General features: G+C 61.7%; 52 protein-coding genes and 1 pseudogene (2 of these 53 cut by a window edge). 30 read left to right on the top strand and 23 right to left on the bottom strand.

Going from position 1 to position 56,520, the window contains the following annotated elements; genetic code table 11:
• Positions 1 to 842 carry the 5' portion of a sarcosine oxidase subunit beta family protein gene (locus NXC14_RS27805; RefSeq protein ID WP_085781213.1) on the bottom strand. 409 nt of this gene lie to the left of the window's left edge, so only the first 842 of its 1,251 coding nucleotides appear in the window; its start codon is at positions 840 to 842; its stop codon lies off the left edge, out of view.
• An 86-nt stretch (positions 843 to 928) separates the two neighbouring features.
• On the opposite strand from NXC14_RS27805, the gene NXC14_RS27800 reads away from it, so the two are divergent.
• From NXC14_RS27800 to minE, 17 genes are all read left to right on the top strand, one after another.
• A complete protein-coding gene (locus NXC14_RS27800; RefSeq protein WP_085781212.1) occupies positions 929 to 1,888 on the top strand; it encodes a GlxA family transcriptional regulator in 960 nt (319 codons plus the stop codon).
• 78 nt (positions 1,889 to 1,966) lie between these two features.
• Complete coding sequence (locus NXC14_RS27795; RefSeq protein ID WP_085781211.1) at positions 1,967 to 2,650, top strand: helix-turn-helix domain-containing protein; 684 nt, start codon at positions 1,967 to 1,969, stop codon at positions 2,648 to 2,650.
• Positions 2,651 to 2,739: 89 nt separating this feature from the next.
• Positions 2,740 to 3,645 (top strand): glutamine amidotransferase family protein, encoded by a 906-nt coding sequence (locus NXC14_RS27790; protein ID WP_085781210.1) that lies wholly within the window; start codon positions 2,740 to 2,742, stop codon positions 3,643 to 3,645.
• Between the two features lie 55 nt (positions 3,646 to 3,700).
• On the top strand, positions 3,701 to 4,387 hold the full coding sequence (locus NXC14_RS27785) for a GXGXG domain-containing protein (RefSeq protein WP_085781209.1): 687 nt from the start codon (positions 3,701 to 3,703) through the stop codon (positions 4,385 to 4,387).
• A 14-nt stretch (positions 4,388 to 4,401) separates the two neighbouring features.
• Positions 4,402 to 5,730, top strand: a complete 1,329-nt coding sequence (locus tag NXC14_RS27780; RefSeq protein WP_085781208.1) for an FMN-binding glutamate synthase family protein — start codon at positions 4,402 to 4,404, stop codon at positions 5,728 to 5,730.
• Between the two features lie 80 nt (positions 5,731 to 5,810).
• A complete protein-coding gene (gene glnT, locus NXC14_RS27775; protein ID WP_085781207.1) occupies positions 5,811 to 7,118 on the top strand; it encodes a type III glutamate--ammonia ligase in 1,308 nt (435 codons plus the stop codon).
• Positions 7,119 to 7,207: 89 nt separating this feature from the next.
• Positions 7,208 to 8,092 carry a formyltetrahydrofolate deformylase gene (purU, locus tag NXC14_RS27770; RefSeq protein WP_085781206.1) on the top strand — a complete coding sequence of 295 codons (885 nt, stop codon included), beginning with the start codon at positions 7,208 to 7,210 and terminating at the stop codon, positions 8,090 to 8,092.
• A gap of 3 nt (positions 8,093 to 8,095) precedes the next feature.
• Entirely contained in the window at positions 8,096 to 8,995 is a 900-nt protein-coding gene (folD, locus tag NXC14_RS27765) for a bifunctional methylenetetrahydrofolate dehydrogenase/methenyltetrahydrofolate cyclohydrolase FolD (protein ID WP_085781205.1), read from the top strand.
• Positions 8,996 to 9,086: 91 nt separating this feature from the next.
• On the top strand, positions 9,087 to 10,220 hold the full coding sequence (locus tag NXC14_RS27760) for an aminomethyltransferase family protein (protein ID WP_085781204.1): 1,134 nt from the start codon (positions 9,087 to 9,089) through the stop codon (positions 10,218 to 10,220).
• Between the two features lie 11 nt (positions 10,221 to 10,231).
• Positions 10,232 to 10,837, top strand: a complete 606-nt coding sequence (locus NXC14_RS27755) for a dimethylamine monooxygenase subunit DmmA family protein (RefSeq protein ID WP_085781203.1) — start codon at positions 10,232 to 10,234, stop codon at positions 10,835 to 10,837.
• The gene (locus NXC14_RS27750; RefSeq protein ID WP_085781202.1) at positions 10,834 to 11,799 is read left to right on the top strand and encodes a PDR/VanB family oxidoreductase; all 966 of its coding nucleotides are present in this window, start codon (positions 10,834 to 10,836) and stop codon (positions 11,797 to 11,799) included. The genes NXC14_RS27755 and NXC14_RS27750 overlap by 4 nt, the downstream gene beginning before the upstream one ends.
• A gap of 24 nt (positions 11,800 to 11,823) precedes the next feature.
• On the top strand, positions 11,824 to 12,864 hold the full coding sequence (locus NXC14_RS27745; RefSeq protein ID WP_085781201.1) for a DUF3445 domain-containing protein: 1,041 nt from the start codon (positions 11,824 to 11,826) through the stop codon (positions 12,862 to 12,864).
• 108 nt (positions 12,865 to 12,972) lie between these two features.
• A complete protein-coding gene (locus NXC14_RS27740) occupies positions 12,973 to 14,310 on the top strand; it encodes an NAD(P)/FAD-dependent oxidoreductase (RefSeq protein WP_085781200.1) in 1,338 nt (445 codons plus the stop codon).
• 176 nt (positions 14,311 to 14,486) lie between these two features.
• Entirely contained in the window at positions 14,487 to 15,089 is a 603-nt protein-coding gene (locus NXC14_RS27735) for a PAS domain-containing protein (protein ID WP_085781199.1), read from the top strand.
• Between the two features lie 210 nt (positions 15,090 to 15,299).
• Positions 15,300 to 16,025, top strand: coding sequence for a septum site-determining protein MinC (minC, locus tag NXC14_RS27730; RefSeq protein ID WP_085781198.1), 726 nt, complete (start codon positions 15,300 to 15,302; stop codon positions 16,023 to 16,025).
• Between the two features lie 31 nt (positions 16,026 to 16,056).
• Complete coding sequence (gene minD, locus NXC14_RS27725) at positions 16,057 to 16,872, top strand: septum site-determining protein MinD (RefSeq protein ID WP_064684611.1); 816 nt, start codon at positions 16,057 to 16,059, stop codon at positions 16,870 to 16,872.
• The gene (minE, locus tag NXC14_RS27720; RefSeq protein WP_011428260.1) at positions 16,869 to 17,129 is read left to right on the top strand and encodes a cell division topological specificity factor MinE; all 261 of its coding nucleotides are present in this window, start codon (positions 16,869 to 16,871) and stop codon (positions 17,127 to 17,129) included. Before minD ends, minE begins: the two co-directional genes overlap by 4 nt.
• Positions 17,130 to 17,188: 59 nt before the next feature.
• On the opposite strand, the gene NXC14_RS27715 is transcribed toward minE, so the two are convergent.
• Positions 17,189 to 19,558 carry a DUF1989 domain-containing protein gene (locus NXC14_RS27715; protein ID WP_085781197.1) on the bottom strand — a complete coding sequence of 790 codons (2,370 nt, stop codon included), beginning with the start codon at positions 19,556 to 19,558 and terminating at the stop codon, positions 17,189 to 17,191.
• Between the two features lie 249 nt (positions 19,559 to 19,807).
• Here NXC14_RS27715 and NXC14_RS27710 point away from each other — a divergent pair, with 249 nt between their 5' ends.
• Positions 19,808 to 21,592, top strand: a complete 1,785-nt coding sequence (locus NXC14_RS27710; protein ID WP_085781196.1) for an APC family permease — start codon at positions 19,808 to 19,810, stop codon at positions 21,590 to 21,592.
• 130 nt (positions 21,593 to 21,722) lie between these two features.
• Here NXC14_RS27710 and NXC14_RS27705 read toward each other — a convergent pair whose 3' ends face one another.
• The 5 genes from NXC14_RS27705 to NXC14_RS27685 all read right to left on the bottom strand — a co-directional run bounded on the left by NXC14_RS27705 (position 21,723) and on the right by NXC14_RS27685 (position 26,563).
• On the bottom strand, positions 21,723 to 22,484 hold the full coding sequence (locus NXC14_RS27705; RefSeq protein ID WP_085781195.1) for an SDR family oxidoreductase: 762 nt from the start codon (positions 22,482 to 22,484) through the stop codon (positions 21,723 to 21,725).
• A gap of 13 nt (positions 22,485 to 22,497) precedes the next feature.
• Complete coding sequence (locus tag NXC14_RS27700; RefSeq protein ID WP_085781194.1) at positions 22,498 to 23,307, bottom strand: ABC transporter permease; 810 nt, start codon at positions 23,305 to 23,307, stop codon at positions 22,498 to 22,500.
• A complete protein-coding gene (locus NXC14_RS27695; protein ID WP_085781193.1) occupies positions 23,307 to 24,173 on the bottom strand; it encodes an ABC transporter permease in 867 nt (288 codons plus the stop codon). Before NXC14_RS27695 ends, NXC14_RS27700 begins: the two co-directional genes overlap by 1 nt.
• Before the next feature lie 82 nt (positions 24,174 to 24,255).
• On the bottom strand, positions 24,256 to 25,416 hold the full coding sequence (locus tag NXC14_RS27690) for a spermidine/putrescine ABC transporter substrate-binding protein (protein ID WP_085781192.1): 1,161 nt from the start codon (positions 25,414 to 25,416) through the stop codon (positions 24,256 to 24,258).
• Positions 25,417 to 25,453: 37 nt separating this feature from the next.
• Positions 25,454 to 26,563 (bottom strand): ABC transporter ATP-binding protein, encoded by a 1,110-nt coding sequence (locus NXC14_RS27685; RefSeq protein WP_085781191.1) that lies wholly within the window; start codon positions 26,561 to 26,563, stop codon positions 25,454 to 25,456.
• Positions 26,564 to 26,756: 193 nt separating this feature from the next.
• On the opposite strand from NXC14_RS27685, the gene NXC14_RS27680 reads away from it, so the two are divergent.
• Positions 26,757 to 27,611 carry a helix-turn-helix transcriptional regulator gene (locus NXC14_RS27680; protein ID WP_085781190.1) on the top strand — a complete coding sequence of 285 codons (855 nt, stop codon included), beginning with the start codon at positions 26,757 to 26,759 and terminating at the stop codon, positions 27,609 to 27,611.
• A 70-nt stretch (positions 27,612 to 27,681) separates the two neighbouring features.
• Here NXC14_RS27680 and NXC14_RS27675 read toward each other — a convergent pair whose 3' ends face one another.
• Both NXC14_RS27675 and NXC14_RS27670 read right to left on the bottom strand, forming a co-directional pair.
• Positions 27,682 to 28,713, bottom strand: a complete 1,032-nt coding sequence (locus NXC14_RS27675; RefSeq protein WP_085781189.1) for an aldo/keto reductase — start codon at positions 28,711 to 28,713, stop codon at positions 27,682 to 27,684.
• A gap of 209 nt (positions 28,714 to 28,922) precedes the next feature.
• On the bottom strand, positions 28,923 to 30,191 hold the full coding sequence (locus tag NXC14_RS27670) for an NAD(P)/FAD-dependent oxidoreductase (RefSeq protein WP_085781188.1): 1,269 nt from the start codon (positions 30,189 to 30,191) through the stop codon (positions 28,923 to 28,925).
• Positions 30,192 to 30,308: 117 nt separating this feature from the next.
• Between NXC14_RS27670 and NXC14_RS27665 the strand changes: the two genes are divergently transcribed.
• From NXC14_RS27665 to NXC14_RS27645, 5 genes are all read left to right on the top strand, one after another.
• Positions 30,309 to 31,283 carry a 3'-5' exonuclease gene (locus tag NXC14_RS27665; protein ID WP_085781187.1) on the top strand — a complete coding sequence of 325 codons (975 nt, stop codon included), beginning with the start codon at positions 30,309 to 30,311 and terminating at the stop codon, positions 31,281 to 31,283.
• Between the two features lie 163 nt (positions 31,284 to 31,446).
• Complete coding sequence (locus NXC14_RS27660; protein WP_085781186.1) at positions 31,447 to 31,593, top strand: DUF1127 domain-containing protein; 147 nt, start codon at positions 31,447 to 31,449, stop codon at positions 31,591 to 31,593.
• A gap of 541 nt (positions 31,594 to 32,134) precedes the next feature.
• Positions 32,135 to 32,971: a 5-dehydro-4-deoxy-D-glucuronate isomerase gene (gene kduI / locus NXC14_RS27655; RefSeq protein ID WP_085781185.1), complete on the top strand. Its 837-nt coding sequence runs from the start codon at positions 32,135 to 32,137 to the stop codon at positions 32,969 to 32,971.
• Positions 32,968 to 33,732: a 2-dehydro-3-deoxy-D-gluconate 5-dehydrogenase KduD gene (gene kduD, locus NXC14_RS27650; protein WP_281064616.1), complete on the top strand. Its 765-nt coding sequence runs from the start codon at positions 32,968 to 32,970 to the stop codon at positions 33,730 to 33,732. Before kduI ends, kduD begins: the two co-directional genes overlap by 4 nt.
• A 126-nt stretch (positions 33,733 to 33,858) precedes the next feature.
• Positions 33,859 to 34,605: a FadR/GntR family transcriptional regulator gene (locus NXC14_RS27645; RefSeq protein WP_085781184.1), complete on the top strand. Its 747-nt coding sequence runs from the start codon at positions 33,859 to 33,861 to the stop codon at positions 34,603 to 34,605.
• Positions 34,606 to 34,609: 4 nt separating this feature from the next.
• Here NXC14_RS27645 and NXC14_RS27640 read toward each other — a convergent pair whose 3' ends face one another.
• Both NXC14_RS27640 and NXC14_RS27635 read right to left on the bottom strand, forming a co-directional pair.
• Positions 34,610 to 37,891, bottom strand: a complete 3,282-nt coding sequence (locus NXC14_RS27640) for a cellobiose phosphorylase (RefSeq protein ID WP_085781183.1) — start codon at positions 37,889 to 37,891, stop codon at positions 34,610 to 34,612.
• A 200-nt stretch (positions 37,892 to 38,091) separates the two neighbouring features.
• Positions 38,092 to 38,580, bottom strand: a complete 489-nt coding sequence (locus NXC14_RS27635; protein WP_085781182.1) for a cupin — start codon at positions 38,578 to 38,580, stop codon at positions 38,092 to 38,094.
• A gap of 357 nt (positions 38,581 to 38,937) precedes the next feature.
• Here NXC14_RS27635 and NXC14_RS27630 point away from each other — a divergent pair, with 357 nt between their 5' ends.
• Positions 38,938 to 39,348 (top strand): hypothetical protein, encoded by a 411-nt coding sequence (locus NXC14_RS27630; protein ID WP_085781181.1) that lies wholly within the window; start codon positions 38,938 to 38,940, stop codon positions 39,346 to 39,348.
• 14 nt (positions 39,349 to 39,362) lie between these two features.
• Here the strand turns inward: NXC14_RS27630 and NXC14_RS27625 are convergent, their stop codons facing one another.
• Both NXC14_RS27625 and NXC14_RS27620 read right to left on the bottom strand, forming a co-directional pair.
• Entirely contained in the window at positions 39,363 to 40,904 is a 1,542-nt protein-coding gene (locus NXC14_RS27625) for a DHA2 family efflux MFS transporter permease subunit (RefSeq protein WP_085781296.1), read from the bottom strand.
• Positions 40,905 to 41,140: 236 nt separating this feature from the next.
• Positions 41,141 to 42,048: pseudogene (locus tag NXC14_RS27620) on the bottom strand (flagellin).
• A gap of 380 nt (positions 42,049 to 42,428) precedes the next feature.
• On the opposite strand from NXC14_RS27620, the gene NXC14_RS27615 reads away from it, so the two are divergent.
• Positions 42,429 to 44,450, top strand: a complete 2,022-nt coding sequence (locus NXC14_RS27615) for a beta-N-acetylhexosaminidase (protein ID WP_085781180.1) — start codon at positions 42,429 to 42,431, stop codon at positions 44,448 to 44,450.
• A 9-nt stretch (positions 44,451 to 44,459) separates the two neighbouring features.
• On the opposite strand, the gene NXC14_RS27610 is transcribed toward NXC14_RS27615, so the two are convergent.
• Positions 44,460 to 45,200, bottom strand: coding sequence for an AraC family transcriptional regulator (locus tag NXC14_RS27610; protein ID WP_085781295.1), 741 nt, complete (start codon positions 45,198 to 45,200; stop codon positions 44,460 to 44,462).
• 275 nt (positions 45,201 to 45,475) lie between these two features.
• On the opposite strand from NXC14_RS27610, the gene NXC14_RS27605 reads away from it, so the two are divergent.
• A complete protein-coding gene (locus NXC14_RS27605) occupies positions 45,476 to 46,390 on the top strand; it encodes a DMT family transporter (protein WP_085781179.1) in 915 nt (304 codons plus the stop codon).
• Positions 46,391 to 46,395: 5 nt separating this feature from the next.
• On the opposite strand, the gene NXC14_RS27600 is transcribed toward NXC14_RS27605, so the two are convergent.
• The 5 genes from NXC14_RS27600 to NXC14_RS27580 form a co-directional block, all read right to left on the bottom strand.
• The gene (locus NXC14_RS27600; protein ID WP_085781178.1) at positions 46,396 to 47,598 is read right to left on the bottom strand and encodes an ROK family transcriptional regulator; all 1,203 of its coding nucleotides are present in this window, start codon (positions 47,596 to 47,598) and stop codon (positions 46,396 to 46,398) included.
• Positions 47,599 to 47,672: 74 nt separating this feature from the next.
• Entirely contained in the window at positions 47,673 to 48,896 is a 1,224-nt protein-coding gene (locus NXC14_RS27595; RefSeq protein WP_085781177.1) for an MFS transporter, read from the bottom strand.
• Between the two features lie 100 nt (positions 48,897 to 48,996).
• Complete coding sequence (locus NXC14_RS27590) at positions 48,997 to 49,773, bottom strand: SDR family oxidoreductase (RefSeq protein WP_085781176.1); 777 nt, start codon at positions 49,771 to 49,773, stop codon at positions 48,997 to 48,999.
• Positions 49,774 to 49,798: 25 nt separating this feature from the next.
• Positions 49,799 to 50,662, bottom strand: coding sequence for a MurR/RpiR family transcriptional regulator (locus NXC14_RS27585; RefSeq protein ID WP_085781175.1), 864 nt, complete (start codon positions 50,660 to 50,662; stop codon positions 49,799 to 49,801).
• Positions 50,663 to 50,685: 23 nt separating this feature from the next.
• Positions 50,686 to 51,075: a RidA family protein gene (locus NXC14_RS27580; RefSeq protein ID WP_085781174.1), complete on the bottom strand. Its 390-nt coding sequence runs from the start codon at positions 51,073 to 51,075 to the stop codon at positions 50,686 to 50,688.
• A gap of 111 nt (positions 51,076 to 51,186) precedes the next feature.
• Here NXC14_RS27580 and NXC14_RS27575 point away from each other — a divergent pair, with 111 nt between their 5' ends.
• From NXC14_RS27575 to NXC14_RS27565, 3 genes are read left to right on the top strand one after another with little or no spacing between them, the layout of a single operon-like run.
• Positions 51,187 to 51,669, top strand: coding sequence for a hypothetical protein (locus NXC14_RS27575; RefSeq protein WP_085781173.1), 483 nt, complete (start codon positions 51,187 to 51,189; stop codon positions 51,667 to 51,669).
• A gap of 29 nt (positions 51,670 to 51,698) precedes the next feature.
• A complete protein-coding gene (locus tag NXC14_RS27570; protein ID WP_085781172.1) occupies positions 51,699 to 53,174 on the top strand; it encodes a M81 family metallopeptidase in 1,476 nt (491 codons plus the stop codon).
• Positions 53,175 to 54,275, top strand: coding sequence for a D-TA family PLP-dependent enzyme (locus tag NXC14_RS27565; protein WP_085781171.1), 1,101 nt, complete (start codon positions 53,175 to 53,177; stop codon positions 54,273 to 54,275). It begins immediately after the preceding gene.
• 691 nt (positions 54,276 to 54,966) lie between these two features.
• Here the strand turns inward: NXC14_RS27565 and NXC14_RS27560 are convergent.
• The 4 genes in view from NXC14_RS27560 to NXC14_RS27545 are tightly spaced (at most 60 nt apart) and all read right to left on the bottom strand, a layout consistent with a single transcriptional unit that may run on beyond the window.
• A complete protein-coding gene (locus tag NXC14_RS27560; protein ID WP_085781170.1) occupies positions 54,967 to 55,476 on the bottom strand; it encodes a hypothetical protein in 510 nt (169 codons plus the stop codon).
• Positions 55,473 to 55,961: a TspO/MBR family protein gene (locus tag NXC14_RS27555; protein WP_085781294.1), complete on the bottom strand. Its 489-nt coding sequence runs from the start codon at positions 55,959 to 55,961 to the stop codon at positions 55,473 to 55,475. The genes NXC14_RS27560 and NXC14_RS27555 overlap by 4 nt, the downstream gene beginning before the upstream one ends.
• 60 nt (positions 55,962 to 56,021) lie before the next feature.
• Positions 56,022 to 56,246, bottom strand: coding sequence for a DUF378 domain-containing protein (locus tag NXC14_RS27550; protein ID WP_085781169.1), 225 nt, complete (start codon positions 56,244 to 56,246; stop codon positions 56,022 to 56,024).
• A 27-nt stretch (positions 56,247 to 56,273) separates the two neighbouring features.
• Positions 56,274 to 56,520 carry the 3' portion of a fasciclin domain-containing protein gene (locus tag NXC14_RS27545; RefSeq protein ID WP_085781168.1) on the bottom strand. 239 nt of this gene lie beyond the right edge of the window, so only the last 247 of its 486 coding nucleotides appear in the window; its start codon lies beyond the right edge, outside the window; the stop codon is at positions 56,274 to 56,276.

Here is a 56,520-nt window from a genome sequence, read left to right as displayed (position 1 = left end):
TAGAAATGACCGGCGCCGAAAGTGACGACATTGTCGATGAAGGGTTTCAGCCCTTCGGAGACGAAGGCCTGCAGCACATGGCTCTCGATCGGCAGGCGAAGGCCGGCCATATCGGCGACCACGGTGGAATTGCCGGCCGCCGCCAGCGCCAGCTTGCCGCAGCCGATGAAGCCTCTGCTAGTCTCGACGCCTGTGACTTCACCATTTTCCGTGCGAATGCCGGTGACTTCGCATTGGGTGATGATATCGACGCCGCGGCTGTCGGCGCCGCGGGCATAACCCCAGGCGACCGCGTCGTGGCGCACCGTGCCGCCGCGCGGCTGGTACAGACCGCCCATGACGGGAAAGCGGGCATTGTCGAAATCGAGGAAGGGAAGCTTCTTGCGCACAGCCTGCCGGTCGAGCAGCTCGGCATCGACGCCGTGCAACCGCATGGCGTTGCCGCGACGTGTATAGGCGTCACGCTGCGCGTCGGAATGGAAGAGGTTCAACACACCGCGCTGCGAAACCATGGCGTTGAAGTTGAAGTCCTGCTCCAGCCCTTCCCAAAGCTTCATCGACAGTTCGTAGAAGGGATTGTTGCCAGGCAGCAGGTAGTTCGAACGGATGATCGTCGTGTTCCTGCCGATATTGCCGGAGCCGAGATAGCCCTTTTCCAGGACGGCGACATTGGTGATGCCGAACTCCTTGGCAAGATAATAGGCAGTGGCCAGACCATGACCGCCGCCACCAACGATGACGACGTCGTAATGCGGCTTCGGCGCCGGATCGCGCCAGGCGGGCGCCCAGCCCTTGTTGCCGCGAAGGCCGTTCAGAAAAATCGAAAGAGCGGAATAGCGCATGGGTCACCCGGAAAGAACAGCCGCATGATGCCAGAAAGAATCGACGAGACTTGCACAGAACAGACATATGTCGCTAAGAAAGGGACATGTCCTCACTTGATGGCAGAAATGTTCAGACGATCGGCTTCATCCTGATTCCGGGATTTGCGCTGATGTCCTATGCCTCGGCGACGGAGCCGCTGCGGGCGGCAAATCTGCTGGCTGGCCGCGAGATCTATCGTGTCTCCACCTATTCTCCGGATGGCGCGCCCGCCCTTTCCTCCTCCGGCGTCAGCGTGCCCGCCGATCCCCTTCCCATGAGGGGATCGGGCCTTAGTACCGCCTTCGTCTGCGCCGGCGGCTTGCCTCGGGATTGGCGATATCCTGGCGTGCTTGCCTGCCTGAGGCAGTTGTCGCGCGAAGGCATGCGGATCGGCGGCATTTCCGGCGGCCCCTATCTGATGGCCGCCGCCGGACTGCTTGGGGGCCGCGACTTCACTATCCATTGGGAGCATGCGGCCGCCCTTCTCGAAGCCTTCCCGGATCTCACGCCGCGCCAGGCGCGCTTCGTGATCGACGGCAACAGGATCACCTGCGGCGGCGGTATCGCTCCACTTGACATGATGCATGTGCTGATCGCCGAGCGGATGGGGCCGGATTTCGCCCGCCGGGTCAGCGACTGGTATCTTCACACCGAGGTCAACGAACCCGCTGCTCCGCAGCGTGCGTCTCTCGCCGAGCGATACGGTGTCCACCACCCTGGCCTGCTCAGCGTTCTCGAACGGATGGAGGAGACGATCGAGATGCCGCTCGAGCGCGCCGCCATGGCGCGGATCGCCGGTGTCACCACCCGCCATCTCGACCGGCTCTTTGCGGCCTATCTCGGCACCAGCTTCCTCGATCAATACCGCAGGATCAGGCTTCAGCATGCCCATCGCCTGCTGAAGCAGAGCCCGCTTTCCGTCTCGGAGATCGCTGTTGCCACTGGTTTTTCCAGCCTCAGCCATTTTTCCCGGATGTTCCGTGTCGTCTACGGCATCGCCCCGCGAGAGGCGCGGCGGGAATAAGTTTTCTTCACGGTTGAGAAATTTTCACTATGGCGATAGCGTTGCCTTGACCCAAAAGAGAAGGCAGCAGTAAATCCGATGAAAGCCAAAGGTGAAGCGGCAGACCAACCGGAACAGGCGCAGGGCGGACGCACCCCCTTTTCCCAGGACCCGCACGCCGTTCGCGAACCGAAGGAAAACAACCTCGAAATGGCGATCGGCCATGAGGTGCGGGCCTACCGCAAGAAACTCGGCATCACCGTCACCGATCTCGCGGCTGCGACCGGCATTTCACTCGGAATGCTGTCGAAGATCGAGAACGGCAACATCTCGCCGTCGCTGACGACGCTGCAGTCATTGTCGAGGGCGCTCGGCGTGCCGCTGACGGCCTTTTTTCGCCGCTATGAGGAACCGCGCAACGCCGTCTTCGTCAAGGCGGGGCAGGGCGTCGAGCTGGAACGGCGCGGCACCCGCGCCGGCCATCAATATAATCTGCTCGGCCATATCGACAACAACACCAGCGGCGTCATCGTCGAGCCTTATCTCATCACGCTGACGGCCGATTCCGATGTTTTCCCGACCTTCCAGCATGAGGGCATGGAGTTTCTCTACATGCTCGAAGGCGAGGTCATCTACCGCCACGGAGACCAGCTTTTCCAGATGCAGCCGGGCGACAGCCTGTTCTTCGACGCCGATGCGCCGCATGGGCCGGAGCAACTGGTAAAACTGCCGAGCAGGTACCTCTCGATTATCAGCTATCCCCAGCAGAACTCGCGAAGCTGACTTGCCTTAGAAGAAAAGTTTATTCCTACCAGTTGAAGTCCATCCATAGACCTGCTAGTCCTTTCTCAACATGAAAGGAGGCACAGGCGATGTGCGGCATTGTTGGATTGTTCCTCAAGGACAAGAGCCTTGAGCCTCAGCTCGGAAACCTGCTTTCGGATATGCTGATCACCATGACGGATCGCGGGCCGGACTCGGCCGGTATCGCGATCTATGGCGGCTCTGCAGAGGGCAAGGCGAAAATCACTATCCAGTCCAGCAATCCAGGCGCGGACTTCGAGGGCCTCGCCACTGACCTCGAGGCGGCCGGCATCAAGGCCCATGTGTGGATCAAGAGCACGCACGCGGTCATTGAGCTTGATGCCTCCAAGCTTGTAGCAGTGCGCGAGGCGCTCGAACGGATTCGCCCGGCAGTTCGTCTTATGGGCTCGGGTGAGAGCGTCGAGATCTACAAGGAAATCGGCCTTCCGAAAGAGGTCGTGGCGCGCTTCGGAGTCCGCGCGATGAGCGGAACCCACGGCATCGGCCATACCCGCATGGCGACGGAATCCGCCGTCACCACGCTCGGCGCCCATCCATTCTCGACCGGCGCCGACCAGTGCCTCGTGCACAATGGCTCGCTGTCAAACCACAACAATCTGCGACGCGAACTGACGCGCGAAGGCATGACCTTCGAGACGCAGAATGATTCGGAAGTCGCCGCCGCCTATCTGACGGCCGAAATGGCCAAGGGCAAGGATCTCGGCCAGGCGCTGACCGGTGCGCTCGACGATCTCGACGGCTTCTTCACCTTCGTCGTCGGCACCAAGTCCGGCTTCGGCGTGGTGCGCGACCCGATCGCCTGCAAGCCCGCCGTCATGGCCGAGACCGACCAGTATGTCGCCTTCGGCTCGGAATACCGCGCGCTGGTCAATCTTCCCGGCATCGAGAATGCCCGCGTCTGGGAGCCGGAGCCGGCAACGGTCTACTTCTGGGATCACGACAAGGCGGCCTGAGGCGCGCTAAAGCCAAGAGGCGGCGCGGACCGTCTCCCGGACCAACGAGGATTCAATGCCGACATTCGATCTTTCCAACACGCCTCTTCGCGAATTGAACAGCGCGCTGCACGCTCTTTCCAAAGGCGCCAACGACACTGAATTCGAGGTCATCAACCCGCGCGGCAGCCATGCCGTCGCCGTCGGGATCGACAGCCCGGTGACGGTCGCTGTCAGGGGATCTGTCGGCTATTACTGCGCCGGCATGAATGACGGCGGCAAGGTGACGGTTCATGGCTCGGCCGGTCCGGGTGTTGCCGAAAACATGATGTCGGGCACCGTCGTCATCGAGGGCGACGCCAGCCAATATGCCGGGGCCACCGGCCGCGGCGGCCTGCTCGTCATCAAGGGCAATGCCGCTTCGCGCTGCGGCATTTCGATGAAGGGCATCGACATCGTCGTCCACGGCAGCATCGGCCACATGTCGGCCTTCATGGGCCAGTCCGGGCATCTCGTCGTCCTTGGCGACGCCGGCGATGCGCTTGGGGATTCGCTCTACGAAGCCAAGCTGTTCGTCCGCGGCGAGGTGAAGAGCCTCGGCTCCGACTGCATCGAGAAAGAGATGCGGCCGGAGCATCTGGAGAAGCTGGCCGAACTGCTCGGCAAGGCAGGCGTGACGGACGTCAGACCCGAAGAGTTCAAGCGCTACGGCTCCGCCCGCAAGCTCTACAATTTCAACATCGACAACGCAGATGCGTACTGAGGCGAGGGACACTCATGAGCTATCACAACCCCTATACCCCGCCACGCAAGTCCGCGACTTTCGACGATTATACGCTCGCCGAAATCCGCCGCGCGGCCGCCACCGGCATCTATGACATCCGCGGCGCCGGCACCAAGCGCAAGGTTCCGCATTTCGACGATCTGCTGTTCCTCGGCGCCTCGATCTCACGCTATCCGCTCGAAGGCTACCGAGAGAAGTGCGATACGACGGTGGTGCTCGGCTCCCGCTTCGCCAAGAAGCCGATCACGCTCATGACGCCGATTACCATCGCCGGCATGAGTTTCGGTGCGCTTTCCGGCAACGCCAAGGAAGCGCTCGGCCGGGGTGCGACGATCGCGGGCACGTCGACCACGACAGGCGATGGCGGCATGACGGATGAGGAACGCGGGCATTCGCAGACTCTGGTCTATCAATATCTGCCGTCGCGCTATGGCATGAACCCGAAGGACCTGCGCCGCGCCGACGCGATCGAAGTCGTCGTCGGTCAGGGCGCCAAGCCCGGCGGCGGCGGCATGCTGCTCGGCCAGAAGATCTCCGACCGCGTCGCCAATATGCGCAACCTGCCGAAGGGCATCGACCAGCGCTCGGCCTGCCGCCATCCCGACTGGACAGGCCCCGACGATCTGGAAATCAAGATCATGGAGTTGCGCGAGATCACTGACTGGGAAAAGCCGATCTACGTCAAAGTCGGCGGAGCGCGTCCATACTACGACACCGCTCTTGCCGTGAAGGCTGGCGCCGACGTCGTGGTGCTCGACGGCATGCAGGGCGGCACGGCGGCGACCCAGGACGTCTTCATCGAGAATGTCGGCATGCCGACGCTCGCCTGCATTCGTCCGGCCGTCCAGGCGCTGCAGGATCTCGGCATGCACCGAAAGGTGCAGCTGATCATCTCGGGCGGTATCCGCTCGGGCGCCGACGTGGCGAAGGCGCTGGCGCTCGGCGCCGACGCGGTCGCGATCGGAACGGCGGCGCTCGTCGCCATCGGCGACAACGATCCGCGCTGGGAAGAGGAATATCAGAAGCTAGGAACGACGGCCGGCGCCTATGACGATTGGCATGAAGGCAAGGATCCGGCGGGCATCACCACACAGGACCCGGAGCTGGCAAAACGCCTCGACCCGGTTGCGGCCGGGCGCCGCCTCGCCAACTACCTCAAGGTCATGACGCTCGAAGCTCAGACGATCGCACGCGCCTGCGGTAAGAACCACCTGCACAATCTCGAACCGGAAGACCTCGTCGCACTGACAATCGAGGCATCGGCCATGGCGCAGGTGCCGCTCGCCGGCACCAACTGGATCCCCGGCAAGGGAGGCTTCTGATTTCTACCGGCCGGGCAATATCCCGGCCGTCTCATATCCATAAACCAAAGTGTCTCGAAGAAATCCAAAGGGGAACGAGAATGACACTGGACCTTGCTGCTTTTGCGAGAGACAAAGGCATCAAATATTTCATGATCAGCTATACCGACCTGTTCGGCGGCCAACGCGCCAAGCTGGTCCCGGCAGAAGCCATCGCCGACATGCAGAAGGATGGTGCCGGTTTTGCAGGCTTTGCAACCTGGCTCGATCTGACGCCGGCCCATCCGGACCTGTTTGCGATTCCCGATGCTTCCTCCGTCATCCAATTGCCCTGGAAGAAGGACGTTGCATGGGTCGCCGCCGACTGCGTCATGGACGAACGGCCTGTTGAACAGGCGCCGCGTGTCGTGCTGAAAAGACTGGTGGCTGAAGCTGCGAAGGAAGGGCTGCGGGTGAAGACCGGCGTGGAGCCCGAGTTCTTTCTCATCTCTGCTGATGGTTCGGTGATTTCAGACCAGTTCGATACCGCCGAGAAGCCTTGCTACGACCAGCAGGCCGTGATGCGTCGGTACGATGTCATCGCCGAGATCTGCGACTATATGCTGGAACTCGGCTGGAAGCCCTATCAGAACGACCACGAGGATGCGAACGGCCAGTTCGAGATGAACTGGGAATATGACGATGTCCTGAAGACCGCCGACAAGCACTCTTTCTTCAAGTTCATGGTCAAGTCGGTCGCCGAAAAGCACGGCCTTCGCGCTACCTTCATGCCGAAGCCCTTCAAGGGCCTGACCGGAAACGGATGCCATGCGCACATCTCGGTCTGGGACGTCGATGGCAGGGTAAACGCCTTCGCGGACAGGGAAATGGCCTTTGGGCTCTCGGCTCAGGGTAAAACCTTCCTCGGCGGCATCATGAAGCATGCCTCGGCGCTGGCCGCGATCACCAATCCGACGGTCAATTCCTACAAGCGCATCAACGCGCCGCGCACCACCTCGGGCGCCACATGGTCGCCGAACACCGTGACATGGACGGGCAACAACCGCACTCACATGGTGCGCGTGCCGGGACCGGGGCGCTTCGAGCTGCGCCTGCCGGACGGCGCGGTCAATCCATACCTCTTACAGGCGATTATCATCGCGGCCGGCCTCGACGGCATCCGCAGCAAGGCGGACCCCGGCCAGCACTACGATATCGATATGTATGCCGAGGGCCACCTGGTGAAGGACGCGCCGCGCCTGCCGCTCAACCTGCTCGATGCGCTGCGCGCCTTTGATGCCGACGAGGGCTTGAAGGCGGCAATCGGGGCTGAGTTTTCCTCCGCCTATCTCAAGCTCAAGCACCTGGAATGGAATGCCTACTGCTCGCATTTCACCCAGTGGGAACGCGACAGCACGCTCGATATCTGAGCAGCCGGACCGACGTCTTCGCCATGCCGGGTTGAACAGCTCGGCATGACCGGACTCTCTGTACCTGAAAGGGCGAAGGAAGAGACAGCATGAAGAGCTTCATACTTACCGTATCCTGCAAGTCGACGCGCGGCATCGTTGCGGCGATTTCGAGCTATCTGGCCGACAAGGGCTGCAACATCATCGACAGCTCGCAGTTCGACGATCTCGATACCGGCAGGTTCTTCATGCGCGTCAGCTTCATTTCCGAGGAAGGACTTTCCGGTTCCGCGATCAGCGCCGATTTTGCCGCCGTCGCCGCGCCCTTCGAGATGGAATACGACTTCCACGACAGCGAGAGCCGCATGAAGGTGCTGTTGATGGTGTCACGCTTCGGCCATTGCCTCAACGACCTGCTCTACCGCTGGAAGATCGGCGCCCTGCCGATCGACATCGTCGGCGTCGTCTCCAACCATTTCGATTATCAGAAGGTTGTGGTCAATCATGACATCCCCTTCCACCACATCAAGGTGACGAAGGAGAACAAGCCGCAGGCCGAAGCACAGCTCGTCGACCTCGTCGAGCAGACCGGCACCGAACTGATCGTGCTTGCCCGCTACATGCAGGTCCTCTCCGACCAGCTCTGCAAGCAGATGTCGGGCAAGATCATCAACATCCACCACTCCTTCCTGCCGAGCTTCAAGGGCGCCAACCCTTACAAGCAGGCCTACCAGCGCGGCGTCAAGCTGATCGGCGCAACCGCCCATTACGTCACCGCCGACCTCGACGAAGGCCCGATCATCGAGCAGGACACCGCCCGCATCACCCATGCGCAGTCGCCCGACGACTATGTCTCGATCGGCCGCGACGTCGAAAGCCAGGTGCTGGCGCGCGCCATCCACGCCCATATCCATCACCGCACCTTCATCAACGGCAATCGCACCGTCGTCTTCCCGGCCAGCCCCGGAAGCTACGCCTCAGAACGCATGGGCTGAGAGATGGTCGAGGTCATCGACGGCAAACTTGTTGCTGCAACCGTAATCGAGACGGTCAAGAGTGCGACGGCAGCGCTGGAAAAGATGAGCGGCGTCACGACAGGCCTTGCGGTCATCATCGTCGGCGACGATCCGGCAAGCCATGCCTATGTCGGCTCCAAGAGCCGCATGGCCAAGGAATGCGGCTTCAAGTCCGTCCAGCACACGCTGCCGGCGGACACGAAGCAGGAAGAGCTCGCAGCGCTTGTCGCCACGCTTAACGCCGATCCGTCGATCCACGGCATCCTGGTGCAGTTGCCCTTGCCGAAACCGCTCGACAGTGAACCGATCATCCAGTCGATCCTGCCAGAAAAAGATGTCGATGGCCTCAGCGTCGTCAATGCCGGCAAGCTCGCCACCGGCGACCTGAAGACCGGGCTGGTCTCCTGCACGCCGGCCGGCGCCATGGTCTTCGTCCGCCGCACCCATGGCGAGGATCTCTCCGGGCTCAATGCCGTCGTCATCGGCCGTTCCAACCTGTTCGGCAAGCCGATGGCGCAATTGCTGCTCAACGCCAATGCGACGGTGACGATGGCGCACTCCAGAACCAGGAATCTCGCCGAGGCCTGCCGCAACGCCGATATCCTGGTCGCCGCCGTCGGCCGGCCGGAGATGGTCAAGGCCAACTGGGTCAAGCCCGGCGCAACCGTTATCGACGTCGGCATCAATCGCGTCCCGGCTCCTGAGAAAGGCGAGGGCAAGACCCGGCTCGTCGGCGACGTTGCCTTCCGCGAAGTCTCCGAGATCGCCAGCACCATCACGCCGGTTCCAGGCGGTGTCGGGCCGATGACCATCGCCATGCTGATGGCCAACACCGTCATCGCCGCCCACCGGGCCGCAGGGCAGGTGCCGCCAAAGTTTTGAGTGGAATGCCGTCTGGTGGGCTTGCCATGACGCGAAAGATTTATATAGTCAGGAAATAAATATTCCGTAGAGGAAATAAGAGGGAACGGAAATGGCTCTATCATGGCGTTTCTCCGCCTTGGCGGATCGGCATCGCGCTCTGGGATCGAAGCTCGAAGACTGGAGCGGTATGGGAACCGCCTGGACCTACGAGAAGGACATGTCGGAAGAGCATGTCGCGGTCCGCACCAAGGCCGGCATCATGGATGTCTCGGGGCTGAAGAAGGTGCATCTGGTCGGCCCGCACGCCATCGCCGTCCTCGACTACATCACGACCCGCGACCTGACGAAGATCTATCCCGGCCGCTCGGTTTACGCGACCATGCTGAACGACCGCGGCCACTTTACCGACGATTGCATCGTCTATCGCACCGGCCCGAATTCCTGGATGCTCGTGCATGGATCCGGCTCCGGTCACGAGGAAGTCGTCAAGCAGGCGGCGGGCCGCAATTGCGCGGTACTCTTCGACGACGACCTGCATGACCTGTCGCTTCAGGGTCCGCTTGCGGTCGACTACCTCGCCAAATATGTGCCCGGCATCCGCGAGCTCAAATATTTCCACCACATGCAGACGACGCTGTTCGGCGCGCCCGTGATGATTTCGCGCACCGGCTATACCGGCGAGCGCGGTTACGAGATCTTCGTGCGCGGCCAGGACGCCGTCATGGTCTGGGACAGGATCATCTCGGAAGGCAAGGAGATGGGCATCATCCCCTGCTGCTTCTCGGTCCTCGACATGCTGCGCGTCGAAAGCTACCTGCTGTTCTATCCCTACGACAATTCGCAGATGTATCCCTTCGCCGACCAGCCGCCCGGCGACAGTCTCTGGGAACTCGGCCTCGACTTCACCGTCAGCCCCGGCAAGACGGGATTCCGCGGCGCCGAGGAACATGCGCGTCTCAAGGGCAAGGAGCGTTTCAAGATCTTCGGCATGCTGATCGACGCCGACGGACCGGCCGATCTCGGCGACGAGGTCTTTGCCGACGGCAAGAAGGTCGGCGTCATCACCTGCCCGAGCTATTCGTCGCTGACGAAACAATCCATGGCGATCGCCCGTCTCGACGTTGACAAGGCGGTGCATGGGACGAAACTCGAAGTCCGCGGCAAGACCGTGAAGGCAAGCGCCACCGCCCACACGCTTCCCTTCGACGATCCGGACAAGAAGAAGAGGACTGCCGTGGGTTAAGGAGCACGCCAATGCTCATTGCAGGCATCAAGAGCCGACCAGTCTACAAGGGCCTGACCATCCAGCCGCGCGCCCGGCGGCACATTTTCGCACTCGAAGGGGAGGGCGCCAAGGCTCTCCTCGACCAGCAGCCGGCGCTTGACGAAACGGCGCTTTCCCGCAGCGAGATCCTCTATGTCGCCCGCGGCTCTCAAGGGTCCGGCCTGGGCGAGACGCTGCGCGGCCTCGGCGCCGACATGTTCTTCACCGCGCCGACGATCGCAACGCTGCTCTTCCGGCTGAAGGGCTCGCTTGGGACGGCCCATATGGGCACCCGGCTTTATATCTCCGGGACGGAAGGCTTCATCGGCCAGGCGATGCTCGTGGCGCTTGATTACGGCATGGACCACGCCTCCATCGTCACCGAGCATCGCGGCTCGCTGGCCAGGCGGGTACAATGCGTCCATTGCAAGGGCATCACGGACGACGTCACCACCAGCCCCTTCGCCTGCAGCCATTGCGGGCTGACGCTTCTCGTCCGCGATCACTATTCGCGGCGGCTCGCCGCATTCCAGGGCGTCAACATCGACGCTGAAGAGCCAGGCAGCGCGCCTCAGCCAGAGGAGTTGTTCCTTTGAGCGGCGGCACTGAAATTCCCGTGCGCGTAGCGCGGATCACTCCGATCGCCGAGCGTGTCAAGCGTTTCCGGTTCGAGCGCCTCGATGGCAAGCCGATGCCGTATTTTTCAGGCGGCGCCCATATCATCGTGTCGATGAACGATGGCGGCCATATGCGCCGCAACGCCTATTCGCTGATGTCTCCGCCGCACGACTGCGCGGCCTACGAAATCAGCGTTCTGCATGTCGAGGATTCACGCGGCGGCTCCACCTTCATGCATGAGAAGGTCAGCGAAGGCGACGAGCTGAAGGTCAGCTATCCGGTCAACCTCTTCCAGCCCGACTGGCGCGGGCGCAAGCATCTTCTGATCGCCGGCGGCATCGGCATTACGCCTTTCATTGCGATGATGGAGCAGTTTTCCCGCGAAGGCGCCGCCTTCGAGCTGCATTACGCCATCCGAACGCGCGACCGCGGCGCCTACTGGCGGGAACTCCTGGAGCGCTATCGTCCGCATCGCATCAAGATCTATTGCGACGCGGAAGGCGCCGCCATCCCGCTGACGCGTCTGCTCGAGTGCCAGCCGCTCGGCACGCATCTCTATGTCTGCGGCCCCTCCGGCATGATCGACGGCGTGATGAAAGCGGGTCTCGACGCCGGCTGGCCGGAGCAGAACCTGCATTCGGAACGGTTTCTTTCCTCTCTGCCCGGGAAGCCCTTCACGATCGAGCTTCTACGCTCCGGCAAGACCGTGAAGGTCGGCCATCACGAAAGCATGCTGGAGGCGATCGAGGCGGCCGGCGTCGATGCCCCCTTCCTCTGTCGCGGCGGCGCCTGCGGTCAATGCGAAACGGCGGTCGCCGCCTGCGAGGGCAAACTGCTGCACAACGACGTCTATCTGACGAGCGAAGAAAAGGCATCCGGCAGCAAGGTGATGATCTGTGTTTCCCGCTTCGAGGGAAACACGCTGCATCTTGATCTCTAACGGCATCGGAAAAGGAAACCGGACATGGCAATCGCCTTCAAGCAAGAAACATTCCGGGATGATTTCAGCTACCGGAACAGCCCCGGGAACATCCGTCGTTTCCCGTTCCCCTTCGACCGCGACGAATACATGTATTCGGTCAACATGGAGCCGCATGTGCGCGGCCGGGCGGGAACCGTCTACGAAAACCTGATCGATGTCGACGAGCATTACGTCGCCGAGATGCAGGATCGGGCGCTGGTGCTGAAGGAAGATCCGTTGCGCTACCAGGCGCTGCCGCACATGATGAGTGCGCAATGGGATACGCTCGAACTTCTGATGGAAGAGCAGGCGGCGGGTTATCCCGACCACTTCACGCTGATCCGCAACGGCGACCAGTGGCGCTGGATCAACCGGCCGCTCGGCATCGACGACAGCTTCACCTTCGGCGATGCCTCGACGCTGCCCTATGAGCCCTTCGAATATATCACCCGCCAGGCCCAGGGCGATTTCTGCATCGTCGATCAGCGCGACGGCAATCTGTGGATGGATGCCGGCATGGTGACGACGCAGGCCGACTGGTCGCTCGATTTCGACATCGGCATGAACTTCATGGAATGGCACGGGCCGGTGCCGCTCGCCCATCAGATCGGCGTCTTCGACCGGGCGCTGAAATTCCTTCTGAACCTTCAGCAGGGCAAGCCAACGCGGCGTTTCAACTGGACGATGACGATCAATCCGCGGCTCGACACCAGCCCGGAGAATTATCACAAATGGGGTCCCGACCGCACGACGGTGACGCCTGACAATGTCGGCGAGAAGGTGCATCTGCGGGTCGAGCTGCAAAGCCTCTGGCGCCTGCCACGCTCCAACGCCATCCTTTTCGTCATCCGCTGCTACCTGATGAACATGGAAGAGCTCATCACTGTGCCTAAATGGGCGCGGCGCTTCCCGCGGGTGCTGAAGACGCTGCCGCCGGAACTCATCGACTATAAGGGCCTCACCCGCTACCGCGAGACCACGATCGACTGGCTTTCCAAATATGACGACGGGGCTCCGACCAGCCCCGGTATTTATCCGGATTGAGAGAAATGCCGTAACATTTTGAATTTCTGGATAATTAGATCTTCCTTCGATTTCAATTCGAGGAATTATCCAGGAGACGATGCCATATAATCAAAAGGGGAATGCTTCATGACAAGAGTAGCCGTGATCGGTGCCGGTCCTTCCGGGCTTGCGCAGCTGCGCGCCTTTCAATCGGCTGCCCAGAAGGGCGCCGAAATCCCGGAGATTGTCTGCTTCGAAAAGCAGTCGGACTGGGGCGGGCTCTGGAACTATACCTGGCGCACCGGCCTCGACGAATATGGCGAACCGGTCCATGGCAGCATGTATCGCTATCTCTGGTCGAACGGCCCGAAGGAATGCCTCGAATTCGCCGACTATTCCTTCGAGGAGCATTTCGGCAAACCGATCGCCTCCTATCCGCCTCGCGCCGTGCTCTGGGACTATATCAAGGGCCGCGTCGAGAAGGCGAATGTCCGTCACTGGGTGCGCTTCAGCACGCCGGTGCGCATGGTCCGCTTCGATGAGGCCACGAAGAAATTCACGGTGACGGCGCATAACCGCATCGAAGACCGGATGTATGACGAGGAATTCGACTATGTCGTCGTTGCATCAGGCCATTTCTCGACCCCGAACGTGCCTTATTTCGAGGGCGTCAAGACCTTCAACGGCCGCGTCCTGCACGCTCATGATTTCCGCGACGCACTCGAGTTCAAGGGCAAGGACATCCTGATCGTCGGCCGCAGTTATTCGGCGGAAGACATCGGTTCGCAGTGCTGGAAATACGGCGCGAAATCGGTGACGACGAGCTACCGCTCGAAGCCGATGGGCTTCAAATGGCCGGAGAATTTCGAAGAACGGCCGCTGCTGACCAAGCTCGAAAACCGCACCGCGCATTTCCTCGACGGGTCGAGTAAGGAAGTCGACGCCCTGATCCTCTGCACCGGATACCAGCACCATTTCCCCTTCCTGCCCGACGACCTCCGGCTGAAGACGGCCAACCGCCTGTGGGCCGACAGCCTCTACAAGGGCGTGATCTTCGACAAGAACCCGCAGCTCTTCTATATCGGCATGCAGGACCAGTTCTATACTTTCAACATGTTCGACGTTCAGGCCTGGTGGGCGCGCGACGTGATGATGGGCCGCATCACCCTGCCGCCGGAAGAGGAACTGAAGGCGAATTTCGACATGTGGCGCGCCCGCGAGGAGACGCTCGAAGATGCCGAGCAGATGATCTGGTATCAGGGCGACTACGTGAAGGAACTGCTCGCCGAGACCGATTATCCCTCCTTCGACATCGAGGGTACCAACCGGACCTTCATGGAATGGGAACATCACAAGGCCCACAACATCATGGGCTTCCGCGACCATGCCTACCGGTCGCTCATGACCGGCAACATGTCGCCGAAGCATCATACGCCGTGGGTCGAGGCGCTGGACGATTCCATGGAGGAATATCTGCGCAACTGAAGACGGCATGCCGCATATTTATTAGGTCCGAATCGATTTTCGGATAAAATCATTCGGCAAATTCAATGTGCTACGGCCCCGCATGGCAGGAAGAGAGCCGTTCGTTGCGGCTCCTCCAACGTTTAAAGTGAAGTGAGTAATCCAATTCGCAACTCCTCCTTTCGAGCGAGGCCTTCATGGATTTCCAAACGAGCATTCTCGGGCGCATGAGCGGTTTTCTTTACCGCTGCCGCGCCGACGAAAACTACACGATGCTAGAGATGACCAACGGCATCGAGCGCATTTTCGGTTACCCCGCCGACGAAATCATCGGCAACAGGACACGGACTTTCACCTCGATCATGTACGAGGAAGACGTGCCTTTGATGGACGAGGTGGTCGGGCGGGCGCTCGAGCAGCGGACGGACTGGACGATGGAATACCGCATCCGCCACGCCAAGGGCCATCTCATCTGGGTGACCGAGACCGGTGGCGGCATCTGGGACGAGAAGGGTGAACTTCTCTATCTCGAGGGCAGCATCATCAATATCGAATCGCTCTATCAGCGAATCGACGAACAGACCGCCGACATGCGCGTCACCGCCTCGAAAACCAACGAGATCCTGCAGTCGCTGCGCTATCTCAAGCTGCTCGCCGTCAATGCTGGCATCGAGGCCGCGCGCGCCGGGACCGCCGGATCGGGCTTTGCGGTGCTTGCCGCCGAGATGCGAACGCTCGCCAACTCCTCGGAAGAGGCCGCACGCGCCATTTCCGACGCCCAACGCAAGGCGCAAGGCTGATCGTTACCCAAGCGATGGTTGAATTTGCGGCTCACGATGAAGGCCGTCCGGTTAACTATGTCGAGCATCTTCTAGTCGCGCTGTAATTCCAATGAGTTGGTACAATCCCGCCCGCGAAAAAGCTCGTGCCGTTGCAGGGAATGTTAAGGCCGCGTTAACCTTTTGTTAACCATACCGGCGGTAGACATGGTCAACGATTTCTTCACATAGATGACCAAAGTGCTAACAGACGCTCGCTCTATCCGCATCAAGGGCCGCTCTTTCCTGGCGGTCATGCTAACCCCAGATCTGCCGATCGATGATTGGCTGACCAGACTAGACGATCTGGCTGCCCGTTCGGCCGGCTTCTTCCTCGGACGGCCCGTCGTGCTCGATTTGTCGGACCTGCAAATCGACCGGCCGCAGCTGAAGGATCTGATCGCCGAACTTGCCAAGCGCAATGTCAGCATCATGGGGATCGAGGGCGCCCGGCCGTCGATTCTGGGCGCGGGCATGCCTCCGGCGCTGAAAGGCGGCCGCTCCGCCTCCGACATTGAGGTTCAGCCGAACGAGCCTGCCGATTCGGCGGCCAAGCCGGCAGCGACCGAGACCCGCCGCGTAACGACAACGCAATCCATCGTCATCAGGGAACCGGTGCGCTCGGGGCAGTCGGTGATCTTCCCGGAAGGCGACGTCACCATCGTTGGCTCGGTCGCCTCGGGCGCCGAGGTGATCGCCGGCGGCTCCGTCCATATCTACGGCGCGTTGCGCGGCCGAGCCATGGCCGGCTCCATCGGAAACGCATCGGCGCGAATCTTTTGCCGCAAGCTCGAGGCTGAGCTCGTCGCAATCGACGGCATCTACAAAATGGCGGAAGACATGGCCCCCAATCTTCGTGGACAGGCTGTTCAGCTCTGGCTCGAAGAGGACGCGATCATGGCGGAAAAACTGATCTGACTCGGCTGCGGCCACGGCAAAGGAGAGAGAAATGGGGAAAGTGATCGTCGTCACGTCAGGCAAGGGCGGGGTCGGAAAGACGACCTCGACCGCCGCATTGGGAGCGGCGCTGGCGCAACGCAATGAAAAGGTCGTCGTCGTCGATTTCGACGTCGGCTTGCGCAATCTCGACCTCGTGATGGGCGCCGAACGCAGGGTCGTCTACGACCTGATCAACGTCATCCAGGGCGACGCCAAGCTCACCCAGGCGCTGATCCGCGACAAGCGGTTGGAGACGCTGTTCCTGCTGCCGGCCTCCCAAACCCGGGACAAAGACAATCTGACAGCCGAGGGCGTCGAGCGCGTCATCAACGATCTGAAGCGCTACTTCGACTGGATCATCTGCGACAGCCCCGCCGGGATCGAGCGTGGCGCGACACTTGCCATGCGCCATGCCGACGTAGCCGTCGTCGTCACCAATCCGGAAGTCTCGTCGGTGCGCGATTCCGATCGGATCATCGGCCTGCTCGATGCCAAGACCGCCAAGGCCGAACGCGGCGAGCGGATGGAAAAGCATCTGCTGCTCACCCGCTACGACGCCAACCGCGCTGAGCGCGGCGACATGCTGAAGGTCGACGACGTTCTGGAGATCCTCTCCATCCCGCTCCTCGGCATCGTGCCGGAGAGCATGGATGTGCTGCGCGCCTCCAACATCGGTGCGCCGGTGACGCTGGCGGAAAGCCGCAGCGCGGCTGCGATGGCTTATTTCGATGCGGCTCGCCGGCTCGCCGGCGAAACCTTGCCGATCACGATCCCCGAGGAAAAGCGCAATCTTTTCGGCAAGATCTTCGGACGGAGGGCAGCATGAACATTTTCCGTCTATTCAACAAGCAGAGAACGGCACCCGCCGCCCGCGAACGCTTGCAGGTGCTCCTTGCACACGAACGCTCATCGGCAGGATCGGACCTTGTTTCGCTGCTGCGCGAGGAAATCCTTGCGGTAATCGCAAAGCATGTCGAGCTCGACCACGACAAGGTGCAGGTGACGATCGACCGCAACGAGTTTGTCTCCACTCTTGAGATCGACGTGGAAATCCCGCTGAACGCAGCCGTACAGGCCGCTTGAGGGCAAGATCCGGGAGACGACGGACGGAACCGATCGTCGTCTCCTGAACACGAAGTGGGTTACGATCGCGGGCGCGCCTTCTGCGGATCGTAATGCGAAAGCGGCACGATCGTCGCCGGCAGGCGCTTCTGGTGGCCGTCGAGCTTGCCGATCTCGACCTCGGTGCCCGGGCTTGCATGCATCACGTCGATACGGGCGAGCGCGATCGTCTTGCCGAGAACAGGCGAGCGCGTGGCGCTGGTGACGACGCCGATCTGGGCCCGGCCGATATGGATGCAGTCACCATGGCCGACCGCCTCGTTGGCCTTGATATCAAGGCCAACGAGCAGATGGCGCGGATGCTCCTTGCGCCGGATCAGCGCTTCGCGGCCGATGAAATCGTCCTGCTTGGATTTCAGCGGCACGGTGAAGCCGATGCCGGCTTCGAAGGGGTCCGTCTGGTCGGTGAATTCGTGGTGGGCAAATATCAGGCCCGCCTCGATGCGGACCATGTCGAGCGCTTCCAGCCCCATCGGCTTCAGCCCGTGCGGTTGGCCTGCCTCCCAGACGGCGTCGAACACCGTCAGCGCATCCTTCGGATGACAAAAGATCTCGTAGCCGAGTTCGCCGGTATAGCCGGTGCGCGAGACCACGACCGGGGCGCCCTCGAAGCCGCCGATGCGGCCGACCGCGAAGCGGAACCATTCGAGCTCGCCGATCGCAGGCTGGCGCGGCGCCGTCCAGATGATCTCCTTCAGGATATCGCGACTCCTCGGGCCTTGCAGCGCGATATTGTGCAATTGGTCGGTCGATGATCGAACCCAGGCCTTGAAGCCCTTCTTCTCGGCTTGCTGACGCAGCCATATGCCGCTGAAATCATCGCCGCCGATCCAGCGGAAGTTCTTGTCGCCGAGCCTGAAGAGCGTGCCGTCATCGATCATGCCGCCATTTTCGTAGCACATCGCGGAATAGACGACCTGGCCGGTCGAGAGTTTGCGAACATCGCGCGTCAGGCAGTATTGCAGCAGTTCCTCGGCGTCCGGGCCCGTCACTTCGAACTTCCGCAAGGGCGAGAGATCGATGACGGCGGCGCGCTCGCGGCAGGCCCAGTATTCCTCGACCGGACCTTCGGACGAGAAGCGGTTCGGCAACCAGTAGCCGCGATATTCCGTAAAATCTCGCGTCAATGCCGACAGGCGTGGGTGGAAGGCTGTTTCGCGCGTCAGTTCGGCTTCGGCATCTGGGGTCATGCGATAGGCTACCGCTCGTGAGAATTTCTCTTTTCCGGAAAAGGTACGGACGTGGATATCCGTCGGATCCCAGCCGTTCGCCGCATCGATATCGTCAGGGCAGGACGATGAGACGCAGACGAGATCGGTCAGCGCCCGCATCAGCACGTAATCGCCGGGACGCGACCAGGGCTCGTCGAGATAGAGCTGGTTGTTGGGATCGATATTGGTGTTGTAGAAATAGTTCAGCGCTTCCCAGCCCTTGCGCCCGGCGATGCCGTAAGGCGCCAGCGCCGCGTTGAAGTTGTCCGTGCAGTTGACGTGGCCGGGATAACCCATGTCGTCGTAATAGCGCGAATTGCAGGCGGTCGCGAAAGCGTCGTGGCGGCCGACGGTATCCTGGACGACCTCGACCAGCGGCTCGAAGTCACGGTCGAAGGCCTTGGACGGCAGGCCGGGCGTGGGATAGCTGCGGCCGAGCAGGGTGCGGGTGACGGTCGAATCGAGCGCAAGATCGAGCCCCTTGTCGACCTTGCGGGCGGCAAAGGCCTGGAAATCGGTACACTGGCGCCCATAGACGTCGATGATCTGAATGAATTCGCCGGCGCGCACGAAATAAGCGGCTGCGCTTGCCGCCCGGATGCGGATGTCCTCGATCGGATCGGCCGCCGGTTCCGGCAGGGCGGAGGCATAGTCGCGAATGAGCAGGCTGCGCTTGATCCGGATCTCAATCGGCGTCGCCGTATCCTGCGCCTCTGGCGACATGGCGCTGGCGGGTGCCGCAACGATCAGCAGACCCTTCATGGCAATCGTGAACTCTGCCGGGCTGCCCGGGGTCGATCCTGCTCCGAAGATGCGGAGCGCTCCGGCGGCTGCGAGATCGGCCCCGCGCCGTTGAAGTGCCGCGCGCGTGCGGGCAGCACTCTCATCCTCCGCCTGAAGAATGGCCTTCAAACCCTCGGCTGAATTGCTGAATGGCGTTCCGAGACCGGCTGCCTGGAAGCGGCCTTTTTCGTCAAGGAAGGAGAGTTCGCAGATCTGCCCGCCTTCGCTGTCGATGACGCTCACGCGGTCCCCCACCTCCACGCGCACGACGACCGATCCGCCACCCTTTGCCCGGTAACGTTCCATGCCCTCCGGCAGGGCGGGATTACCGGGATAATGGACGAGGCTCGGAACGACCGTTCGGGGGCCCGACATGACAGGATAAAGTTCTCGCATTCTACCCTCTTGGGCGATCGGCATGCCCTTCGGCATACACCCATACAGGTTACAAAATGCCTGTGGAAAGTAAAGTGATGTTGACTAAAAAGAAAATATCTTCACTATGCATCAAGAGTTCAGACTCGGAGGGTCCGTCGGGAGCGCGGATCACCAAAATCATCCGAGCGGGCTTGAGACGGTCAGGGAGACACGTTCAGGGAGACGTACAGAGATACGTCCGGAACAATCGAATGGGGAATTTCACCGATGACAGATATTGTGGAGGCCGGAATTGCATCCGGCACCGAAGGTAAGCTTATACGCGCACTGGACTGGAAGGGCGCATTCTGGGTGGCTGCGGGCGTGCCGCCTCTCGTTCTCTTCTCCATTGGCGGCATCGCAGGCACGACGGGCAAGCTCGCCTTCGTCGTCTGGATCATCTCGATGGTGATAGGTTTCCTGCAATCCTTCACCTATGCCGAGATCGCCGGCATGTTCGGCAACAAATCCGGCGGAGCCTCCGTCTACGGCGCCACCGCCTGGCTGCGCTATTCAAAATTCATCGCGCCCCTGTCGGTCTGGTGCAACTGGTTTGCCTGGTCGCCGGTGCTTTCGCTCGGCTGCGCCATCGCCGCCGGTTATATTCTCAATGCATTTTTCCCGATTCCCGCAGCCGATTCGCAAATGGTCCTCGACTGGATCGCCGCGCATGCCGCTTCCGTTGCGGCCGACAGCCCCCGCGTCGCCGAATATATTGCAGCCCATGCCGGCACGACGCCTGATGATGCCGTCAAGGCGCTGCTCGGCGCCGACGGCGTCGCGGCGCTTACGCCGGCGATCCGCAGTTGGTCGCTCGCAAGCTTCAGCATTCCATACCTCGCCACCGCCAACATCAACGCCACCTTCTTCATCGGCGGCATCCTGATGCTGATCATCTTCGCGATCCAGCATCGCGGCATCTCGGAAACCGCAAGCGTGCAGAAGTGGCTGGCGATCATCGTGCTGGTGCCGCTGCTGATCATCGGCCTCTACCCGATCATCAGCGGCCAGGTCGTCGCCGCCAACGTCACCGGCCTGTTGCCGCCGACGGCCGCCTATACTGCCTCCGACGGCACCTGGAGCAACGGCGGCTGGACGCTCTTCCTCGGGGGTCTCTACATCGCCGCCTGGTCGACCTACGGCTTCGAGACGGCGGTCTGCTACACCCGGGAACTGAAGAACCCGAAGACCGACACATTCAAGGCGATCTTCTATTCCGGCCTTGCCTGCTGCCTGTTCTTCTTCCTGGTACCCTTCGCCTTCCAGGGCGTTCTCGGCCATGCCGGTATGCTCGCCCCGGGCATCGTCGACGGCACGGGCGTTGCCGAAGCGCTCGGCGGCCTGATCGGCGCGGGCCGGGTCATCACCCAATTGCTCGTCGTCCTCATGATCTTGGCGCTCTTCCTCGCCATCATGACGGCGATGGCCGGTTCCTCGCGCACGCTCTACCAGGGCTCGAAGGACGGCTGGCTGCCGAAATATCTCGACCATGCCAACGAGCACGGAGCCCCGACGCGGGCCATGTGGACCGACTTCGCCTTTAACCTCTTCCTCCTGGCGATCGCTTCGGATGCCGGCGGCTATTTCTTCGTGCTTGCCGTCTCGAATGTCGGCTACATCATCTTCAACTTCCTGAACTTGAATTCCGGCTGGATCCACCGGATAGATTCCGGCCATATCGAACGCCCTTGGAAGGCGCCGAGCTGGCTGATCGGCCTCAACACCGTGCTCGCCTTTGTCAACGCGCTCTTCCTCGGCGCCGGCGCCAAGGTCTGGGGTTACTCCAATGCGCTCTGGGTCGGCTTCATCTTCGCCGCCCTGATCCTGCCGGTCTTCGCCTATCGCCACTATGTCCGCGACGGCGGCAAGTTCCCGGCAGGCGCGATGGAGGATCTCGGCCTCATCGGCCAGGATCTCGGCGTCAGGAAAGCCGGCATGCTGCCCTATCTCGCACTTGTAGGCGGCCTGGCAATCGTCCTTTTCGCCAATTGGTTCTTTCAGCTTCCGGCTTAAAATCGCCTCCCAAGCAGAAAAGCCACCAAGCCGCCATGGAAACATGGCGGCTTTTTCATACGCTGATTCTTTGATTTGATCCGATGAGGGTCAGCCGATCCGACCTAGGGGCAAACCCATTCCACCACCGTCAGACAATGGTCTCGCCGCCGTCGACGACGAGAATCTGCCCGGTCATGTAGGACGAGCGGTCCGAGACCAGGAAGAGAATGGGCTCGGCGATTTCGGAGACATCAGCCCAGCGTCCGAGCGGCACCTTCTCGGCGACATAGGCCTCGATCGCGCCGCGGCCGCCCATCTGGGCGATGAAGGGTTCGTTGAACGGCGTATCCACCCAGCCCGGGCAGAGCGCGTTGACGCGGATGCCGAACCTGGCGTAGTCGCCGGCCATCTGCCGGGTCATCGCGATGACCGCATGTTTCGTCGTCGTATAGGCAATCATCTCGCGATCGTAGAGTACGCCCGACGAGGAAGAGGTGTTGAGGATGACGCCGCGGCCCGCCTTCTTCATCAGCGGCATGACGAAGCGAGCCGCCATGAAATGCGCTCGGACATTCAGGGTCCAGGACCTGTCGAAACCCTCGACAGCGACCTGCTCCAGATCGCCCGCCACCTGTGCGCCGGCGTGATTGTGGAGGATGTCTATCCGGCCGTGACGTTCGGCGACCGCAGCGATGCCGGCTTCGAGTGCCGTGTCGTCGGTGACGTCGAGAACAAGGCACTCAGCCCTGCCGCCGGCGGCCTCAATCCGGCGGACGGTTTCGGCGGCACTGGCGGCATTCAGGTCGGCCACGACGACGAAAGCACCTTCTCCTGCCATGATCTGCGCGCCGGCCTGGCCGATGCCCGAGCCCGCTCCGGTGACGATCGCGACGCGATTTTCAAGAATCATTGGTGTTTCCCGTTCAGTTTGTTGTTTTCTCGCGCATCAGAAAGCGCGCGATGAGGATTAGTCCCAGCGATGCGACAAGCACCATCGTGGCGATGGCGTTGATCTCCGGCGTCACGCCACGACGGATCGAGGCGAAGACATAAATCGGCAGTGTCGTGTTCGAGCCTGCGACGAAAAAGGCGATGATGAAATCGTCAAAGGAGAAGGTGAAGGCGAGCAGAAAACCGGCCAGGATTGACGGCAGGATCTGCGGCAGCACAATCTGGCGAAAAGTGGTCAATGGCGTGGCGTAGAGATCGCTCGACGCTTCGACGATGTCACGGCCGAGGCTGGCGATGCGTGCTTTGACGATCATTGTCACCAGCGCCATGGTGAAGAGGCCGTGGGCGGCGATGATCGAGCCATAGCCGAGTGATAGCTTCGGCGCCTGTTCGCCTGGCCATACGGCGGCAATCAGCGGATTGACGAAGCCGAAGACCTCGACCAGCGCCACCAGGGTCGCAATGCCGATAACGACGCCGGGAACGACGATCGCCGCAGCGAACAGCCCGTCGAAGACCGCTCGCGCCCGGGCGCCGAGCCGCTCCATGCCGATCGCCGCCATTGTGCCGAAAATGGCCGCCAGCCCGGCACTGGTAAAGGCGATGGCCAGGCTGTTCTGCAGCGCTTCCATCAGGAAGGTGTTGGCAAGCGCCTTGCCATACCATTGAGTCGAGAAGCCGGTGAAATCGCTGGCATTGCGGCCGGCATTAAAGGAGAACAGCACGACAAGCGCGATCGGCGTATAGAGGAACAGGTAGACTGCGGTGACCAGCGCGCGCATCAGACGAGATCCACTTGGCGCGTACCGGCAACGCGCCAGGCGATGCGCATGGCAATCAACAGCACGATGACGACGACAACGACGAGAGTGACGGCGATCGCAGAGCCGAACGGCCAGTTGCGCGACTGCAGGAAGAGATCGACCAGCGCATTGCCGATGAAGAAGACTTTGCCGCCGCCAAGCAACTGCGGGATCAGATATTCGCCGAGCAGCAGGATGGTAACGAGGGCGATGCCGGTCATCACGCCGGGAAGCGACAGCGGCAGCGTGATGCCGAAAAAGGTCGAAAGCGGCCGCGCGCCGAGATCGGCGGAGGCCTCCAGAAGGCGGCGGTCGAGCTTTTCGAGGCTCACATAGACCGGCATGATCATCAGCGGCAGGTAGCCGTAGACGATGCCTAGCAGCACGGCGCCCGGTGTGTTCAGCAGCCTGACATTTTCGATGCCGACCATCTCCAGGAGATGCGGAATGCCGCGGGCGCCCAAGATGTACATCCAGGCGTAGGTGCGCACGAGAAGGCTCGTCCAGAAGGGCACGACGACGAGGGAGACCAGCAGCAGCCGGTATTTGGCGCTCGCCTTGACGGCGAGGTAATAAGCAACCGGATAGGCGACGAGCAGGCAGGCGAAGGCGCCGATCGGCGCAAGGATCAGCGTGTTCTTGAAGGCTGCGGCGCGCGAACCAAGATTGGCAAATTGCGCAAAGGTAAAAGCCGCCTGATAACCACCTTCGGGCGCCCGCTCGCCGAAGGCAAAGACGATGATGGCGATGAAGGGCAGCACCAGGAACACGAACAGCCAGATGCTGGCCGGACCGACAAGAGCCGCGGTGACAAGGCGCCGATTGGTTTCAGGAGCAAAAGGCATCGAAAGGTTCTTTATCCGACGATTCTAGGCACGAGACCGGCCCCTCGCGCCAAGGCGGCGGGGCCGGAGTTGGGAACGGCGATCAAGCCGACTTGAAACGCGCCATCAGCTCCGCCCGGCCGGGATCGGTCAATGTAACCGCCGCCCCGAATTCCAGCGGCGTCAATGAAGCCTCATCCGGATAGACGATCTTGTTCGCCGTGATCTCCTTCGGCAGCAGCGCGATGACCCGGCTGTCGGTCGTCGGTGCGCCATTGGCGACGTGCTCCTTGACGGCATTGGCCGGATCCATGAGGTAGTTGAGCAGCGCGTAACCCGCCGCCTTGTTCGGCGCGTCCTTCGGGATGGCGTAATAGTCGGTCCAGATCTCGCCGCCGTCGGTGCCAAGCACATAGGCGATCTCCGGAACGTCACGGTTGAGCTGCGCCCCGTCATTGGTCCAGCACATGGTGAGCCAGGCGTCGGTGGCGCGCATGGCCGGTTGGTAGTCGCTGTTGATGGCGAAAAGGTGCGGTTTGACTTTGATCAGCAGTTCCTCGGCCTTGGCGAGTTCGTCCGCCTTGATCGAATTGAAATCGTAGCCGAGCGACACCAGCGCGCTGCCGATCGTCGTCAACTGATAGTCGTGCACCATGGCGCGGCCGTCGGCTTCCGTCTGGGCGATGTCAAAGAAGTCCTTCCAGCTCGAAAGCTTGGTCTTGATCTTCGCGGTATTGACCGAGAACCCGGTCGTACCCCAGTTCTTCGGCACGGCATAGGTCTTGCCGTCGATCATGCCTTCCTTGGTGAAGCGCGGATTTTCCGTCGCTTGGCTGAAATTCGGTATCTTGGAGAGATCGAGTTCGTCGATCAGGCCGAGCTTGTGGTAGGTGGAGATCGTGTAGTTGGTCGGCACGAAGAGTGACCAGCCGGAGGCGCCCGCCTGGAGCTTGGCCAGCATTTCCTCATTGGAGCCGAAGACGTTGACCTCCACGGCAACGCCAGTCGCCGCCTTGAAATTCTCGAAGGTCGCAGGGTCATGGTAGTTCGGCCAGGTGGCGATCGACATCTGGGTACCGAGGTCCTCGGCGTAGGCGGGCGTCGACAGGGCACCGGGGAAACGCGACAGCACGGCGGTCGCAAGCCCGAGGCCGGTGACGCCGAGGAAGTGGCGGCGGCTGACGGAGCCGCGCTTCAGGCGCATGAACTCGTCCATGAAGCCTTCAGGCGTAATAGGCAGATGATCCTTGTAGTCCTTGCTCATGATGCTGTTCCCTTGTTCTGGTTTATGCATTCGATGCTTATGAAACTTGGGGTGAAGAAACCTCGCCTGGAAAAACGTGGGCCATATCGGGATCGAAGCCGAGGAAAACCGCTTCACCTGGCTCGACCAGATCGCTCTCATTCATGCTGCGCCGGTCGGCGGTGACGAGGAAATCGCCGAGACCCGGAACAGTGACGGCATATTCGGCCGAGGAGCCGAGGAAGATGCGGTGCGTGACCGTGCCGGCAAAGGACGTGCTGCCGACCGCAGCCCGCGTCAGCCGGATCGCCTCGGGACGGATCGCAACGATCACGTCGCCCGTCGCAAGGCCAGGGCGGGCAATGGCTGCAAGCGCCGAACCGTCGCCAAGGCGCAGCGTCGTGCCACCGGTTTCCATCGTCGCACCGATCCGGTTGGTCTTGCCGACGAAATCGGCGACGAAAAGATCGGCCGGGCGGTCGTAGACCTCTTGCGGCGTACCGAGCTGACGAATGCGCCCAGCGCTCATGACGCAGACGACGTCCGCCATCGACAGCGCTTCTTCCTGATCGTGGGTGACGAGCACGAAGGTGATGCCGAGCTCGCGCTGCAACGTCTGCAATTCGATCTGCATGGCCGAGCGCAGCTTCTTGTCGAGCGCGGCCAGCGGCTCGTCAAGCAGCAGCACCGAAGGCCGGTTGACGATCGCGCGCGCCAAGGCCACCCGCTGCTGCTGGCCGCCGGACATCTCGTGGATGCGCCGCTTGGCGAAACCGCCAAGCCGCACCATCTCGAGCGCTTCTGCCGCGCGGCGATTGATCTCGGCCGCCGCAATCCTTGGCCGCATCTGCCGCAAGCCATAGGCGACGTTCTGTTCCACGTTGAAATGCGGAAACAGGGCATAATGCTGGAAGACCATGTTGACGGGGCGACGATAGGCCGGAACGCCGTTCATCTCCCGCCCGTCGATCAGCACGGCGCCCTCGCTCGGCTGCTCAAAGCCGCCGATCATGCGCAGACACGTGGTCTTGCCGCAGCCGGAAGGGCCGAGCAGAGCGAGAAAAGCCCCCTTCGGTACATTCAGATTTATGTCGGTCACGGCGGTCACCGCGCCATAATTCTTGGTGACCGAACGGAATTCGATATCGTTCGTCGAAGCGGATGCCACGCGTCTGTTCCCTGCGGTTGGTTGGTATGGGCAGTCTAGCGCTGCCTTTTTGCCACCGTCGTTGGGGAAACAGTAAGCCAGGGCCGTCGGCGCGGTATATACCCCGAAAGAGGTATTCTGCCTCACATCTCTTCGTGGAAGGTGTATATGAAACTTAGCGTATTCCTGCTGAGACGGTTTGGAGAGGCTATCGATGAGCATTGATCTCGAGGCGCTGTTTCAGGCTTTCGACGTCACCGTCGGAAAGCCCGCCATGGCGGATGCGGAGTTTGGTGAGACGTTCCGCCGGATGATGGCGGCTCTGGTGCGCTTCGATTATGTCGTGGTTTTTGCCTATCGCGGCAAGGAGCGGCCGATTGATCTCTACAGCACCTTCGATCCAGAGGAAAACGTCGTTTTCGTCACCCTCTATCAGGTTGGTCCGTACCTGCTCGATCCATTTTACCATACCGCCCGCGCGCGCCGCCCGGGCGTCTTCCGCATGCGCGAGCTGGCGCCCGACCGCTTCTTCTCCAGCGAATATTACCGGAGCTATTATGTCCAGACGGGACTTGCCGAGGAGATCGGCTTCTTCGTGACACTCGACGACGATATCACCGTCGTGCTGTCGCTGATGCGCCGGGAAAAGACCGGCCCGTTTCCGCCGGCTGAATTCGCGCTTCTGAAAAAGGCCGAACCTTTGGTGGCGAGCCTTGTCCGGCATTTCTGGCCGCGGCTCGGCGCCCGCTTCGACGCGCAACGCGATGCCGGCTTGCGAAAGGGGAGGAAAAGCGGTGCGGCGGCGCAGGCGCTGCAGCCGGCCGACACTGTCTGGCGCGACCTCAAGTTGACGAGCCGCGAAACCGCGATCGTCGATCTGGTATTGCAGGGACATTCCTCGGAATCGATCGGCCTCAGGCTCAACATCTCGACGGGCACGGTGAAGGTCCATCGCCGCAACGTCTACCGCAAGCTCGGCATCTCCTCGCAGACGCAGCTTTTATCGATCTACCTGAAGACAATCGGCAGCACGGGCGACCGACCAGCAGCCCAAAGCACGAGTCGATAAGCCTCGACCCGGACGGCCTGTCCGCTTCGGCATGAAGCAGACAGGCTTCGTTCAGTTGCGGCCGGAGGGCTCAGCGGCCGCCTTCGATCTTGCGGTGGCGCTGGTTGATGCCGCCCTTGCCGTAGGGATAGTCCAGAGGTTGCGGGGCGCTGACCTCGTTGAGCTTCGCCATCTCCTCCTTGGAGAGTTCGACCTTCATCGCGCCGAGATTGTCGGCGAGCTGTTCGGGGGTGCGGGCGCCGAGGATGACCGAGGTCACGGCCGGCTGCGCCGCCGTCCAGGCGAGCGCCACCTGCGCCATGCTGACACCGCGGGCTCTGGCGATCTCCTCGACCGCGCCGATGATCGCCCAGGTGCGTTCCTGAGCGTTGCGCGGCGCATAGGATTCGCTGCCGCGATTGGGGTTCTCGCCAAGGCGGGTGGCGCCGGTCGGCATCTCGTCCCGCTTGTACTTGCCGGTGAGCCAGCCGCCGCCGAGCGGCGACCACGGCAGGAGACCCATGCCGGCATCCTGGCAGGCCGCGACGATTTCGAGCTCGATGTCGCGCGCCAACAGGCTGTATTGCGGCTGCAGCGTCACCGGACGCGTATAACCGCGCGCCTTGGCGATCTCCGAAGCCTTGGCGATATGCCAGCCGACATAATTGGAGAAGCCGTAATAGCCGATCTTGCCTGATGAAACCGCATCGTCCAGGAAGCGCAGCGTCTCTTCGATCGGCGTCAGCGCGTCCCAGGCATGCATCTGGTAGAGGTCGATCTGCTCGAGGCCGAGGCGGCGCAGCGAGTCGTCGAGCGCCTGGCCGAGATGCCGGCGCGACAGGCCGATATCGTTGGGTCCGTTGCCCATCGGAAAACGCCCCTTGGTGGCGACGATCGCCTGGCGGGCCTCGGTCGGGCGCGCCTTCAGCCAGCGGCCGATGATCTCTTCCGACTTGCCGGCACTGTAGACGTCGGCGGTGTCGATGAAATTGCCGCCCCAGGCGAAATAATCGTCGAGCAGCTTGTGCGAGGCCGCTTCGTCGGCCTCCGCGCCAAAGGTCATGGTGCCGAGGCAATAGGCGGTGACGACGGTCCCGCTCGGACCGAGCTTGCGATAATCCATGTCTTCCTCCTCATGCGGATACCCGCGGCCGACGCGCAAAATCGTCGGGGTAGAAGCCGGGGCTCCTGCAATCAATGACAATATCGTGCTTGAAGCGGCCTCTGCCGCCGGATGAGGTATAGCGCCCCAAGCTGGGGTAGCGCGGGGGCGAGAGCAGAATAGCCAATCCCGCCCGTGCGACAAGTGGGAAAAAATATTTCCGACAACGTTTACGGATGTTGCCGAAACAGAGCAACGATCAGATCGGCGGCGGCAACACCGGTCTCATAGGCGCCATGTGCCGTCGAATAACGGGCGCGCGAACAGGCTTCGCCGGCAAAGAAAATCCGCCCGTCATGCGGTGCGGCAAGGACCCCGCGCAGATCGGAGGCGCCGGGTTCCGCATAGGAATAGGAACCGCCGATATGAGGCGTCGCGGCCCAAGCCGAGACCGCCGCCATCGACAGCTGCTTGCGGATGTCGGCGCCGAATTGTGCCGCCAGCTCGTCCGCGGCGAAGGAGAAGGCAGCCTCTGCCCCCGCTCGCTCCAGATCATGCGCGAGATCGCCGGCAAAATAGGCTTCGACGACTGGCGCGCCGAACGGCCGCAGCTGATAGGTGCCGGTCGCACCGCGACTGGTCGAGCCGAGCATATGCGTATCCGCCGGCATTGCCTCCGGATCGGCGAGGCCGAGGAAGAGCTTGTCGGCAAGCCCCAGCGGCAAACGAGCTGCCGCTTCGATCTTGTCGGGCAGGGGAGGATCGAAGGCGATCCTGCCGGCGGCAAGCACGTTCGTGGAAACAGTGACGAGCACAGTCCGGGCGGTGATCAATCCCTGGCTCGTCTCGATGCTGATACGGCCGGCATGGCGGTGGTCGACTCGTCTTGCTTCGACGCCAAGCCTTGTCCGGAGCGGCGCACCATAAAGCGCGATCAATGTTCCGTAGCCCTGCCGCACACGCCAGTCGGGACCGGCGCCCGGATCATACCTGTTGTAGTCGGCGATCGACGAGCGCTCCAATTCTGCGCCGGTGATGTAAGTGCCGATCGCCCGGATCTGGCCGTTCCAGCGACCGTCCGGCTGGAGCTCTGCTGCCAGGTCGCTGTCCATGCCTTCATGGCTTTCGAGGCGTTCGAAATAAGCGCCGATCGCCTGCTGCGCCGCCTGGATCTCCGCATCGTCCCGCTGGAGCCGCCGCCCGCCGTTCCAGGGTGCCGGAGAGCGGTCGACCGTCAGACCGATCTCACCTGCAATCTCCGTCCAGGCGTTGGTCCGCGCCCCGTGCAGCCATCCGCAACCGAGATCGAAACCCACATCGCCGGTTCCGGGCAGCCCGACCGTCCAGGCCCGGCCACCGAGGCGGTCAGCGGCTTCGAGCAGGAGGACAGTAAGACCGGGCCGGATTGCCAGCAGGCGTCGGGCAGCGGCAATACCGGCAGCGCCGGCGCCGATGATGACGACGTCTTCGTCGGCCTCCATGATGTCGTCACGGGGCATGGTTTCTCCTTCAGCCGCTGGCGTTCAGCTAAACTTTCCTGTCCATGAAAGGCAAGGGCTGGATATGGCGCGCCGCGGGCGATGGATTCGCCCGCGCCTCCGTGACATACAGGTTCGATGAGCGTGCACAGAGATTCGCAACTCGACATGTTTGCCAAGGCATCGCCCGCAATGGCCGAAGCACGCGGCCCATCGCGCCGGCGGCCGTCACCGCCGGCCCCCTCCGCTGAAGACATGGCGCGCGCACTCGAGGAGAGCGGCAATTACCGGATCCTGAGGAAACTCGCCCCCCGGCCGGTCGCGGCGGCGAGACAGCCTGGATTTTCGCGGCTCGGCGTCATCCTAGATACCGAGACAACGGGCCTCAATCACCGCAGCGACGAGATCATCGAAATCGGCGCCGTCGCCTTCACCTTCAACGATGACGGCGCGGTCGGCGATGTGGTCGGCATCTATGGCGGCCTGCAGCAGCCCTCCAGGCCGATCCCGCCCGACATTACCAGGCTGACCGGGATTACCGACGCCATGGTCGAAGGACAGGTTATCGACATTGCCTCACTGGGTGCCCTGATCGAACCGGCGGACCTCATCATTGCCCACAATGCCGGGTTCGACCGGCCGTTCTGCGAGGCCTTCTCACCCATTTTCGCCGGCAAGGCCTGGGCGTGCTCGGTTTCGGAGATCGACTGGAGCGCCCGCGGCTTCGAGGGCACGAAGCTCGGTTATCTCGTCGGCCAGGCCGGTTATTTCCACGAAGGCCACCGAGCGGTGGACGATTGCCACGCGCTCCTGGAGATTCTCGATCGACAGCAAGGCAACGGTGAAAGCCCCTTCGCCGAGCTGTACCGCGCCAGCCAGCGCTGCCGCATCCGCATCTTTGCCGAACACAGCCCATTCGAGATGAAGGATCATCTGAAGGCAAGGGGCTACCGCTGGTCCGACGGAAGCGATGGCCGCCTGAAATCCTGGTGGATCGAAGTCGGCGAAGACGATCTCGGTGACGAGCTTTCCTTTCTGCGGTCGGAAATCTACCGGTGGGAGGCCGATCCGCCGCTCGTCCGGCTGACGGCCTTCGACCGCTTCAAAGCCTGACGTCGACCGCTGCGCTTTAGAACCCATGCAGTTTTCGCATAGGTGCAGTGATGCATTGGCGCTGCAACAACCGAGGGTCCCGTATTATATACAGCGCATCGAAGCAAACGAAGCGCCAAGGACTGGCAGCTAGGCTTCGAAAGCCCACGGAAAGGGGATCATCATGAACGTAGCACGCTCTTTCAACAATTGGCGCAAGTACCGTCAGACGGTCGCTGAACTGGGCCGTATGTCCAACCGCGAACTGGACGACCTTGGCATCGGCCGCGGCGACATCCGCAACGTTGCGCGCGCAGCGATCGCCCGCTAACGACCAGATAGACACCATTTTCGAGACTTGCCCAGCGCCTGCTTGCTCCCGAGCGGGCGCTTTGCTTTTGGCGTTTGGCGGTTAAATGGCGAGATCCCCGCTTTTCGCATAACGCATAGCTGCCCTGCAAAGAAATGCCTATCATCTGAGCAGGAAATAAGTATGATTATTTCATCGAAGCGATGCACCTCCTCCCGCATCCCTTCGAACATGCAGGCGCCCCATCCTCCTCCCAGGGTCGCTTGCGGGAACGGCAGCACTCCTCCTCCCAGCTGTCGTTCGGTTTTTATCGAAAGCCTGCCGCACCTCCTCCCGCGGCAGGCTTTTTTCGTTTCGGCCGAGGAGTGTCCGGCCGCGCCGAAAGCGGCCGCTGGCGATTGCTTTACGTCTGCTCAGCCAAGTCCCGGACAAACCTGTTGACACCAAACTTGTCGTACAACTATGTAACCAAACGGATACCGCCGCAGCGGAAGACGCCTGACGGATGGGCTTGCGCAATAGCGACGATGCGTGACGACAACGAAGCTGAAGGAAAATTGACATGCAGATCGATGTGAGGCACGCCTCCCACCCCGAGGCCGTGCGCGAATACGACACCGAAACGCTGCGGCGTCACTTTCTGGTGGAGACCGTTTTCGCAGGCGGCGAGATCCGGCTGACATATTCCCATTACGACCGGATGGTGATCGGCGGCGCCACGCCGCTTGGCCCCGCGCTGACGCTGACGGCGCCGACGGCGATCGGACAGGAAACCTTCCTCGCCGAGCGTGAACTCGGCGCCCTGAACATCGGCGGCGCCGGCCGCATCACCGTCGACGGCACGAGCTACGACCTGGCCAAGTATGACTGCCTCTATGCCGGCAAGGGCTCCAAGGACATCAAGTTCGAGAGTGCCGATGCTGCCAATCCGGCGAAGTTCTATCTGGTCTCGACGCCGGCGCACCAAGCGCACCCGACCGTGCTGCTCACCCGCGAGAAGGCGCGCCACCTGACGCCGGGCGAAGCCGCGACGGCCAACAAGCGGTCGATCTATCAGTTCATCCACCCGGAGGTCTGCCAGTCCTGCCAGCTCACCCTGGGCCTCACCATGATTGAGCCGGGCAGCGTCTGGAACACCATGCCGGCGCATACGCATGACCGGCGCATGGAAGCCTATCTCTATTTCGATCTCGAAGCCGACCAACGCGTCTTCCATTTCATGGGCGAGCCGCAGCAGACCCGGCACATGTTGGTCGCCAACGAACAGGCCGTCATCTCGCCGCCGTGGTCGATCCATTCGGGGGCCGGCACCAAGAATTACAGCTTCATCTGGGCGATGGCCGGCGACAATAAGAGCTTTACCGACATGGATCATATCGCCATTGCGGATCTGAGGTGAGCACCGTGGCAAACCTCTTCGACCTCTCCGGAAGAACCGCCGTGGTCACCGGCGCCAATACCGGGATCGGCCAGGCCATCGCGGCCGCCCTGGCCGAGGCTGGTGCGGCGATCGTCGCGGTCGGCCGCTCCTCGATGGAGGAAACCGAGGCACTGGTGAAGCAGGCAGGAAGCCGTTTCCATGTCATCAAGGCCGATCTCGGCACGATCGAACCGGTCAAGGGGATCGTCGCCGAGACGACCCAGACATTCGGCGGCCTCGACATTCTCGTCAACAATGCCGGCATCATCCGCCGTGCCGATGCGCTCGACTTCACCGAGGAAGATTGGGACGCAGTGATCGACGTCAACCTGAAGACGGCCTTCTTCCTGTCGCAGGCGGCCGGCCGCCACATGGTCGAGAAGGGCAGGGGCAAGATCATCAACATCGCCTCGCTGCTCTCCTTCCAGGGCGGCATTCGCATCCCCTCCTATACCGCCTCCAAAAGCGGCCTTGCCGGGCTGACAAAGCTGCTCGCCTGCGAATGGGCCGGCAAAGGCGTCAACGTCAATGCCATCGCGCCCGGTTATTTCGTCACCAACAACACGACGGCGCTGCGTGAGGATCCCGATCGCAACGCCGCCATCCTGGCCCGTATTCCGGCCGGGCGCTGGGGAACGCCGTCCGAACTTGCCGGTGCCGCCGTGTTCCTGGCGTCGCCCGCATCCGATTACGTGCACGGGACGGTGCTGCCCGTCGACGGTGGCTGGCTGGCGCGGTGATCGCTTCGCCATCTCACGGTTCACAGCTGTAGTGACTGACGTCGTCTTTTGCCTTTCCGGCCGGCATGCGCTAGCAAAAGCATAACGGCCGGCGCAGCCGCCCCGAAAGGCAGGATTTGACAAGGGATGACGGACAAGGACAACGCGCTTTTCAGCACCATTCGCCAGCCGTCGAACCTGCGCAGCAACCTTGCCGATACGCTGACGGCGCAGATCGAGTCCGGCGACCTCAAGCCCGGCCAGCGCCTTCCCACCGAACAGGCGATCATGGCGGCGACTGGCGTCAGCCGCACGATCGTGCGCGAGGCACTCGCCACCCTGCGCGCCAAAGGACTGATCACAACGCATCAGGGCCTCGGGGCTTTCGTCTCGGACGATCCGACACCGAGATCCTTCTCCATCATTCTTAATGACCTGCAGTCGATCGATGAGGTCCTGCGGGTGCTGGAGCTGCGCATGGGGGTCGAATATGAGGCGGCCGGTCTTGCCGCGCTGCGGCGCACGCCGGAAGATATTGACCGCATGCAGGACCGGCTCGATGCTCTGGACAGGGCGCTGGACGAGGGTGGATACGGCGCAGAGGAAGATTACGCCTTCCACCGGTCGATCCTGGTCGCGACGCAGAATTCCTACTACGGCCGCCTCTTCGACACGTTCGGCAATATCATGGTGCCGCGGCAATGGGCGCGTTTGGACAAGATGACGGCTGCGGAGCGCAAGCGCCATGCCGCTCGCATGCGCAGGGAACACCACGCCATTTTCTCGGCGATCCGCGACGGCAACGAACCTGCCGCGCGGCGCGCCATCCGCAGCCATCTGTCGAAAAGTGCCGCCCGCTTCGAGGAACTGCGCGACGCCAGCACTTCGTCCTGAACGGTTACACCTTCGGCGTCATCAGTCGCCGCCAGGCGGCGTGATCGGTCTGCAGGGCAACGGCGGCATGCGCCGCAGGCAGAAGCGGCGTGCGCCTGCGCCGGCCGAAGCGCCGCTTGAAGCCGAGGATATTTTCGACGAAACTCCTGGTGTAGAGGCCAGGTCCGCTCGAATAGATGCGCCAACCGCCGTCGACGGCAATCTTTCCGGTCTTGGCGCGCGCCCATTGCGCCGCCGCCTGATAACGGTCGGGGAAAGCCGCGTCGCTGCTGCTGAAATAGGTATTGCGCTGGCGCAGTGAAGCATGCGGCAAGGCCGTCGTGACGGCGATCGGATTGACGACTGATATCGCCTTCCACAGCTCCTCGGCGGAAGTCTCCAGCGCCAGCGTTTCGCAATAGCGCAGATGCGCATGCACATACATCAGCCCGATCTCGCGGCCGAAGAAGGACGAGGATTCGGCCCGGCGAAACAGCGTTTCGGGCCCGCCGGAATAGGTCGCCGGCCTCTCCATCAGCCGCACGCCATCGGGGAAGAGCAGGTGCTCTTCGATCAGCCGCATGTGATGCCGCCTCTGCGCCGGCGTGAATAGCTTGCCGAGCATGGCCTGCGTCATCGAGATCAGCGAGAAGGAAAGGCCGGTGCGTTTGTCACTCGGATGCAGCAGCAATTCGACGCCGTCATGGGCCGGATCGAAGATGCCGTAGCCGGCGACGACGCCGTCACGCATGAGATGCCTGTTGAAATCCCGTCGCATTGCGGTTGCGATCTTCCTTAGCGCCCTGGCCTTATCATCAAGGCCGAGGCGGCGCAGAATGGCGGAATACCGGACGATCTGCTCATAAAGCAGAGCAACTGTCCAGCTGCTGACCATCCAATCGCGCAGATGCGGATCGGCCGGCTGCAGTGAATCGTTCCAGTCTCCCTCGCCATAGCGGATCAGATGCGTTCCCGGGATGAACTGTGTGCGGACGGTCTCGAGCAGCTTCTCGACATGGGTGGCGATGGCATCGGCCACGGGCGCCTTCTGCATGGTCTTTTCGTCGCGCCAGGAGACCTTCTCGTCGAGGATGGCGAGATCGCCGGTCGCTTCGATATAGTCGCAAAGCGCTTTCAACGGCCACACGATGACGTCGCCGTGACTGTCGCTCGCCCGGATGTTGGCATAGGGCTCCAGCATGAACCATTGCGGCCAGTCGCCTTTTTCCAGATATTGTTCGCTAAAGACGGTCTTCACCACCTCCCTGGCTTCGCGGTCGTGCTCATAGGCGAGCAGGAATTCGATCGGTCCCTGGCAGGCGTCGCGCGTGCCCCAGGCAGCACCGGTGTATTGCTCCAGGCCGTGCGGCACGCTCAGATGCACGATGGCGTCATGCGCGAGCCAGGGCAGGAGGGTCGCCTGGGCAGCGAGGTCGGGCGAAGGGCTGTCGATCCTCATGCCGCGCACGGCGTTGCGCCAGAATGCCGATGCCGGCGCAAGCATAGTCTCGTCGGTGACGCCGCCCTCGTAACGCTGCGCCAGCCGTTCGGCCTCTTCGGCATCGGTCATCGATCCGACGACGGCAAAGGAGAGCGCCCGCGTCGACCGGGACTTCAGCGCGACGAAAGCACCGTTGCGTCCAACGCCATCGACATAGAGCAGTTCGTCGCCGCCGATCTCCTCGATGGCGTCGGGTGTCGGACTCACCAGCCAGTAGACGGCATCGGGATAACGCTCGCCCCAGAGCCAGGCAGGGTCCGGCCGGAAAGAGATGCGTTTGCGCGCGGAATCGAATTCGATCTGCCCGCCAGCGTCATACTCGCGCTCCCCGAGCACGATATGGCCAAACACCAGGAAGCGGCACGGCTTGCCCTCCACGGAAACGCTCCACTGCATTGCCGCATCCTCGCCGGAAGCGACCGCCGTGACGATGATCCTGCGCTCCGGGCACTGATAGATCCAGCGGCAGTCGCTCAGTCCCATTTCGAAAGCCGACGGCACCGCCAGAAGCTGCCAGCCCGCGCCGAGATCGGCCATGATGCGCAGTCCGCTGGCGCGCGTCAGATTGTAGGGATCGCGCGACACCGAAAAGAGCTTGTGGAAGGACGTATTGCCGATCGTCAACTGCGCGGCGAAAATTCCTTGCATCCAGCAGCTGGCGGCAAGGGTGGTATCGTCGAGCAGCATGTTTTGGCCGCTCCGCACGATGGCGCCATGGCGCCGCGCGACGACGAGTTCCTTGTCACGCAGGACGACGTGGCGGTTGAGGACGCCATCGGGCATGAAAAATGAAAGAAGCTTTCCGTGCGCGCGCTCTTCGAGGCTCCGCTCCGCGTAGAGCTGTCGGATCGCCTTTAGGTCCAACGCCTCGGCCTCCAGCAGGGGCGCATCCTGGAGCAGGCTTCGAACGGCCGCGGCCCCCTCCGGATCGGCGGTTGCACTCTCCGGTGCCGCGATACCGTCAAGCCGCGAAAGGTCGGCATCGCTCGAGGCCTCGGGATGATCGGCGGCGAACAGGGCAACGAAGGTGGCTGTCGCGCCGTCTGCTGACACGGAAAGCGGCCTCGACTGAATGGCGGGACATGCCGTCTCCTGCTGCCGCCGTTCGCCCGGAAGGCTGCTGCCGAAGGGCCCGACCAGATGGTCGCGCTGCCGGTGCTTCGCCTGCACCAGCTGGATCGCATCCGTGGCGTAGGCGGCCGCGCCATCGAAGCATCCCTGGATGAGCCAGGGATTGCGGGCGCCCGACTGCTTGAGATTTTGCCGGTTCATGACGACCGGGCCGAATGTCTCGTGATCGGCGATATGGTGATCGACATATTGCGAAGCATAGGCCTCGCTGTTCATCAGGAAGCCGCGATCGCCGAGACCGACGTCCTGGACGAGCACCAGATCCACCGGCAGCGTTCCCTTCTTCGGATGCTTGAGCGAGATGCGCCAGAACCAGGCCGTTTCGGAAGCATGAAGCTCGAGCCGGACGGTGTAGCTGATATCGGCGGCCATGCCGCTCCAGGAAAAGCTCGTCGCGTCGTGCCCAAAGCGGCCATCGGCACGCGGGCCGACGATCTCGACGACATCAGGCTTGGCCCCGCCGATGCGCAGATAAAGGCGACTGATGCCGCCGTAGAGCGGCGAACCCTGGATCTGATTGATCTGCACCGCTCCCTTGTCGTCGGCATATTCGATCGCAAACAGCGTGCCGTTCGGCAGCGCCGAGATCGACAGGCCGGAACCGTTGCTGATCGCAAGGAGACCCAGCTCTTCGCGTCGTGGCATTTGCAAACTGCGCTTGAGGTTCAGGGCCATTGAGATCTCGTCGATTGATATCAGAGGGGAATTAAAGGATGGCGTAAAAAGATTGAGAGAAATCTTACCGGTGATGGGAAAACCGACAAGTTGCCGCGGCTGATAAACTCACATCAAAGTGCTACCGAAACTCGCCTAAAGCGGAACAGAGTCAGGCAGAGCGGATTAGAAAACGAAAAATATAACGGCAGTGCAAATTGCTACCGCCACTTCTCGAGGAGAAATCCCGACCGTCCTTGAACGGGATCCGTATGGGGTAGGGGTACTGACGAGATTTTCGCCAACATTTCGCTTGAAGCAGCCGAAGTCTGAATATCGGCATGCTGCCCCTTGGGATAAGCGCCGATGACCTCGAAGTCTGCCGTGCAGCCGAGGTTTTTGTGTCCGGTTCCGGCTGGAAGCACCAGACAGTCACCCGCCGCGACGTCGAGAGTTTGACCGCCGGGACCGCCGATCAGCAGTGTGGCGCTGCCACGTGCAATGCCCAGCACTTCATGAGCACCGGAATGGTAGTGCTGACAATCGAAGACACCGTTCGTCCAGATGCCGGTCCAACCGTTTGTCGCGAAGCGACTTTTGAAATCACGAGGTCCACCATCGGCAAAAACATTCCGGTAAAGCAACACAGGAAGGCGCGAGTTGTTCGGAACCCAGTCGCTTTGCTCGAAAATAATCGACTCAGTGTTCATGCTGAATTCCCCACGGTAGGCGATGATGGCCTCAATACGATAGTCTGCGAGCCATCGGTGCTGGTGAGCGAGTTCGATGCGTTTCCCCCATTGAACTCATCTCCGATGATGGCTTCAAAAGGCTAAACTTTGGCGGCCGCCGGCGGTTCCTTCACACGCTGGAGCCTCGGTACGCGAAGCGGTGACTGTCGCTCGTCTTGTTCCAAGAAACGGTTCATTGCGTATGCACCGCTGTGTATGCATGGGTATTTGAAGCTTGCCGTGTTGGCGAAGATTGAAGCCCACAGCCCTTCGAACTTTTTGCTTGGCGAATTGGCTTAACGCTAGGTAAGACCCCTCTTTTTGAAAGAGGGCAACATGCAAAAATTATTATCGATTCTATTCAGCTCAGTCATCGTGGCGGGAACCGCGCACGCCCAAGCGAGAGTCCAGGCCACCCACAGCGACCGCCTGATCGAGAGCTATCGCGCGTATATCGGCGACGCTGATCTTTATAATTCAAATGGGGCGAGACTTACCCAGCCCTGGCAGATCATCCGACAAGACAGGGCGAATTTCCATCAGTATCATGTGCGCGATCATGACGATCAATCAGACTCATTCTTTGCCGATCCGGCAAATCGCCAAGCTCTGGAGCAGATGCTTCGGAACGGAACGATGACGCGAGAGGCCGCCGATATGATCCTACGTGGCAATGTATGGATTGACGTTGATATCTACGGTAACCAAGGAACCGGTCGATGGATCGACGTTTCAGTATCCGATTGATATTTCCCCAGGTCTCATACCGGAAACGGCCGCCTGGCGAAGGGGACTGAGAGCAGGGCGCAGCCGGTCAGAACGGCGACGACCATCCAGGCTTCGTTGATCGCCTGAACGCTGGCCGCTGTCTGGACCAGCGGATCGAGCGCCGCCATGGTATCCGCATCGAAGCTGCCGCTATGTCGTGATATGATCTCGGCAGGTGCGCCGACAAACGTGGCCGCCTCGATGTCGCCGGCCTGGAGGCGTGCCCAGAGGTTTTGTCCCAGCGGCTCCGAGCGTGTGTAGATGATGGTGTCGATCAGCGCGATGCCGATGGCGCCGCCGAGATTGCGCATCAGATTGAAAAGCCCGCTCGCATCGGGAACGCGATCGGCCGGAAGCGTGCCGAGCGCCAGCCGCGTCGGCGGCAGCAGGCAGAACATGATGGCGATGCCGCGCACCACCTGCGGCCAGAACATTGCGTCGTAATCCGAGCGCGGATCCTGAAACGCGCTCATACCGACGCCGATCGCGAACAGGGAGAAACCGGCTGCCGACAACAGTCGCGCATCCATGCGCTTTTCCAGCGCGACGGCGATCGGCGCGGTGATCAGCTGTGCGATACCGGTGACCAGCATGGTCACGCCGATCTCGAGCGCGTCGTGTCCCCTGATGAAAGCGAGAAAGACCGGCATGAGATAGACCGAGCCGAACAGGCCGATGCCGAGTATGAAGCTCAGAACCGAGCCGACTAGAAAATTCCGATCGCCGAAATTGCTAAGATCGACGATCGGCCGGCCTCGGCGCAGTGTTCGCGTGATGAACGCGCTCCCCGAAAGAAGGCATACGGCCAGCAGGCTCAGCACATAGGCCGAGGTCCAGCCGCTGGTCGGAGCCTCTTTGAGACTGAGTTCCAGCGCTGTCAGCGCTGCCGCCATCAAGAGGAGCGACAAACCGTCGAGATGCCTGAGTTCGGATGGATCGGCTGCCTGCTTGGGAAGGAAGCGCGCCGCCAAAACTGCCGAAGCAAGCCCCGGAAGAATGTTGATCAGGAACAGCCAGTGCCAGGAATAGGTTTCGGTCAGCCATCCGCCGACGATCGGGCCGACGGTGGGCGCAAGCACCGCAAGCACGCCGGCAATCGTCGTCGCAAGCGCTTGCCGCATATCTGGAAACAGGATGAACACGGCTGAAAAGACCGAGGGGATCAGCGTCCCGCCGGAAAAGCCCTGAAGCACCCGCCAGGCGACCAGCGCGCCGAAGCTGCTGCTGGCCGCACAGCCGGCGGACGCAGTCACGAACAGGGTTATGGCGACGACGAACAGCCACCGCATGGTCAGAAGCCGCGTCAGCAGGCCGGTGAGCGGGATGGCGATCACTTCGGCAATCAGATAGGCCGTCTGTATCCAGCTCATCTGATCCGGATCGATGCCCAACGCCGACTGGATGGTCGGCAGCGATGTCGCCACCACCTGAACGTCGAGGATCGCCATGAACATGCCGACGCACATGGCCAGGAAGCCGAGCCAGACGATGGCGGGCCTTCCATCAGGACGAGCAGCTTCAAGTCGTTCCGACATGCAAGGATCCCGCCAGCGCGGCAATGTCTGCATCGGTGAGAAATCTAGAGCCTTCATGATTGCGATCGAAACGAGCGCCATGTCAACCGACAGAGCGAGGAGATCGTCACCAGCCGGGCGTTAGTCGCTCATGCCGAAACGCGACCGAGCCTGAGCGGGAAGGCCAGGCTCGGTGTTCGATCGGCGAATTTGGGCCGGACGTTCTATGCGCCCGGCTCCCTTTGCGTCGGCCAGGATTAGCCGCGGAAGAGCGACAGGATGTTCTGGGACGACGAATTCGCGATCGACAGCGACTGGATCGCCAGCTGCTGCTGGGTTTGCAGGGCAGAAAGCCTGCTCGACTCCTCCTCCATATCGGCATCGACCAGCCGGCCGACACCCGAGTCGATCGAATCCGAGAGTGCACCGACGAAGTCTTCCTGGAGTTCGATGCGGGTCGAGATCGAACCCAGCTGTGCACCTGCCGACGTCATCGCCGAGAGCGCCGATTCGACGGTTGTCAGCGCCGACTGGATCTGGCCGAGTGTGAGTTGGTGATATCCATCGAGTAGACCGAGCCGGTCGCGCCGGACGACGTGCCGAGAATGCCGGTGGAGGTTTCGATCGAGCCGCCGCTCATGCCGAACAGCACATTGCCCATCGAAGCGGTATCCAGAGCATAATCCGTCATTTTCACCGAAACGGCGCCGGAGCCGTCGCGGACGAAGGACGATACGACGCTCACGGTTCCATCAGCGCCGGCGACCCAGTTTTCGCCGGAGAAGGAAGCCGACTGAGCGATGCTCATCAGCTGCTCCTGCAGCTGGCTGATTTCTTCCTGGACCTTGGACTTGTCGACACCGTCTTCGGTCGCGGCCACGAGCTTGGCTTTGATCTCGTCGACGACGTCGATCGCGCTGTCCATTGCCGTGTAAGCCGTATCGACCTTTGCCGCACCGAGGCCGAGGGCGTCGGACACGGCTGACAGCGCCTTGTTATCGGACCGCATCGTGGTCGCGATCGACCAATAGGCGGCGTTGTCGGATGCGGTGTCGACCCGGTAGCCGGTGGAAACACGGTTCTGTGTCGATTCGAGATTGGAATTGACGCTGCGCAGCGTCTGAAGGGCTGCCATCGCGGAATTGTTGGTATTGATGCTGGTCATGGAAATGTCGCCTAATTCGGAAGTTGGATGTGTTGCATCCCGGGGACATCCGGGCCGTGGCGAGCAGCCTCATGCTTATCGACCCCTCTTCGGGGTGGTCAATTCGCCACTGTTGAGACAATTATGGTACTTAAAGGTACCTTAATCTTTAACGCGAACGGCGAAGCCATTATTTTTTCCCAAATTGCGACACCCCGGCAATGTCGTCGGCAGAATTTGTCCTGGTGCCGGCCAGCAGAAATTCCGCATGGTCGATTGACGGCGCGGCGGGAAACTGGCTATCACTATTAAATCAATTTGATTGACTTCAACCGCCGCTCCGATCCCTGGCCGTGCAGGAACGTCCAAAAACCTCGTTTTCCTCAAAGGAAGAGTGACCAATGTCGAGACCGCGACCGAATGCCCTGCGGCTTGAAACCCTTTGGAACCCGCCTACCGAGGGCAAGGAATTCTCCTATGTCCTGCGCCTCAAGAACCTCGGCAGCGAACCGCTTTCGAATTTTTCCCTCTGCGTCAGCGGTCCGGGCCGCGTCGACCCCTCCGGACGCGTCGAAGGCGCAACGGTGTCGCAACGGCTTTCGAATTTCACCGAATTCCAGCCGCCGGCCAACTTCGTGCTCGGAGCCGGCGAAACCTGGACGATCTCCGTCTATGCGCTCAGCTGGCAGTTCCGCCACTGGACGGACGGCGCGACGAGCGCCTATCTCGTACTGTCCGGCGGCAACACCATCGTGCTCGCTGTCGAGCCGACACGCTCTTCCGTCAGCAATGCGCCGCTGAAGCGCGGTGCCGAGATCTATCCGGTTCCCGTCAACGCGCCCGTTGCGGTGTCGATCATTCCCTGGCCGAACCATGTGGCGGTCGCCTCGCGCCGCCCGCTGCCGGCCGGTTTTGCGCCGCGGGCGCAGAGCCCTGAAGGGGAGGCGGCGGCGAAAAGCTTCGCGGCACTGGTGGAGCATCTCTTCGCCGTCGAGGGAATCGTACGCACCGAGGCCGAAGGCGCGGTTCGTGTCGGCCTGAAGCACGCCGCCGCCTTCGGGCCGGAGGCCTACCGGCTGAGCTTCGAAGAAGAGGCGATCACGATCGAGGCAAGCAGCCGGACCGGCTTCCTTTACGGCCTCATCACGCTCGCCCAGATCTGGCGCGGCGCCAGGCTGCATCCCGGGACCTTCCAGTTTCCGGCATCCGGCGAGATCATCGACGAGCCGTCGATGGGCTGGCGCGGACTGCATCTCGATGTCGCCCGCCAGTTCTACGGCGCAGCCGAAGTCAAGAAGCTGATCGCGGTGCTGGCCTGGAACAAACTCAACCGCTTCCACTGGCACCTTTCCGATGACGAAGCCTGGCGGGTGGAGATCGATGCCTACCCGGCCCTGACAAAGATCGGCGCCTGGCGCGGTCACGGTCTCGCCGTGCCGCCGCTTCTGGGTTCAAGCCCGGCCCGGACGGGCGGCTACTATACGAAGCCTGTCATCCGCGAGATCGTCGCCCTCGCAAAGAACTTCGGCATCGAAATCGTGCCGGAGATCGATATGCCCGGACATTGTTATGCCATGCAGCAGGCGATACCTGAGCTGCGCGATCCGGACGAGAAGGGCAGCTATTACTCGGTTCAGGGTTTTCCCGACAACTGCATCAATCCAGCGCGCGAGCAGACCTATGAGATCGTCGAGACCATTCTCTCGGAACTGATCGAGCTTTTCCCGTTCAAGACGATCCACCTCGGCGCCGATGAAGTTCCCCTGGGCGCATGGTCCGGCTCGCCGGCAGCGCTCGACCGCCTGCGCGCCATCGCCGGCGACGAGGTTGCCGATGCGCATGCCAAGCGGCTGAACGTCGTCACCAACACCCATGGCGCCGACGACATTCACGGCTCGGGCGCCGCCATCCTGCAAGCAGAATTCCTCGAGCGCGTCCAGCGCTTCCTGGCAAGCAAAGGCTGCATCACCGGCGGCTGGGAGGAAGCCGCGCACGGCGACGTCATCGACAAGTCGAAAAGCTATCTCTGCAGCTGGCGCAATGTTGAGGTTTCGGCCGAACTCGCCGAACGCGGCTATCAAATGGTCGTCTGCCCCGGCCAGGTCTATTATCTCGACATGGCGCTGAGGCCGGACTGGGATGAGCCCGGCGCCAGCTGGGCAGGAAATTCGGACGCGGAAAAGCTCTACAATTTCGATCCGGTCGGCGGCTGGACAGCGAGCCAGAAACAGCAGCTGCTCGGCATCCAGGCCTGCATCTGGTCCGAACCGATGACGGACCGCGCCGTCTTCGATCGTCTCGTCTTCCCGCGCCTTTCGGCACTTGCCGAAACAGGCTGGACGAAACCCTCGTCCAAGTCATGGGAACGCTTCAAGGCGCTCGCTGGGCTGATGCCGCTGCTCTATGGATTGCAGGAGTCATAGCGCCCGGCTTCACTGTCGCGGTCGGTAGGCAGAGGGCGTGACGCCTGTGCCGGCCTTAAATGCGCGGGTCATGTGGCTCTGGCTGCTGAAGCCGCAAACCGAGGCGATCTGCGCGATCGGGTCCGCGCCGCGCAACATCGATTTCGCGCGCTCGACGCGCCGATGGGCCACCCAGCCATGCGGGGACACGCCGTAGCTTGCCCGGAACATCCGCTGAAAATGAAAGGCGCTGAGCTGCCCAATCGCCGCCAGATCCTGCAAGCGGATGGTCTCACCGAGATGAGCCTCGATATAATCCAGGCAGCGGCGCCTGATATGGGGAGCGAGCCCGCCGCTGATCGCGCAGGGGCGCGTCCCTCCACAACGCGGATCAACGAAGAAATCGTTGATCGTCTCAGTCATCGCTTCTTCAGCCAGCAGATGCTCACCCGCTGACATCGCTTGCCTCAGCTGCCGAAGCGTGCGCGCCAAGACGGGTGCATCGGCGAAGGTCACTTCGGAGACAGCCATAAGCCTGGAATCACGGTCGAACGTCTCGGCAAACATCCGGCGCATCTGATCGTCCGGAACATAGAGATGAACGAAGTCGAAAGGATCGGTGATTTCCCATTCGGACGAGTGCCCCTGTGGCATGACGCACAAGGCGCCGGGCCGGCCTCGCGCGGCGGGGCTGCCATCCAGGCGGCGCGTTCCGGCGCCCCCGTTGAGATAAAGGCTGAACGTATGTCCGTCCGGCCTTTCATAGCTCATCCGGTCGCTGCCATTGCTCCAGAGGGCCGCCGACCGCCCGAACCCAAGATCGATCGACTGCGACATCCGCGCCGAGGGCGATGCGGACAAAAACCTGAAAACCGAGAGGCGGCTATCTTTCACCAATTCTTCCCACACCCGTGACGTCTTGCGAACAATACCGGTGGACGGCCGACGTGGCGAGCGGGAACTCCGGGGCGAGAAATTTAATAGCAAGAATCTGCAAGAGACCGGCTCACCGTTCGCCTATTCATGGAGAAAACGAGGATCACTCCATGGCAAATGCCGCTCTCTTCATCGCGACCGTCCTCATATGGGGAACGACTTGGATCGCCATTGCGATGCAGGTCGGTCCCGTGCCGGTCCTGGTCTCGGTCTTTTACAGATTTGCGCTCGCAGCCGTGATCCTCGTCGCCATCCTGGCTTTCATGCGGCGGCTCAACCTCCCTGCCTTGCGCGATCAACCATTCATCCTGGCGCAAGCGCTCTGCCTCTTCAGCCTCAATTTCATCTGTTTCTACAATGCAGCCGGCTTCATTCCCTCAGGACTGATCTCCGTCATCTTCTCGCTGGCAACGATCTACAATGCCGTTAATGCGCGCCTGTTCTTCGGCGACCGCATCACTGGCCGCACGCTTCTCGCAGCGGCGCTCGGAGCCACCGGCCTTCTCTTGCTGTTCGGAGAGGAGGTGGTCGTCGATTTCGATATGGGCACATTGAAAGGGATCGGGCTCGCAGCGCTGGGCACGCTGTTCTTCTCGCTCGGCAACATGGCATCGCGCCGAAACAGCGCGGCCGGAATCTCACCGCTGACCGCCAATGGCTGGGGCATGACTTACGGCGCGATCGTCCTCCTCTTGCTGATTGCCGTGACGCAAACACCGATCGTGGCGCCGCCCGACATCAGCTATCTCACTGCCCTGCTTTATCTCGCGGCAATCGGCTCGGTGATCGGCTTCACCACCTATCTCATGCTGGTCTCCCGCATCGGCTCCTCGCGCGCTGCCTATGCCACCGTCCTGTTCCCGATCGTCGCCCTGTCATTGTCGACAGTCTTCGAGGGCTACCGCTGGAGCGGTCTCGGCCTGGTCGGCCTGGGGCTGACGCTTCTCGGGAATGTCGTCATATTTGCACGACCTCTGCCCCGTCGCGTGCGCCAAGCAGATGCGCGGCTGCCGGCAGGCGGGTGAGGGTGTTAGCCGACCGGCTTTTGCAGGACGTCGAAGCGCGGATTGGTTTCCGAAAAAATTGGCAGGGCGGCAGCGCCGAGGATCGCCGTATCCTTGCCGGTCATGCCGATCATGACGCGGGGTATCGTCCGCTTTCGGTCGGGATCGATCGGATCGTGCAGCGGCTCGAGCCGCTCGGCAAGCCGCCGCATCAGCGATGTCGATACGCTGCCGCCGAGCACGATGGTCTGCGGATCGAAGGCGAGTTCCAGAAAATCTAGTGTCTGCCGCAGGGGCTCAATGGCCTGATCGAGCCAGGCATCAACGCCTTCGCCGCCTTCGGCGATCAGCGCGTCGAGATTGTCGGGGGAAAGCTCGCCGGCATTGGCAATGCCCATGAATTCGTAAGCGACTGAGGGCGAGATGTAGCGATCGAGGCAGCCGCGCTTGCCGCAGCTGCAGAGCCTGCCATGCGGCTCGACGATAATATGGCCGATCTCGCCGGCATTGTCGCGGCTGCCCTTGTAGAGGTGGCCGTCGAGAAACATTCCGGCGCCGATACCGCCGCCGCCGGCCAGAAACAGATAGACGAAACTGCCGAGCCCCCGGGCAACACCGTGAAGGCGCTCGCCGATCGCCGCCGCCGTCGCGTCGTTCTCGACCAGAACCGGCACTCCGACTCGTTGTTCCAGTGCATGCCCGACCGGAAAATCCTGCCAGCCCGGCAGGCTGTGCGGGCTGAGAGATGTGGTGCCGCCATCGGCGTAGCGGCCGGGCAGGGCGATGCCGATACCAAGCAGCCTGTTCCTGTCGAATGCAAAAGCCTCTTGAAGATCCTCGACGATTGTTTGCAGCGCCGGCATGGCCCTTTGCGGATCGGGCTGTTCGACCAGGTGCTCGATGCGGGCGCAGACGGCGCCCGAGAGGTCCGTCAGAACACCGCTTGCGCGCCGGCGGCCAAGCTCCAAACCGATCGAATAGGCGCCGTGCGGATTGATGGTGTAGGGAATGATCGGCTGGCCTCGCGCCAGCTTCTGCGCCTCGGCCGCAACGAGAAGGTGCGAGCTCTCCAGTTCCTCGACGATGTTCGAGACGGTTTGAGGCGTCAGCGCCGTCATCCGGGCGATGGCGGCCCGCGACAGCGGACCGTGGGTGCGCACAGCCTCGATCACCACGCGCCGGTTGTGAGACTTGGCCTGCTCGAGATTGGTGCCGGAGATCGCCTTCATGTCGCTTTCGAAGCAAGTGAAGCACCACCCTTGTCACAAGACGGATGGCGATGAAAGCCACATTCTTTGACTGATTATCGAAGCTCGGCGTCGGCAGGCGCAACGGCATTTCGTCTCTGCAGCAGGGCGAGGATCGTGATCCCCGACAATCCGGTGACGGCGCTCAGCATGGCGGTCCCGGAATAACCGGTCACATAAGTGCCGGCGGCAAAGACCAGCGCCCCGATGCCCGCGCTGGCAAAAACGTTGACGGAGATCAGTGCGCTGCCGAGCCCCGGCCGGTCGGCGATGAGATCCTGCAGATAGGTGATCGGGATGCTGATGATCGCCGCCGCGCCGATGCCAGCGAGCAAGGTGAGCGCGTAGAGATGCCACGGCTGGGAGGCAAAACCGAGGAGGCCGAGGAATGCGGCATAGACGATGGTGCCGGCGGCAAGCGCGGTCATCTGACCCGCATCCCGCGCGATCCGCGACCAGACGATGATGAAGACGATCTCGAGCAAGGCGACGATCCCGACCAGAATGCCGACGTCGCTGAGCGCGCCGTGGGCCGCCCCGGTGGCGATCAACGGCAGCAGGGCGTCGTTGAGATGCAGCGTACTGGTGATCAGCGCCACCCCGATGATATGCGCCGAAATCCGCGGTGAAATCACCTGCCGCAGGGCGCCGAGATAGGAAAGATGATCAATGGTGGCGATCCCCGTTGCCGCCCGCTTCGGCAGGGCGAAGAGGATGATGCTCTGGCATAAGAGACAGGAGATGGCGGCAAAGAGATAGGCCGGCAGCATGCTCGATGCGCCCGAAAGCAGAAGGCCCGTAATGCCGGGAATGAGCACCCAGGAGAGCGAGATCATGGCGCGCACTCCTGAGTTGGCCGTCACCATGTCGTCCCGGCTCATGCCCTGCATCGCCGCGCGCGCATTGGCAAACAGCAGTGAATTCAGCGCCCCATAGATCGGGAGCGGCAGCAGCGCGCTGATGACGAAGACGGGCACGCTCGGAAAGGCATAGACCATGCCGTAGCCGGCAATGCCGAAGATGCAGGCGCCGATCATCGCTGAACGGTATTCGCCGAGCCGGTCGGCGAGATTGCCGAGCAGAACGCTGATGATCACATTCACCGCCGCCGAAGCAAAGGCCAGGAAGGAATAGAGACCGTCGCTCAAGCCCAATTCGCGGATGCCGACGATCGAACGATAGGGCGCGGTCATCGCTCCCGCCATGCCGAAGGTGAAAATGGCGATCATGCTGGCGCGGATCGCCGGATTGCGGAAGACGTCGGGAAAGAGGCGGCTCATGAAATCATCAATCGTCAGGGAAATCGGCAGGCGCAGCCGCGGCGGGCAGTCCCGAAGGTCATGTCATGCATCGCGTCTCTAAAAAACGAAGCCCTGACAGTCAGTAATGTTCGGATTGGGAAAAGGTTCTCGCCAGCTCGGCCTGGCCGGCCGTAAGGCCGCAATCCACCGGCAGGCAGATGCCCGTGATCGCTGCGGCGAGCGGCCCGGCAAGGAAGGCCACGGCATTGGCAACATCCTTCGGATCGACGACGCGCTGCAGCGGATACCAGCGGCGCGCCTCCTCGAACACGTTTGGATTGGCCCTCGCGCGCGCTTCCCAGGCCTGCGTCTTCACCGTGCCGGGTGCGACGGCATTGGAGCGAATGCCGAACTTGCCGTATTCCACGGCGACCAGCCGGGTGAAATGCAAGAGGCCCGCCTTGGCGGCGCTATAGGCCGGATGCCCGAAAACGTTCATGCCGTTGACCGAGGCGATGTTGACGACGGAGCCCTTCGAGGCCTTCAACATCGGCTCGAAGGCGCGGAAGCATAAAAACGCCGCTTCGAGATTGAGCGCATTATCGGCCCGCCAGATCTCTGGCGTTGTATCGTGCAGGCTGGTGGCGCGGGCGGCCCCGGCATTGTTGACGAGGGTTCGCACGACGCCGCTGCCGGCAGCACGTTCTGCCAATCCGGCAATGCTCGCCTCGCTGGTCACGTCACATCCGACGGCGACGAAACGCTCCTCCGGTCCGAGTTTCGAAGCCGCGGCGGCAGCGGCAGCCGCATCGATATCGGCAAGCAGTACGACATCATGGTCATCGGCGAGCCTCGCGGCAATCGCCGCGCCGATATCGCCTGCAGCGCCGGTCACGACGGCGATCGATTGGGTCATTGATTGTCGCTCCCGTTCATATGCTTCAATCTCCAAGCAATTGCCGGTCGTCGCCGTCGCGGTGAAGGACGAGCTGCTGCTTGATGCGCCGCAGCGTCACCGTCGCCTTCGGCTGAATGGCGTAGGCGATGAGGCTCGACAGGATATCGACCATCGCGATGTAGGCGATGCGCGTCGAGGTCGGGCGGTAGATATTGTTGCCTTCGGGAAGATCGATCGGTACGACGATTTCGGCGGCCTTGGCAACCGGGCTTTCCGTCTGGGTCAAAGCGATCGTTTTCACCTTGGTGTCGCGGGCAAGCTCGAAGGCCCGCACCAGCTCCATATTGCGCCCCGAGAAGGACGAGCCGATCAGCACGTCGCCAGGTTTCGCCGCGGCCGCCATCATCAGCTGCATGCTGTGGTCGGAACTCGCCGTGATGCGAAGGCCGAGACGGAAGAGGCGGTTCTGCAGCTCATCGGCGATCATCGACGAATTGCCGCCCGAGCCGAAGGCGTAGATCATGTCCGCCTTGGCGATATGGGAAACGGCGGCTTCGATAGCGGCCAGATCGAGCGACCGATGCAGGAGAAAGAGGGCGTTCTGGGCCTTGGTGATGATATCCTGGGCGACATCGGCCGGATCGGTGCTTTTCGATTCCGGCTTCAGATAGCGCACGCCGATATGAGCGGTGCGGGCAAGCTGCACCTTGAAATCGGAAAAGCTCTCGCAGCCCAGCCGCCGGCAAAAGCGCGTGACGGTCGGCGGCGACACCTCGGCCCGCTCCGCGAGCTCGATGATCGAGGCGTTTACGGCGAATTCGAAGTCGTTGACGATGATCTCGGCGATGCGGCTTTCGGAGGGAGAGAGCCGGCCCTTGTCTTCCTGCAATGTCGAAAAGATATCCAAACCCGCTCCCCCGATGGTATCCGCTAATCACCCTTCTTCTTATAGGCCACGCAGTCGATCTCAACCTTGCAATCGACCATCATCGACGATTGCACACAGGCACGCGCCGGCGGATGCTCGCCGAAATACTCCTGATAGATCTTGTTGAAGGTCCAGAAGTCGCGCGGATCGTCGAGCCAGACGCCGACGCGCACGACATGCTCGACGCCGTAACCGGCTTCCTCCAGGATCTCAAGAACATTGGCGATCGTCTTATGGGTCTGGGCGATGATGTTGCCGTCGATGATCTCGCCATCTTCCATCGCAACCTGGCCGGAAACATAGAGCCATCCGTCAGCTTCGACGGCGCGCGCGAAGGGCAGCGCCTTGCCGCCGGCGCCGGTTTGAACAGTGCCATAGCGCTTGATAGGCATTCTCACGTCCTTGCAAATTATTTTCTTGATAAGTTGACAAGTGACCATAGAAAGCAGAATTTGACCAGTGAAAAACGCCTTTTATGAAAAGAATTTCAATCCGGGGCAGCCATGCGCGATCCGTTCCAGAATCCTTTCCCATCCGATAGCGCCCGCCACGCGATCTGGGAGATGCTCGTTCCCCGCGATATCGATGCCTTTCTGGCCGCCGATTGGTCGATGGTGGAGCATGACTTCGTGGAAGATGGCTTCATCGGCATCGATGGCCGCAAGGAGACAAACCCCGACAAATGGCGGCTCGCTTTCCCGACGCTCGAAGCCTACCGCGACGAGTGGCTGAGGCAGGCGGAGGATTTCGCCAAACAGAGCTTCGCTGAAGATGCGCGCACAGCGATCTTCACCACGACGACGCTCGAAGATATCGAGATCGAAGGCGACACGGCGCTGGTTCGCAAGAAATTCAACGGCGGCATTACCAAGGCGGACGGCACCCGCGATGTCCTGCAATGGCAGACACTCTATTATTGCCGGCTTCACGAAGGACGCTGGAAGATCTCAGGTTTCACCGGCTACCTGCCGAACCCGATGGGTTGAAGCGGAGCCGATAGAAGAAGGCCACTTTCTTGCGCATTTTCACGGCAGCACTGGCGACCGAGACCAACACCTTCTCCCCGATCTGCGTGGATCGCCGCGCCTTCGAAGCCTCACTCTATGCCCCGCCCGGCCAGCATCCCGAAACGCCGACGCTCTGCACCGCGCCGATCACCGTCGGCAGGCGCGTCGCCAAAGAGAAGGGATGGGAGCTGATCGAGGGAACCGCCACCTGGGCCGACCCCGCCGGCCTCGTCAACCGGGCCACCTATGAGGAACTGCGCGACGAAATCCTCGGGCAGCTCAGGGCGGCAATGCCTGTTGATGCCGTCGTCATGGGCCTGCACGGCGCCATGGTGGCGTCCGGATATGAGGATACGGAAGGCGATCTTCTCCAGCGCATGCGCGAAATCGTCGGGCCTGACGTGCTCATCTCAGCCGAACTCGATCCGCACAGCCATTTGACCGCAAAACGCGTCGCAGCGCTTGATTTCGCCGTCTATTTCAAGGAATTTCCGCATACGGACTTCGTCGACCGCGCCGAAGATCTCTGGCGCATCGCTGTGGAAACGCTCGAAGGCCGGATCAAGCCAGTCATGTCGGTGTTCGACTGCCGCATGATCGATGTCTTCCCAACCTCGCGCGAACCCATGCGCTCCTTCGTCGACAAGATCATGCAGATCGAAAAGGACGACCCCGAGATTCTCTCGATCTCGGTGATCCACGGTTTCATGGTCGGCGACGTCCCCGAAATGGGAACGAAGCTGCTTGTCGTGACCGACAACAAGCCGGAAAAGGGCGCGGCGCTGGCGCGCGAACTCGGCCTTGAACTCTTTTCCAAGCGCGGCACCTTCATGGTCCCGCAGATCGACGAGAGGCAGGCCGTCGCGCGCGCAATGGCCGCGACCACATGGCCCGTCGTCATCGCCGACGTCTGGGACAATCCGGGCGGTGGCACGGCAGGAGATGCGACTGTCATTCTCGCGGAGCTCATGGCCCGCGGCGTCACGAGCGCCGCCATCGGTACCATCTGGGATCCGGTGGCCGTGCAGATTTGTTTTGCGGCGGGCGAGGGGGCGGAGATTCCGCTGCGCTTCGGCGCCAAGTCAGCCCCCGGCACCGGCAATCCCGTCGACGGCACCGTCAGGGTCGTCAAGCTGGTGAGGAATGCCGAGATGCAGTTTGGTGAGAGCCTGGTGCCCTTCGGTGACGCCGCCCATATCGTCCTCAACGGCATCGACATCATTCTCAATTCGACCCGCTCCCAGAGCTTCGATCCAAGCCTGTTTTCGGTGATGGGCATCGATCCCGCGGAGCAGAAGATGCTGGTGATCAAATCCACCAACCACTTCTTCGCGTCATTCTCGAAGATTGCGGCGGAAATCCTTTACTGCTCCGCCGGAACGCCTTATCCCAATAATCCGGCGACGACACCATACCGGCGGGCGCCGAAGACCATCTGGCCGATCGTGGCCGATCCACACGGGACAGAACGCGGAGCCGCCTGAATGCATGACAATCGGTTTGCCGTCGTTGCCAAGGCCGGTGACCGGATCGCCGATCTCTCGACGCCGCGTCCTGTCATCGACGAAGACCGGCTGGCTGCAAACATCGCCCGCGTTCAATCCTATATGGATCAGCATGGGCTGAACTTCCGCCCGCATATCAAGACGCACAAGATTCCGGCACTCGCCGTCGCACAGGTCGCCGCCGGTGCCAAAGGCATCAACTGCCAGAAGGTCACGGAAGCCGAGGTCTTTGCCGCAGCCGGCTTCGGCGACATCCTCATCACCTTCAACATCCTCGGCCAGCAGAAGCTTGAGCGCCTCGCCAGGCTGAACGAGAAAATTCCAGCCCTGAAAGTCGTTGCCGACAGCGAAGTGACGGTCGATGGGCTTGCCGCACATTTTTCCGGCCACAAGCCGCTGACGGTGCTTGTCGAATGCGACACCGGCGCCGGCCGCTGCGGCGTTCAGACGCCCGAGGAGGCGGCCTCGCTCGCCAAGCGCATCGCCGCCGCCGACGGCCTCACCTTCGGCGGCATCGTCACTTATCCGAAGCCGCAATCGGCCGCCGCCGTGGAAGCCTTCATCACTGAGGCGGTAAACCGCCTGCAATCGGAAGGCATAAGCTGCCCGATCGTCAGCAATGGCGGAACGCCGAGCCTGTTCGAGGCGCATCTCGTCAAGTCGGCCACGGAACACCGCGCCGGCACCTATATCTATAACGACCGCCAGATGGTGCGCATGGGCCATTGCACCGAAGACGATTGCGCCATGCATGTGCTGGCGACTGTCGTCTCCCGCCCCACCGCCGACCGCGCCGTCATCGATTCCGGCTCAAAGGCGCTGACCTCGGATCTCCAGGGCTTCAGCGACTACGGCCTGATCGTCGGCTATCCCCAGGCGCGCATCACCAGCCTGTCGGAAGAACACGGCGTGATCGATCTTTCGAACTGCACCGGCCCCCGGCCGCAGATCGGCGAGAAACTCTTCATCATCCCGAACCACACCTGTGTGGTCTCCAACCTGTTCGACACGATGGTCTTCCACCGCGGCGGCGTCGTCACCCGCGTCGAAGAGGTCGCGGCTCGCGGGCTTGTCTGGTAGGAGCCGGTTTCGCGGAGAAATGGCCCTGAACGCAGCGGGCCTGGGCTATTGATGGGGTGCTCGCAATCTGCGTATCAGCAAGACAGCAGTCGCTGGTTGTTGCAAGCGTGCGCGCGGAGGATGACTTCGTCGCATCAATTGCGAACATAGGCTCTAAGCGCGATTCTCGACTTGGGTCGACAGCGAACCAGCGACTGTTACACAATCGATTGTCAAAGCTGCAGGTCGTTCCGCGTTTGCTGAAATAATGGCTTAACTAGACAGGATCAGACCAGTAACCTCCTTTGCCCATATATAGGTCGCCCGGACCCGTGCCATTGGTCCGCGGCAGCAGACACTCCCGAGCGTGCCTATCCGGTTCAGACCTTGATAGACTTGCCTACGGCGACCAGATCGGGAGACGACTTGGCGTTGATTTTAACGACCTGATTTTCCCATCCATTTTTTGAAGGAACTTTGTTGACAGAAGCGCGCTCTTGAATGAACCATGCTCATCTCGATCATACGTATCGACCGCCGCGTCGTAGTAGATGTCGACTGCCTTCTTCATGTACTTTCGGCGTCGAGCACGACGATGCAGTCTGCCATCGTCATGGCCTCGACCTAGTCGTGCGTTACATAGATCATCGTTTCCTTCAACGCCCTGCACAGCTTGGCAAGCTCGATACGCACATCGGCGAAGCAGCGGGAATTAGATCGAACGGCCGTCATATGCCCAATGCAACAGAGCCTGGCGTTGGCGGGGCCGGCACCAGCAATCTCCGGGCTCGCAGGCTCGGCGCAGCTGAGCGACATGGCGGCGAATGGCTTTCCAGCGGGCGATCTGTCGCTCGTCCTCGCCGGGCATGCGGCGACCTTGATAATAACGGCAGTACCACTGGAACCAGCCACGCGGATCGTCGGGATGTATCCATCCCTTGGCTCGCCAGACGCTAAGGGGTTGGCTGGCGTCGACACCGAAGCAATTCAGTGACGGATCCTTTCGCAGCGGCGACAGACGGGCCTCTGCAAACCAGCTTTCCGGGAATTCGCCACGACAATCTGTCATGTATTTGCCACCGAACACGCCGCGCGCAAGCATCTCGGCGGGGGTCAGCTCTGGCCGGAAGTCGGGATGGAAGTTGCGACCACTTGGTGCAGCGAGAACGTATCGGTAGCCTTGCTGCATCCGATCATTCACGACGATCCACCGGGCTTTCATCGGGCGCCCTGCGACAGCGGTTTCGGGCGGTTGCGTCGCCAGATGGACACGTTGAGGGCCGCCGCGAAACTCACCCACGCGAGGTAAGGAACAAGGAGCAGGGCAGCAGCCGAATTCGCGGGATAAAACAGGATGATCGTCGCCAGGATCGCAGCCCAAAGCAGCATGATCTCCACCGCGGCCAGCCCGGGTCGGTGAAGTGCAAAAAAGATCGGCGACCACGCAGCATTGAGCAAAAGCTGGACTGCATAGACAGTGAGCGGGAATGCTGCGTTGGCAATGCCTGCCTGCAGCCACAGGAGCCAGCCCGACAGTCCGATCGAGGCATAGAGTACCGTCCAGACCGGGGCGAACAGCCAATCGGGCGGGCGCCATCCTGGCTTGTCGAGCTGCTTGTACCAGTCGCCTGGCCGAAAAATCACGCCGGTAGCCGCCGCAGCAAAGCTCGCGGCCTGAAAGGCGACCAGCACAAGAAGGGAATGCATGTCCATCCGACAAAAAGCGGAGGGAGCCGCCGACACGGCAAGCGGGTCCCTCCAAAGGCCCTATTGGTTCTGGCGAGCAGCGAACTCGCCGGAACTCATTGCAGACAACAGCGGGATGACCTGCCAGGCGGCCGACAGCCCCACTAGGACGTAAACGATCTGGGCGAGCCCCGAGCCGGCCCCGAATATGGCGGCCACGAGGTCAAAGCCGAATAGCCCGACCAGCCCCCAGTTCAGCCCGCCTACGATGACGAGGATGAGCGTTAGTATGTTGATAAACTTCATGGTTCTTCTCCAGTCGAGCGATGGGGGTCAGCCTTCCGGCGGTATGATCACTTTGTCGATGACATGGATGACACCATTGGAGGCAGCAATGTCGGCGGCAGTGACGGCGGCGTCGTTGACCTTGACGGTGGAGCCCTCGACGTTGACGTCGATCATTTTGCCGTTGACCGACTTCGCCTCATCGATACCCGCCACGTCCTTAGCCATGAGCTTGCCCGCGACCACATGGTAGGTGAGGATCGCGGTGAGCTTTTGCTTGTTTTCCGGCTTCAGA

The organism is Rhizobium sp. NXC14 (assembly GCF_002117485.1).
GTDB lineage: Bacteria > Pseudomonadota > Alphaproteobacteria > Rhizobiales > Rhizobiaceae > Rhizobium.
The sequence above is the reverse complement of the archived record's forward strand: the minus strand, read 5'-3'. Positions and strand labels throughout refer to the sequence as shown.

Excerpts from the sequence above, each read along its gene's own strand:
- NXC14_RS27800 (WP_085781212.1), top strand. The coding sequence starts at position 929 with ATGTCCTCACTTGATGGCAGAAATGTTCAGACGATCGGCTTCATCCTG.
- NXC14_RS27795 (WP_085781211.1), top strand. The coding sequence starts at position 1,967 with ATGAAAGCCAAAGGTGAAGCGGCAGACCAACCGGAACAGGCGCAGGGC.
- NXC14_RS27790 (WP_085781210.1), top strand. The coding sequence starts at position 2,740 with ATGTGCGGCATTGTTGGATTGTTCCTCAAGGACAAGAGCCTTGAGCCT.
- NXC14_RS27785 (WP_085781209.1), top strand. The coding sequence starts at position 3,701 with ATGCCGACATTCGATCTTTCCAACACGCCTCTTCGCGAATTGAACAGC.
- NXC14_RS27780 (WP_085781208.1), top strand. The coding sequence starts at position 4,402 with ATGAGCTATCACAACCCCTATACCCCGCCACGCAAGTCCGCGACTTTC.
- glnT (WP_085781207.1), top strand. The coding sequence starts at position 5,811 with ATGACACTGGACCTTGCTGCTTTTGCGAGAGACAAAGGCATCAAATAT.
- purU (WP_085781206.1), top strand. The coding sequence starts at position 7,208 with ATGAAGAGCTTCATACTTACCGTATCCTGCAAGTCGACGCGCGGCATC.
- folD (WP_085781205.1), top strand. The coding sequence starts at position 8,096 with ATGGTCGAGGTCATCGACGGCAAACTTGTTGCTGCAACCGTAATCGAG.
- NXC14_RS27760 (WP_085781204.1), top strand. The coding sequence starts at position 9,087 with ATGGCTCTATCATGGCGTTTCTCCGCCTTGGCGGATCGGCATCGCGCT.
- NXC14_RS27755 (WP_085781203.1), top strand. The coding sequence starts at position 10,232 with ATGCTCATTGCAGGCATCAAGAGCCGACCAGTCTACAAGGGCCTGACC.
- NXC14_RS27745 (WP_085781201.1), top strand. The coding sequence starts at position 11,824 with ATGGCAATCGCCTTCAAGCAAGAAACATTCCGGGATGATTTCAGCTAC.
- NXC14_RS27740 (WP_085781200.1), top strand. The coding sequence starts at position 12,973 with ATGACAAGAGTAGCCGTGATCGGTGCCGGTCCTTCCGGGCTTGCGCAG.
- NXC14_RS27735 (WP_085781199.1), top strand. The coding sequence starts at position 14,487 with ATGGATTTCCAAACGAGCATTCTCGGGCGCATGAGCGGTTTTCTTTAC.
- minC (WP_085781198.1), top strand. The coding sequence starts at position 15,300 with ATGACCAAAGTGCTAACAGACGCTCGCTCTATCCGCATCAAGGGCCGC.
- minD (WP_064684611.1), top strand. The coding sequence starts at position 16,057 with ATGGGGAAAGTGATCGTCGTCACGTCAGGCAAGGGCGGGGTCGGAAAG.
- minE (WP_011428260.1), top strand. The coding sequence starts at position 16,869 with ATGAACATTTTCCGTCTATTCAACAAGCAGAGAACGGCACCCGCCGCC.
- NXC14_RS27715 (WP_085781197.1), bottom strand. The coding sequence starts at position 19,558 with ATGCGAGAACTTTATCCTGTCATGTCGGGCCCCCGAACGGTCGTTCCG.
- NXC14_RS27710 (WP_085781196.1), top strand. The coding sequence starts at position 19,808 with ATGACAGATATTGTGGAGGCCGGAATTGCATCCGGCACCGAAGGTAAG.
- NXC14_RS27705 (WP_085781195.1), bottom strand. The coding sequence starts at position 22,484 with ATGATTCTTGAAAATCGCGTCGCGATCGTCACCGGAGCGGGCTCGGGC.
- NXC14_RS27700 (WP_085781194.1), bottom strand. The coding sequence starts at position 23,307 with ATGCGCGCGCTGGTCACCGCAGTCTACCTGTTCCTCTATACGCCGATC.
- NXC14_RS27695 (WP_085781193.1), bottom strand. The coding sequence starts at position 24,173 with ATGCCTTTTGCTCCTGAAACCAATCGGCGCCTTGTCACCGCGGCTCTT.
- NXC14_RS27690 (WP_085781192.1), bottom strand. The coding sequence starts at position 25,416 with ATGAGCAAGGACTACAAGGATCATCTGCCTATTACGCCTGAAGGCTTC.
- NXC14_RS27680 (WP_085781190.1), top strand. The coding sequence starts at position 26,757 with ATGAGCATTGATCTCGAGGCGCTGTTTCAGGCTTTCGACGTCACCGTC.
- NXC14_RS27675 (WP_085781189.1), bottom strand. The coding sequence starts at position 28,713 with ATGGATTATCGCAAGCTCGGTCCGAGCGGGACCGTCGTCACCGCCTAT.
- NXC14_RS27670 (WP_085781188.1), bottom strand. The coding sequence starts at position 30,191 with ATGCCCCGTGACGACATCATGGAGGCCGACGAAGACGTCGTCATCATC.
- NXC14_RS27665 (WP_085781187.1), top strand. The coding sequence starts at position 30,309 with ATGAGCGTGCACAGAGATTCGCAACTCGACATGTTTGCCAAGGCATCG.
- NXC14_RS27660 (WP_085781186.1), top strand. The coding sequence starts at position 31,447 with ATGAACGTAGCACGCTCTTTCAACAATTGGCGCAAGTACCGTCAGACG.
- kduI (WP_085781185.1), top strand. The coding sequence starts at position 32,135 with ATGCAGATCGATGTGAGGCACGCCTCCCACCCCGAGGCCGTGCGCGAA.
- NXC14_RS27645 (WP_085781184.1), top strand. The coding sequence starts at position 33,859 with ATGACGGACAAGGACAACGCGCTTTTCAGCACCATTCGCCAGCCGTCG.
- NXC14_RS27640 (WP_085781183.1), bottom strand. The coding sequence starts at position 37,891 with ATGGCCCTGAACCTCAAGCGCAGTTTGCAAATGCCACGACGCGAAGAG.
- NXC14_RS27635 (WP_085781182.1), bottom strand. The coding sequence starts at position 38,580 with ATGAACACTGAGTCGATTATTTTCGAGCAAAGCGACTGGGTTCCGAAC.
- NXC14_RS27630 (WP_085781181.1), top strand. The coding sequence starts at position 38,938 with ATGCAAAAATTATTATCGATTCTATTCAGCTCAGTCATCGTGGCGGGA.
- NXC14_RS27625 (WP_085781296.1), bottom strand. The coding sequence starts at position 40,904 with ATGTCGGAACGACTTGAAGCTGCTCGTCCTGATGGAAGGCCCGCCATC.
- NXC14_RS27615 (WP_085781180.1), top strand. The coding sequence starts at position 42,429 with ATGTCGAGACCGCGACCGAATGCCCTGCGGCTTGAAACCCTTTGGAAC.
- NXC14_RS27610 (WP_085781295.1), bottom strand. The coding sequence starts at position 45,200 with ATGAGCTATGAAAGGCCGGACGGACATACGTTCAGCCTTTATCTCAAC.
- NXC14_RS27605 (WP_085781179.1), top strand. The coding sequence starts at position 45,476 with ATGGCAAATGCCGCTCTCTTCATCGCGACCGTCCTCATATGGGGAACG.
- NXC14_RS27600 (WP_085781178.1), bottom strand. The coding sequence starts at position 47,598 with ATGAAGGCGATCTCCGGCACCAATCTCGAGCAGGCCAAGTCTCACAAC.
- NXC14_RS27595 (WP_085781177.1), bottom strand. The coding sequence starts at position 48,896 with ATGAGCCGCCTCTTTCCCGACGTCTTCCGCAATCCGGCGATCCGCGCC.
- NXC14_RS27590 (WP_085781176.1), bottom strand. The coding sequence starts at position 49,773 with ATGACCCAATCGATCGCCGTCGTGACCGGCGCTGCAGGCGATATCGGC.
- NXC14_RS27580 (WP_085781174.1), bottom strand. The coding sequence starts at position 51,075 with ATGCCTATCAAGCGCTATGGCACTGTTCAAACCGGCGCCGGCGGCAAG.
- NXC14_RS27575 (WP_085781173.1), top strand. The coding sequence starts at position 51,187 with ATGCGCGATCCGTTCCAGAATCCTTTCCCATCCGATAGCGCCCGCCAC.
- NXC14_RS27565 (WP_085781171.1), top strand. The coding sequence starts at position 53,175 with ATGCATGACAATCGGTTTGCCGTCGTTGCCAAGGCCGGTGACCGGATC.
- NXC14_RS27560 (WP_085781170.1), bottom strand. The coding sequence starts at position 55,476 with ATGAAAGCCCGGTGGATCGTCGTGAATGATCGGATGCAGCAAGGCTAC.
- NXC14_RS27555 (WP_085781294.1), bottom strand. The coding sequence starts at position 55,961 with ATGCATTCCCTTCTTGTGCTGGTCGCCTTTCAGGCCGCGAGCTTTGCT.
- NXC14_RS27550 (WP_085781169.1), bottom strand. The coding sequence starts at position 56,246 with ATGAAGTTTATCAACATACTAACGCTCATCCTCGTCATCGTAGGCGGG.